Raw genomic sequence first — 57,435 nt, 5'->3', positions numbered from 1 at the left:
CGTCGCCGAAACCTCGCTCACGGTTCCAGGCATCAAGTACGTCATCGACACCGGCACCGCCCGCATCTCCCGGTACTCGCACCGCACCAAGGTCCAGCGGCTGCCGATCGAGCGGGTCTCCCAGGCTTCGGCCAACCAGCGGTCCGGCCGCTGCGGCCGCGTCTCGGACGGCATCGCCATCCGCCTGTACTCCGAGGAAGACTTCGAGTCCCGCCCCCTCTACACGGACCCGGAGATCCTGCGGACCAACCTCGCTGCCGTTATCCTGCAGATGACCGCCATGGGAGTGGCGCGCGGCCCCAAGGACGTCGAAAACTTCCCCTTCGTGGAGCCGCCTGAAACGCGGGCAATCAACGACGGCGTCACGCTGCTCCGCGAACTCGGCGCCCTCGCTGCCGCCCGGCCACAGAACGGCACGGACGGGGCGAAAAGCGGCGGCGGGCTCACCGCCGTCGGGCAGAAGCTCGCCCAGCTGCCGGTGGACCCCCGCCTGGGCCGGATGATCGTGGAGGCGGGCAAACGCGGCTGCGTCCGCGAGGTGATGGTCCTGGCCGCGGCCCTCACCATCCAGGACCCGCGCGAGCGTCCAACAGACAAGCAGCAACTCGCGGCGGAAAAGCACAACCGGTTCAAGGACGAGAACTCGGACTTCACCGGCTTCCTTAACCTCTGGAACTACCTGCAGGAGAAGCAGCAGGAGCTCTCGTCGTCCGCCTTCCGCCGGATGTGCCGGGCCGAGTTCATCAATTACCTCCGGGTCCGGGAGTGGCAGGACCTGTTTGCCCAGCTGCGCCAGCTGGCCCGGCCACTGGGCATCAGCCTCGACAACAAGCGGCTTGCCGACCCCGTGGGCAACCACGAGGGCATCCACATCAGCCTTCTTTCCGGGCTCCTGAGCCACATCGGCATCCTTGACGAACGCAAGCGCGAGTATGCAGGTGCCCGGGGCAGCCGGTTCGCGATCTTCCCCGGCTCGGCCCTCTTCAAGAAGTCACCCACGTTCGTGATGGCGGCGGAACTCGTGGAGACCAGCCGCCTCTGGGCGAGGGTGGCGGCGAAGTTCGATCCTGTGTGGGCCGAACAGGTGGCCCCGGACCTGGTGAAGCGCAGCTACAGCGAACCGCACTGGTCCACCCGCCAGGGCGCCGTGATGGCGTACGAGAAGGTCACCCTGTACGGCGTGCCCATCATCGCCCAGCGCAGGATCAACTACGGAAGGGTTGACCCCGTCGTCGCCCGGGAACTCTTCATCAGGCACGCCCTGGTGGAGGGTGACTGGAAAACCCACCACAAGTTCTTCCACCGCAATCGCGCACTCCTCAATGAAGTTGAGGAACTGGAGGCCAGGATGCGCCGTCGCGACCTCCTGGTGGATGACGAGACGCTGTTTGAGTTCTACGACGCGCGGGTGGGACCGGACGTTGTGTCCGAACGGCACTTCGACAAATGGTGGAAGGAGGCCCGGCAGAAGAACCCCGACCTCCTTGACTACGACAAGTCCCTCCTGCTCAGCGACGACGCGGACGACCTCGACGAAGCCGCCTATCCCAAGACCTGGCTGCATAAGGGCTTTGAGCTGCCGTTGAGCTACGAGTTCCACCCGGTGGCTCCCGGCTCGCCGCCCAACCCGTCCGACGGCGTCACGGCTGAGGTGCCGGTGCTGTTCCTGAACCGACTGGATGACAAGGCTTTCCGCTGGCTCATACCGGGGCAGCGCGTTGAGCTGGTGACGGCCCTGATCAAGTCCTTGCCGAAGCAGATCCGCAAGAATTTCGTTCCCGCCCCGGACGTTGCCCGGCAGGCAGTGGCAGTCCTGGAATCCGAATTCGATCCCGCCGTGGACGAGCTCGAGCCTTCCCTTGAGCTTGCCCTGCGCCGGATCCGCGGACACGTCATCCCGCCGGGATCCTGGAACTGGGACGCGGTGCCCCCGCACCTGCGGGTGAGCTTCAAGGTGGTGGACAGCAGGGGCAAAGTCCTGGACGAGGGCAAGGACCTCGCCGCACTCCAGGAGAAGCTGGCTCCGGCAACGCGGCGGGCCATCGCAGAGTCGCTGGGGGCCACGCCCGCCTCCACCGCGCCCGGCGCCGGCAACGGCAGGAATCCTGCGCGGGGGTCAGGGAAAACGCACGACGCCGGATCCTCCGCAGCGCTGCAGCCTGCCGAAGTGCCGGGGGCCGCAGGCCCAACCGGCTTCCGGGAACAGGACGGGCTCACCGAATGGACGGTCGGAACAATCCAGCGCCAGGTCAGCAGCACGGTCAACGGCCACACGGTGACGGGTTACCCGGCGCTGGTGGACCAGGGCACGTCGGTGTCACTGCGTGTCTTCCAGACTGCCGAGGAACAGCAGGAGGCAATGCGCGGCGGGGTGGTCAGGCTGCTGGCCCTGCGCGTTCCGGCACCTGACCGGTATGTGCTGGAGCACCTGAGCAACACGGAGAAACTCACGTTCAGCCAAAACCCGCACGGCTCGGTCGCAAGCCTGATCGCTGACTGCGCCCTGGCCGCCATCGACAAGCTCACGCCCGCGGAACTGCCCTGGGACCGGGAGTCCTTTGACCGGCTGTACGAGGTGGTCCGGGCCGAACTGATCGACACGGTGTTCAGCGTCACCGCAGTGGTGGAACGAATCCTGGCCAGCACCCGGCGGATCGAAAAACAGCTGAAGGGTACCACCAGCCTGGCGCTGATCAGTGCCCTCAACGACATCAAGAGCCAGCTGGAACAGTTGGTCTACCCCGGCTTTGTGGCACGGACGGGCTACGCCCAGCTGAGCCAGCTCCCCCGGTACCTTTCGGCCATTGAAAAGAGGCTGGAACGCCTTCCGGGCAACGTCCAGCGCGACGCCCTGAACATGGCCTTGGTGCAGCGGCTCGAGGACGACTACGACGACGCCGTGTCGGCCCTGCTCCCCGGACGCAAGGCAGGCCCTGAGTTAACCCAGGTGCGCTGGATGCTTGAGGAGCTCCGGGTGAGCCTCTTCGCCGTCGAACTCGGGACAGCGTATTCGGTGTCGGAGAAGAGGATCCGCGCCGTGCTCAACAAGGCTCTGGCGCCGGCCTAGGCCGGGACCACGGAGCGGGACCTGGACGGGCCGCCTAGGACGGCACGTACTCGCCGTACCCGGCGGCCCGCAAGCCTTGGCGGAGCTTCTCGGCGTTGGCGTCGAGGACATCCGGATCAGGGTTCTGGTCCGCCGTCGCGAAATTGAACTCGGCCATGCTCCTCGAGGGCCAGACGTGCACGTGGAGGTGGTTGATTTCATAACCCGCCACGATCAGCCCGGCCCGCGCCGCATTGAAGGTCTCCACCTGCACGGCACCGATCCGCCGGGCCACCTCCATGACCTTCGCCAGCGTTTCCGGCGAAGCGTCCGTCCACCGGTCCACTTCCTCAGTCGGTACCACCAGGGTGTGGCCGTCAGCCAGCGGCCCGGTGGTGAGGAAAGCGGCGACATCCGGTTCCCGCCACACGAAGCGGCCCGGGATTTCGCCGTTCAGGATCCTGGTGAAGAGCGTGCTCATGCGTCTGCCTCCTTGGCGGGTGCCTGCAAGGTGCTGGTGTCCAGCACAAACCGGTATTTCACATCGCCTGCCACCATCCGGTCGTAGGCCTCATTCAGCTGGTCTGCCCGCACCACCTCGATGTCCGCAGCAACACCGTGCTCGGCGCAAAAGTCGAGCATCTCCTGGGTTTCGGCGATGCCGCCAATCAACGAGCCGGCGTAGGCGATCCGACGCCGGATGAGCGCGCCCGGGTTCACCGGCGGCATCGCCTCCGACGGCAGGCCCAGCTGGAAGAGGGCACCGTCCACCCGCAGGGTCCGGAAGAAGGGGTTCAGGTCGTGCGGGGCCGCCACGGTGTCAATGATGAGGTCGATGCTGCGATTGGCCGCCGCCATCGCCGCTTCGTCGCGCGACAGGACTACCTCATCGGCTCCCAGCTCCAGGGCCGCCGCCACCTTTGCCTCCGACGTCGTGAATACCACCACCTTCGCTCCCATTGCCTTGGCGAGCTTCACGGCCATATGGCCGAGTCCGCCCAGCCCCACCACGCCCACAACGTCGCCTTCTTCGACGTCGAAGTGCCGCAGCGGCGAGAACGTGGTGACGCCGGCACACAGCAGTGGTGCAGCGGCGGCGGGATCGAGGGCTGCCGGCACCCGGAGGACGTAGCGGCGGTCCACCACCACGGAGGAGGAATAGCCGCCCTGCGTCACGGCGCCGCCGTTCCGCCGGTCAACGGCCCCGTACGTGCCGGTCATGCCGTTTTCGCAGTACTGCTCCAGGCCGTCCAGGCAGCTTTCGCATTCGCGGCACGAATCCACGATGCAGCCCACACCCGCGCGGTCACCAGCGGCGAAATCCGTCACGGCGGAGCCCACCTGGCTGACGGTGCCCACAATCTCGTGCCCCGGGACCAGCGGCCAGATCCTGCCGCCCCACTCGCCCCGGGTGGCATGCACATCCGAGTGGCACAGCCCGCAGAACTCGATGGCGATTTCGACGTCGTCCGGCCCGGGAGCGCGCCGGGCGAGGGTCAGCGGGACCAGCCCGCTGTCCGGTGCCGTCGCGCCGCACGCGGCAGCAAGGCGGCGGCCGTCCACAGCAGTTGACTCAGGACCGGCGGGTTCCGGGGTGACTGGTTTGGCAAGGGGCGGCGGTACGGGGCGTCCTGGGGTCATAGTGTGACGCTACCCTTGCCGGCAGCCGGGTTTCCACTCGGCAGTCCGCTTGGGCGGCCGGGCTCTGCGCCGGTTGCCACCGGCAGGTCCGGGTTGTTGGACCACTCCGAGAACGATCCCGGATACAGCGCAGCCCGGAAGCCGGCGAGTTCCAGGGCTGCCACCTCGTGGGCCGCTGTGACCCCGGAGCCGCAGTACACCGCGACGTGCACTCCTTCGCGTACGCCCAGGGACTCAAACCGGAGGCGGAGGGTATCGGACGGCAGGAACCGCCCGCTGCTGTCCACGTTTTCCGACGTCGGCACGCTGACCGCGCCCGGGATATGCCCGGCCCGGGGGTCAACAGGCTCGAACTCACCGCGGTAGCGCTCCCCTGCACGGGCGTCCAGCAGGAGGCCGTCGTGCGGCCAGCCGGCGGCAGCGGCGGCGTCGACCACCGGCATGTTCCCGTCCGCGAGCGTCACGTCTCCGGCATCCGGGATAACCGGCCCTGCTGCCACCGGAAGGCCTGCGGCACGCCAGGCGGCAAGGCCGCCGTCGAGCAGGTAGGCGTCCGCGAAGCCGGCGTTCCGAAGCATCCACCACACCCGTGCCGCGGCCATGTTGCCGCTGTCATCGTAGGCAACCACAACGTCGCCGTCATTGATGCCCCAGCGCCTGGCGCTTTCCTGGAAGTCCTCGGCCCGTGGCAGCGGGTGCCTCCCGCGCTCCGGAGCTGCCGGGGCGGCAAGTTCAGCGGCAAGGTCCACGAACACGGCACCCGGCAGGTGCCCCTGCAGATAGTGGCGGTAACCGTGCGGATCGCCCAGGACCCAGCGGACATCAAGGAGCACGGTGCGCCGGTGTTCCGCAAGGCGGGCCTGCAGGCCCGCCACGTCTATCAAGGGGTTCAAACTTCCACCGACTCCCGGGCAGCCAGATGGGCGTAGTCGGTGCCGTACTTGGCGCCGATCCTCTGCACATGCCCTTCAACGATCTTCAGGCCGTTCTCGTTGAGCAGTCCGTCATGGATCTGGAACGCCTTCGGCGCCCGGACACCGATCACAAAGTCCAGCACCTCGGCGGATTTGCTCCACGGCGCGTGGAGGGGAACCAGCAGGGTCTGGACGCTGATCCCGTCCGGAATGATGAAGGAGTCCCCCGGGTGGTAGACGTTGTCGTCGATGAGGTATCCGATGTTGGCGACGAGGGGGATCTGCGGGTGGATCAGGGCATGCTGGCCGCCGAAGCTGCGGACGGTAAAGCCGGCAGCCTGGAACGTTGAGCCAGGGTTCACGGCGTGGACGCGGACGGCTTCGCCGGAGGCTTTGTCCTGCAGCTGGCCGGCAACCCGCGCCGGAGCGAACACCGCCAGCTTCCCGTTTGCGCGCAACGCCTCCACCACCACCGGAACGTCCACGTGGTCAGCATGCTCATGCGTGACCAGGACCGCCTCCGCATCCTCCAGGGCCTCCGCCGACTCGGAGAAGTTGCCCGGATCCAGCACCAGGACACGGCCGTCCTTTTCCAGGCGGACACAGGAATGGGTGTATTTGGTCAGCTTCATAGCGCCAGCCTAGGGTCCGCCTCCGGACCATGTCCACGAAGCTCCGGCTGGTAATCTGGATCTTTGCCACCATCCTGAGGAAGCGAGTCCACCCATGCCCTTCGGCGCCAAGGCTGATTCCACCACCCCGTCCCCCGTGCAGGGCGGCGGCAAGGAACAGCGCGTTACGAAGCAGCGCCGGGCAGTAAGTGCCGCCCTCGATGAACTCGACGATTTCGTCAGCACGCAGGAGCTGTACCGGATCCTGCAGAACCAGGGCGCCCCGGTCTCCCTGGCAACCGCCTACCGGATCCTGCAGTCGCTCGCCGACGAGGGGCTGGTGGACGTACTGCGGAACGGCGACGGTGAAGCGGTGTACAGGCGCTGCGCCGTCACCGGGCACCACCACCACCTGCTGTGCCGGAACTGCGGAAAGGCCGTGGAAGTGGAGGCCCCCGCCGTCGAGACGTGGGCCGCGCGCATTGCGGCAGAGCACGGATACACCGACGTGGCCCACACGGTGGAGATTTTCGGGCTGTGCCCTGACTGCACGGCACGCAAGGCCAACGGCGCCCTTTAGGCAGCGGACCATTACGTAGTCGACCAGGCAGGCCGGCCGGCAGGCAACTTTCAGGATGCGGCCAGGATCCGCCCGTTGATGCCTCTTCCGGCCCGCACCGACCCGATCACCCGGCACACCACGTAGATCAGGAACGACAGTGTGGTGACGTAGGGGCTGATGGGGATGCGTCCACCGAGGGCCAGCAGGATCCCGCCCACTGTGGCCGTCATGGCAAATGCAACGCTGAGCACCACCACCGCAACCGGAGAGGACGTCACCCGCAGGGCCGCCGCAGCCGGGGTAATCAGCAGGGCAAGGACCAGGAGCGCGCCCACCACCTGGATGGAGAGCGCTACGCTGACCCCCAGGAGGACCATGAATACGATGGCAAGCGTCCGGACGGGAACACCCCGGGCCTCCGCCAGTTCCGGATCCACGCTGGCGAAATTGAGCGGCCGCCAGATGGCCACCAAGGCCACCATCACCACCACCGCGGTGCCGGCAAGCGCCTGGAGCTGCACCGTGTCCACGGACACGATCTGCCCGGTCAACAGGCCGAACTTGTTCGCAGCCCGTCCTTCATAGAGGGACAGGAACAGGATTCCCAGTCCCAGTCCGAACGGCATGATCACGCCGATGATTGAGTTCTTGTCCCTCGCCCGGACGCCCATCAGCCCCAGGAGCAGGGCGGCGGCAACCGATCCGATGAGCGATCCAAAGACGATGTCCGCGCCGATCAGCAACGCAAAGGCCGCACCGGCGAAGGAGAGCTCGGATATGCCGTGCACCGCGAATGCCAGGTCCCGCTTCATGACAAAGGTGCCAACCAGCCCGCCCAGCAGGCCCAGGACGGCACCTGCCCAAATCGAGTTCTGGACCAGGACCAGCAGTTCGCCATAATTCTCGAAGCTGAAGATCGCGCCAAGGATGCTGTCCGCGTCCATCAGGCAGCCTCTCCCGCCGCGTGCATCTCCGCATGGTGATGGGTTGTGGCATCAGGCAGGCCCACCACCACGATGCGGCCGTTCGCGTGGATAACCTCAACGTGGCTGCCGTAGAGCTCGGAGAGGACTTCGGTGGTCATGACTTCTTCCGGGGTTCCCACCCTGAAGCGTCCGCCGGCCAAGTACAGGACGCGGTCCACGTAGTCGATGATGGGGTTGATTTCGTGCGTCACGAACACAACGGCGCTGTTCTGGTCGCGGCACTGCTTGTTGATCAGGGCACTGACCGCCTGCTGATGGTGCAGGTCCAGGGAGAGCAGGGGCTCATCGCAGAGCAGGACCCGGGGATCCGTGGCAAGTGCCTGCGCCACGCGGAGCCGCTGTTGTTCGCCGCCGGACAGCTGGCCCACCGGGACTTTTGCGTATTCTGTGGCACCAACCAGTGCAAGGAGTTCGTCGATCCTGCGGTTTGCTTTGGCGGAGTTCAGGCGCAGGCCCCAGCGGTGGCCGTCCACGCCGAGGCCCACGAGGTCCCTGGCACGCATGGGGGTGTCCGGCGCGAACGATTTCTGTTGCGGGATGTAGCCGATCAGGCTGCTTCCGCGCTCCACCGGGCGGCCGCCCAAAAAGGCCTCCCCGCAGTGCAGTTCCTGGAGCCCCAGCAGGACCTTCAGGAAACTGGTCTTGCCGCTGCCGTTGGGACCCAGCACGGCAAAGAACTCGCCGGGCCTGATGTCCAGGTCCAGGTCCTCCCAGAGCGCCCGCTTGCCGAACTTCAGGGACGCTCCGGTGAGGCTGACCAGGGGTTTCAACTATTTGTCTCCAGAACTTTGCTGATGTTGTCCACATTGTCCGTCATCCACTGCAGGTACGTCTTGCCCTCAGGCAGTGTTTCGTTGAAGTCCACCACCGGAACCCCGGCAGTTTCCGCGGCCTTTTTCAGCGATTCCGTCTGCGGGCCTTCGGTTTGGCTGTTGTATGCGAGGAGCCGCACCGACTTCGTGGCCACCAGGTCGGTTACCGCCTTGAGGACTGCAGGCGGCACGTCGGAGCCTTCTTCAATCGCAGCAGTGTAGTCCGCAGGGGTGGCGTTCACCAGCCCGGCATCCTCAAGGAGGTAGAGCGGCACGGGTTCAGTGACGGCAACCCGGGCCCCGGCCGAGGCAGGCTTGAGGGCATCGAGCTTTCCATGCAGTTCTTCAACGCCGGACTTGAAAGCCGAAGCGTTGGACTCGAAGGTCGATGCAGAGGCGGGGTCCAGCTCGCCGAGCTTGGCGGCGATACCGTCGGCGATCTGCTCCATGGCGTGCAGGCTGTACCAGACGTGCTCGTTCATTTCTCCGTGGTCGTGCGCGGAGCCATCCCCCGCTGCCGGTTCCGAAGTGGTCGCCCCTGCGGAGGCCTTCTCCTCCTCCGGGTGTGCAAGGCCGGAAAGCTCGACGGCGTTCAGCACCTTCGCGTCGTCGATGCCGCTGTCCTGCGCCAGGGTGTGGAGGAAGCCGTCGTAGCCGCCGCCGTTTTCCAGGACAAGATCGGCTTTGGAAACTGCCAGCCGGTCCTGGGCAGTGGCTTCGTAGGAATGCGGATCCTGGCTGGTCTTGGTGATCAGGGCCGTAACACTGACCTTGTCCCCGCCGATTGTCTTGGCGATGTCCCCGTAGACGTTCGTTGACGCCACCACGTTGATCCCGTCGGCAGCCTGCGTGGACGGTTCCGCCTGCGGGCTGCATGCGGTGAGCAAGAGGCCTAGCCCGGCAAGGGCGGCCAAGGACGATCGGGCAGCGGCGAAACGGCGCACGGGAACCTCATTCATGAAGAAGATGAAAACAACCAGTCCAGCTTATACGTAAATGGGAATGATTCCTATTTAGAAAAGAAGACCGGAAGGCGCCTTCCCCACGCTGGCCGGAAGGGCGCCGTCGCGTCAGCTGCCGTTCGGCTGTCCCAGCCGGCGGATGCCGGTGGCCTGCGTGGCGTCCCGGATCTCGCCCACCAGCTGCTCAATCACGTCCTCAAGGAACAGGACGCCCTGGGTGTTGCCATCCGGGCCGATCACCCGGGCAAGGTGCGAGCCAGTGCGCTGCATGACGGACATCGCCTTTTCAATCTCGTCGTCCAGTGCCAGGTTGGCCAATGACCGGATGCGGCTTTCGGCAATCGGCAGCCCATAGGCCTGCTCGGGGATGGAGAGCACGTCCTTGACATGGAGGTAGCCGTAGAGCATGTCGTCCTCGTCAAGCATGGGGAAGCGGGAAAACCCGGTGCGGCTGACTGCCTTTTCGAACTCCACCGGCGTGGTGGACGCCTTCAGCATGACCAGCTTGTCCAGCGGCACCATGATGTCCGCGGCAGTGTATTCGGAGAACTCCAACGCACCGGTGATGAGCCCGGCGTCGTCATCCACCAGTCCGTGGCGCGTGGACTCCTGCACGATCGACTGCACTTCCTCAAGGGTGAAAGAGGAATTCACCTCATCCTTGGGCTCAATGCGGAGGAGCTTGAGGACGTGGTTCGCAGACCAGTTCAGGACTGAGATCACGGGGTGGACCAGCCGGGCAACAAACATCAGCGGCGGGGAAAGCAGTAGCGCCGCCTTGTCCGCCACGCTTACCGAAATATTCTTCGGCACCATCTCGCCGAAGGTCACGTGCAGGAACGTCACCAGCATGAGGGCTACGGCGAAGGCCGCCACGTCGGCGATCTCCATCGGCAGGCCCAGCGTCTCCAGGGGGACGGCCAGCAGGTGGTGGATAGCGGGTTCTGCCACCAGCAGGATCAGCAGCGAACAGACGGTGATGCCAAGCTGCGCGCATGCCAGCATCAGCGACACGTTTTCCATGGCGCGGAGGGTGGTCTGCGCCCGCTTGGACCCGGCCTCGGCCAGCGGCTCGATCTGGCTTCGCCGCGCGGACATGACCGCGAACTCAGCGGCAACGAAGAACGCATTACCGAGCAGCAGGATCCCCAGCCAGACGATTCCGGCCCAGTCGCTCATTGTTCTGTCCTGTCGTCGCGCTTGGACCTGCCGTTGCGCTTAGTCTTGTCAGCAATGTCCGCGCGCTCGGGTTCAGCGGCCGGATGGAAGCAGATCCGGTCAATCCGGCGGCCGTCCATCCTGGTGACACTCAGTGCTCCCCCGCCGACGGGGACGGTGTCCCCCACGGTGGCAATCCTGCCCAGCTTGCTCATTACGTACCCGCCCACGGTTTCGTAAGCCGCTTCGTCCGGGACGGTCAGCCGGGGAATCTGCTCGGACAACTCGTCCGGGCGCAGCAGGCCGGGGAAGTACCAATCGCCGGAGGCGCTTTGCAGCAGTCCAGGGCGGACCTTATCGTGCTCATCCGCCACCTCTCCAACGATCTCCTCCACCAGGTCTTCGAGGGTGGCGATGCCGGCGGTTCCGCCGTACTCGTCCAGTACCACTGCGAGCTGCAGGTTGCCGTCCCTGAGTTCTGCCAGCAGGGCGTCAAGGTGGATGGTCTCGGGGACCCTCAGGACCTCGGTCATGATGGCCCCGGCTTCCAGGTTCGGGCGGCGGTCCCAGGGAACAGCCACCGCCTTCTTCACGTGAACCAGCCCCCGGATGTCGTCCGCGGAGTCCCCGATGACCGGGAAACGTGAGTATCCGGTCCGGCGGGCGGCATCCACCACGTCGGACACAGGCTGGTCGGCGTCGATCGTCTCCACCCGGATGCGCGGCGTCATCACGTCCGCCGCCGTCCTGGTGGAGAAGTTCAAGGTGCGCGCCACGAAGTTGGCAGTGCCGGCGTCGAGCGTTCCCATCGCCGCCGAACGGCGTACCAGGGATGCAAGTTCAGCGGGCGTCCGGGCGCCGGAGATTTCCTCCTTTGCTTCCAGTCCAAAGACGTTCAGCACCTTGTTGGAGAATCCGTTGAGCACCACGATGGCGGGCTTGAAGACGGCGGTGAACATCAACTGCGGCCGAGCCAGGGCCCGGCCTACTGGGAAGGACAGCGCAATGGCCATGTTCTTAGGCACCAGTTCGCCCAGGAGCATGGAGAGCAGGGTGGCGATCACCATGGCCAGGACCAGGGAGATGGAGGCGACTGCCACGCCGGGAAGTCCGACGGCGGCCAGGGGTGCTTCCAGGAGGCGGCCCACGGAGGGCTCCATCACGTAGCCGGTCAGGAGGGTGGTCAGGGTAATACCCAGCTGGCAGCTGGAGAGCTGCGTAGACAGTGACTTCAGGCAGGTGAGCAATGGCACGGCGGCCGTATCGCCGTCGTCAATGGCGCGCTGGACCGTTGCCTGGTCCAAGGCGATGAGGGAGAACTCGACGGCGACAAAGAAACCCGTGCCGGCGATGAGCAGCAGTCCTGCTGCAAGGAGAAGCCACTCCATTCAGCACCCCGCCCGGGAGGCGGTTGCCGACGGCGTGGCAATAGGAAGGAAAAGCTGGAGACCCGAAGATCTTCCCGGCGGAGGATGGTCGGCAGAGGCCGACGCTCTTTCCGCGCGGGCTACGGCCGGCTGGCCTGCCGGCGGGTGATGGGCGCGTGTTCGGGGTTTGCCGGCTCTGCGGGTGGACTGCGCGGAGCTGGTCTTCATGCTCCGCTGACAGCCCCCAGGCCGGCACCTAGATTTACTGTCCATAAGGTTTTCAGTCTACAGGAGCAGCACCCCTGCCTTGCCGCCGCCGGCCCGCCAGCGGCTCCCGCAGCCCGTTTTTCGCCGTGGCGGGGGCTGCCTGGCCATGGTGCTTAACGCCACATTCGGCGATCCCGGCGTCACTTCATGATTTGGGTCACCCTTATTGGCAGTTAACACAAGATGCTCACTAGACTTGCAAAGGTCTGGGTTCAGAGGACGCAGAGATCGGTTCGAACGTGTTGCTGAAGCACCGTGGGGCCGGAGAGAAATCAAACTCATGGAAGAGGCGTATTTCAAGTGCCAGAGCAGCCTAGCCACCGTCTACCAGAGGAATTTGGCGGAAACGAGTGGCTCGTTGACGAACTGTACGAGCAGTACCAGCAGGACAAGAACGCCGTGGATGCCAAGTGGTGGCCGCTGTTTGAATCGTTCGAGTCGGGCAACAGTTCTTCTTCCAACGGAAATTCGGGGCGCGCCGCAGCCCACGCCGCTACCAGGGAAATGCCTGTCGTAAACCCGGTTCCAGCAGCCCCGGCACCGTCGCCGGCCGCTGCACCCCCGGCGCCGCCCGCCGCACCGCCGGCTTCCGCCGCAGCCCCGGCAAAGAAGGCTCCCGCCACTGAAGCCCGCGACGGCAGCAAGAAGACCGGGACCGGAACCGGCTCGCAGCCCATCCCCGCGCAGCTGCCCAAGAACGTCAAGGCGCCCACCGCCCCCGAAGAGGACGTTGTCTCCGTCCTTCGCGGCCCGGCAAAGGCGATCGCCACCAACATGGTCACCAGCCTCCAGGTGCCAACCGCCACCAGCGTCCGCGCCATTCCGGCCAAGCTGCTGATCGACAACCGCGTGGTCATCAACTCGAACCTCGCCCGCGCCCGCGGCGGCAAGGTTTCCTTCACTCACCTCATTGGCTACGCCGTGATCCGCGCCCTTTCCCAGTTCCCGTCGATGAACGTGTATTACGACGAAGTGGACGGCAAGCCCGTTGCCGTCCAGCCGGCCCACGTCAACTTCGGCATCGCCATCGACATGCCGAAGCCTGACGGCACCCGCCTGCTCATGGTGCCAAACATCAAGAAGGCCGAGACCCTCAACTTCTCCGAGTTCTGGCACACCTACGAGGACCTCATCAAGCGTGCCCGCAACGGCAAGCTGACCGCAGAGGACCACCAGGGCACCACGGTGTCACTGACCAACCCCGGAGGCATCGGCACCGTCCACTCGGTGCCCCGCCTGTCAAAAGGCCAGGCCGCCATCATCGGCGTCGGCGCCCTCGACTACCCTGCGGAATTCCAGGGTGCCAGCGAAAAGATCATCGCCCATAACGCGATCAGCAAGGTCCTCACGCTGACATCCACTTACGACCACCGGGTAATCCAGGGTGCCGGCAGCGGCGAGTTCCTGAAGCTGGTCCACCAGCTGCTGCTGGGTGCGCAGGACTTCTACGACGAAATCTTCGAATCCCTCCGCATCCCCTACGAGCCGGTGCGCTGGAGCGCCGACAAGCAGGTGGACCCGGCTGACGAAATCAACAAGGTGGCCCGGATCCAGCAGCTGATCCACTCCTACCGCGTCCGCGGACACCTGATGGCGGACACCGATCCGCTGGAGTACGTCCAGCGCAAGCACCCCGACCTCGACGTCCTCACCTATGGCCTGACACTCTGGGACCTGGACCGCGAATGGCCCACAGGCGGCTTCGGCGGCAAGCCCATGCTCAAGTTCCGCGACATCCTGGGTGTCCTGCGCGATGCATACTGCCGCACCACGGGCATCGAGTACATGCACATCCAGGAGCCTGCCGAGCGCAAGTGGTTCCAGGACCAGCTGGAGCACCCGTACTCGAAGCCAAGCCGCGAAGAGCAGCTGCGCATCGTTTCCAAGCTGAACGCGGCCGAAGCCTTCGAAACCTTCCTCCAGACCAAGTTCGTTGGCCAGAAGCGCTTCTCCCTCGAGGGCGGCGAATCCCTGATCCCGCTGCTTGACGCCATCATGTCCGACGCAGCCGACGACGGCCTGGACGAGGTTGCCATCGGCATGGCCCACCGCGGCCGCCTCAACGTGCTCACCAACATCGCCGGCAAGACCTACGCCCAGGTCTTCCGGGAGTTCGAAGGCACCCAGGACCCTCGCTCCGTGCAGGGATCCGGCGACGTAAAGTACCACCTGGGCACCGAGGGGACGTTCACCTCGGACAACGGCAAGGAAACCAAGGTCTACCTGGCCGCCAACCCCTCCCACCTTGAAGCCGTGGACCCCGTCCTCGAAGGCATCGTCCGCGCCAAGCAGGACCGGCTGGACCAGGGCGAGTCCTTCCCGGTCCTGCCCATCATGGTCCACGGCGACGCCGCCTTCGCCGGCCAGGGAGTGGTGGCCGAAACACTCAACCTGTCCCAGCTCCGTGGCTACCGCACCGGCGGCACCATCCACGTTGTGGTCAACAACCAGGTGGGTTTCACCACGGCCCCCTCGTCATCCCGCTCGTCCACGTACTCCACGGACGTTGCCAAGATGATCCAGGCACCGGTGTTCCACGTGAACGGCGACGACCCCGAAGCCGTGGTCCGCATCGGACAGCTCGCCTACGAGTTCCGCCAGCGGTTCCACAAGGACGTTGTCATCGACATGGTCTGCTACCGCCGCCGCGGGCACAACGAGGGCGATGACCCCTCGATGACGCAGCCGCTGATGTACAACCTGATCGAAGCCAAGCGCTCAGTCCGCAAGCTGTACACCGAGTCCCTCATCGGCCGTGGCGACATCACCGAGGAAGAGGCCGAACAGCTGCTCCGCGACTACCAGGAGCGCCTGGAACGCGTCTTTGCCGAAACCCACGCGGCACAGACCTCCCCCATCCCGATCGTGACGGCAGATACCGCCGCCGTCTCGGACATCGAGCGTCCCATCTCCCAGCAGTCGGACTCCGGCGTCAATGCCCCTGCCTCCACGGCAATCTCCGCCGAGACCCTGGCCCGGATCGGCAAGGCCCATGTGGAAGTCCCCGAGGGCTTTACCGTCCACGCCAAGCTCAAGCAGCTGCTCGAGAAGCGTGAACAGATGTCCCGTGAGGGCGGCATCGACTGGGGCTTCGGCGAAATCGCTGCCTTCGGCTCACTGATCATGGAAGGGGTCCCCGTACGCCTTGCCGGCCAGGACTCCCGCCGCGGCACGTTCGTGCAGCGCCACGCCGTCTTCCACGACCGCGCCAACGGCAAGGAATGGCTGCCCCTGGGCCACCTCTCCGATGACCAGGCGAAGCTGTGGATCTACGACTCCCTGCTCTCCGAATACGCGGCCATGGGATTTGAATACGGCTACTCCGTCGAGCGGCCCGACGCACTGGTCCTTTGGGAAGCCCAGTTCGGTGACTTCGTCAACGGCGCCCAGACCATCATCGACGAGTTCATTTCCTCCGCTGAGCAGAAGTGGGGCCAGCGCTCCTCGCTGGTCCTGATGCTGCCCCATGGCTATGAAGGCCAGGGACCGGACCATTCCTCCGCACGGATCGAGCGGTTCCTGCAGCTGTGCGCCGAAGAAAACATGATCGTGGCCAACCCCACCACGGCGGCCTCGCATTTCCACCTGCTGCGCCGCCAGGCCTACAGCCGTCCGCGGAAGCCGCTCATCATCTTCACGCCCAAGCAGCTGCTGCGCCTCAAGGCGGCGGCATCCTCGGTGGAGGACTTCACCACCGGCAGCTTCCGCCCTGTGATCGGGGAGCACGAGCAGCTGGCGGGAGACGCCGTCGAACGCGTACTCCTGGTCTCCGGCCGCCTGTACTACGACCTCCTGTCCACGCGGCAGAAGACCGGTGACAAGACCACCGCGATTGTCCGCGTGGAGCAGCTCTACCCGCTGCCGCACGAGGAGATCGCAAAGGAACTGGCCAAGTATCCGAACGCCGAGGTTGTCTGGGCCCAGGATGAGCCCGCCAACCAGGGGCCGTGGCCCTTCATCGGCCTGAACCTGCCGGACGCCCTCGATCGCCGCATCCGGCTGGTCTCCCGCCCGGCTTCGGCGTCCACCGCTGCAGGGTCCATGAAGCGGCACGCAGCCGAGCAGGATGTACTCCTGAAGCAGGCATTTGCACGGAAGTAAGCAGTAAGGCTGCCCGGCCGGACGTCGAAATCCCAGACTCCGGCCGGGCAGTTCTGTTTAATGGAGTGCACAGCGCCGATGAAACGCACGGCGCGTGATGGACAGCCCCAACGAATGCACAGGCGCCGCTCCGTGGCCGGCAGTTGAATCCACGGTTGCAGCGGCAAGGCACTGACGTAAAGAGGAACGTGTGGAAGACAGGAAGCTGCGCATTGCAGCTGTAGGAGATGAACTGCTGGCCGGACTGGGTGATCCCCGGGCACTCGGCTGGCTGGGACGCGTCCTCGCCCGCACACCCCGGGACAGCATGCTCCTGGAAAGCTATGCCCTCCCCTGCCCGCAGGAAGGCACGGAAGGCCTGGCCGCGCGGTGGCTCGAGGAAGCAGGCCGCCGGTTCAGCGACCACGCCGAAAACAGGCTGGTCATCGGACTCTCCGGGCGTGACATCGAGTTTGGGCTCTCGACCGCACGCAGCAGGCTCAACCTGGCCAACATCCTTGACTCGGCATCGCAGAACCGCATCGAGGTCTTCGTCGTGGGCCCGCCCCCCACACTGGACCCGAACCGGAACAGGCGCCTGGATGAACTGAACACGGCCTTCGCCGACGTCACCACACGGCGCAAGCACCTGTACGTTGACACCTTCTCCCCTCTCCTGAACCACGAACAGTGGCGCCAGGACCTGGCAGCCAACGGGGGAACTCCGGGGCAGGCCGGTTACGGACTGATGGCGTGGCTGGTGCTTCACCGGGGCTGGTTCCAGTGGCTCGGCATGGACATCCCGGAGTAGGCCCGACTCGCGATATATCTTGACGCTGCTTCTTTGGGCGGGTAGCTTGGAAGGGTCAACACGATATATCGCCTTTGGGAGGACCCCCGTGCCTGATCAAGAATGGACTGTCACAAGCCCGCAGACCATCGACGTCGACGGCGTGGCGTCCCTGAAGCTGGGTATGGTCCAGGGCCGCTTCGACGTGGTTACGCACGAGGAGCCAGTTGCCCGGATCGAGATTGCGGACGTCCAGGGAGACCCGGTGGCGGTCTCCCTGAGCGATGGCCGGCTGGAGGTCCGCCACCAGTTGCACGGCCCCCAAGGCTGGTTCAAGAACCTGATGGGGACGGTCAGCCACAACAGCGAAAATTCAGCCATCATCAGCATCGCCGTTCCTGCCCACGTCCGCGTGGAGGCGGGAACAGTCAGCGGTGACGGGCTGGTGTCCGGCATCAAAGGGCAGACCCGCCTGAACACGGTTTCCGGCTCAGTCATGGCGGACGGTACCGAGGGCGAACTGCACATCAACACCATCAGCGGAGAAGTCTCCGCCCGGAACCACACCGGCGTCCTCACCGCCAAGAGCGTCTCCGGCGAAGTGACCGCGTCCGGGCGCCTCAGCAATATCCGCGCCAACACCGTCAGCGGAGACATGAGCTTTGATCTCCTGGGCTTTACGCACGATTTCGGGGCCAACTCGGTGTCCGGCGACCTCACCATCCGCCTGCCCCATGACGTCGGCGTGGACATCGTGGCCAAGTCTGCCAGCGGTGCGGTGGTGATCGGAGACCAGCGGTACACAGTGGTCGGCGGCAAGGTGGAAACCATTGCGGGGCCGGACGGACAGCTCATGCTGGTGCGGACAAACACGGTGTCAGGCAAGACCTCCATTTTCCACGGCCCGGCGGCGGAAAATGCAGAAGCTGGCTCCTAATGGCCCCGGTATTCGCCCACGGCGCGCTTCGCCTTTACTTGCTGGCACTGCTTGAGTCAGGTCCCAAACACGGCTACGAGCTCATCAAGGAACTCAAGGAGCGGTTTGGCGGCACCTACTCCCCCAGCGCCGGAACCATCTACCCGCGGCTGGGGAAACTTGAGGAGGAAGGGCTGGTAGCCACACAATCCGCCGGGCGCCGGACCAACTACCACATCACAGCATCCGGGCTGGCTGAGCTGAACCGGCGCCGCGACGAACTGGCAGGGGTTGAGAGCGAAATCTCGGCCTCCGTCCGGCGCCTGGCCGACAACCTCCGCGAGGACATCCGCAGCAACATGCGGGGCCTGCGCGCCGATCTTGCGGCCACGGCGGAGGCGGCGCGGGCCACTGCCCTGTCGACGGATTTCAGGGTCCCCGGCCGGTTGCCTCCGGAAAGCCAGCGCTCCCTGAAGGAAGCGGAAATGATGCTCCAGCGGTTCCGGGACGATCTCAGGGCGGAGCTGCGGCTGCACGCAGGCAGGCAGCCGCTCAGCCCCCTGGCACTGGAAACAGTCAGGACGGTCCTGGAACAGGCCGGCATCTCGATCCGCAACTCGCTCAAACCCTAGGCCTGCATGCCTTCACAGCTGACAAGGCGCAGGTCACGCTGCTGTTCCTGGTTCGCGGGCAGCTACTTGATGTGCGAGACTTGAGGGCAGCTCTTTTGAGTACCAACAGTAAGGAGGCCAGCTATGAGCAAGCGTGCACGCAAGCGTCGTGACCGTAAGCGTGGCGGCGCGAACCACGGGAAGCGCCCCAACACCTAGGCAAATGCCAGGGACTACGGTTCAAGCGAAGGACCCCGGAAGCCACACGGCTTCCGGGGTCCTTTGCTGTTCAGCGGCGGCGGTGCGGGCCGGCCGCCCTACGCGTCTACCGGCCGGATTGTATGGATCCGGTCAAGAATGGCGTTCTTCAGGTTTTCCGGAGCAGCCTCGGTGCAGGAGCGCTTCACCATGTTGCGGATCACGCATTCGAGGTCGTACTGCTCCGTGCATTCCGGGCAGTCATCAAGGTGGTTCTTGATGTCAGTGATGTCCTCGCGGGTCAAAGCACCGTCGAGGTACTCGTAAATCCGTTGCATCCGCGTGTCATCGCAATCGCCCAATCCCTGGCAGTCGCTCATTTCCTGCTCTCCTGTTGTGTGCTTCCTGCCGCGTCCTGTGATTCGGCGGCTGTCTTGAATCCGCGCTCTGCGGCGTACTCCCCCAGCATGTCCCGCAACATTCTCCGGCCGCGGTGGAGCCGGGACATCACCGTGCCGATGGGCGTGTTCATGATGTCTGAAATTTCCTTGTAGGCGAACCCTTCGACATCGGCGAAGTAGACCGCGAGGCGGAATTCCTCGGGAATGTCCTGGAGCGCCCTCTTTACATCGGAATCCGGAAGGTGGTCCAGCGCTTCGGCCTCGGCTGACCGGAGCCCGCTGGAGGTGTGCGACTCAGCCCTCGCCAGCTGCCAGTCCTCGATGGTGTCCGAGTTGGACTGGAGCGGTTCCCGCTGCCGTTTGCGGTACAAATTGATGTACGTGTTGGTCAGGATGCGGTAGAGCCAGGCCTTGAGGTTGGTTCCGGGCTTGTACTGGTGGAACGCGGAGAAAGCCTTGGTGTAGGCCTCCTGGACGAGGTCCTCGGCGTCGGACGGGTTCCGGGCCATGCGCATCGCCGCCGAATAGAGCTGATCGACATACTGCATCGCATCGCGCTCGAACCTCAGCCTGCGTTCTTCCGCAGATTCAGTGGAAACGTCCACCAGGGCCCCGTCCGTGTCCGGGGCAGGCCCCTCCACCGGGACAACTGCGGAATCCGCAGCCTCTGTTCCGGCGGCTACGCTGCTCTTCGCTTCGTTAGGGGAAGCTTCGTACATGGCCGAGACGGCCGGATCCAAGGTGCTCATTGCCCTCAAGTCTACTGTCAGGCTCCGCGCACGCGGCGGCCCGTACCCTGGTGGTTCGGACTTAAACGAGTCCAGTGCCACCGGGCCTGCTGCTTCAATTCCGTCCAACACGCGCGCCAAGGGCCCAACTCCGCTCTGCTTGTCCGGCCGGGGACCTGCCTCTGGCGATCCGTGCCGGCCATCTGTTGCATGGTTTCACCCATGATTTACCTGCGGACCGGTGTTCCCGGATCCGACATCCATAACCTCCTGCGCTCGGCAAATATTCCCCAAAAGTGCAAGACTAGGACGGACTCCGCCGCATTCGACGCGGTTCGTCCACCCGGGAGGAAATCCATGTCCTTTGTCCGCACGCTCGCCCGCCCCATGCTGGCCTCCAGCTTTGTCCTTGCTGGAATGGATAAGCTCAAGAACGCTGACGACACCGCCCAGCAGCTCTCGCCGCTGCTCCGCAAGGCAGCCGCCTCGCTGCCCTTCAAGACGGACGAGAAGACCCTCGCCCGCGTCATCGGCGGAACCCAGGTTGGTGCCGGCGTGCTGTTCGGGCTGGGCAAGTTCTCCAGGCTTTCGGCCACTGTGCTCACCGTGATTTCCCTGCTCAACACGTTCGTCGAATGGCGCAGCGCAGACATCAGCAGCAAGGAAGGCCGGGACACCCGGCGTAACCAGCTGCTCAAGAACCTGTCGCTGAGCGGAGGCGCCCTGCTGGCGTCCGTGGATACAGCCGGCAAGCCGGGCCTTGCCTGGCGGGCAGAGCACCTGGCCGCGGATGCACGCAAGGGCGCCTCGCACCTCGCCGCGGATGCCAGGAAGACCACCAACAAGAAACTCCACAAAGCGGACAAAGCCGTGCGCCGCGCGGTGGAGCAGGCCACGGGGGCATAACAACGAATGACCGCAGCAGCCGCCGTCCGGGATGATTCCGGCACGCCTGTCCCACACTGGCCCGCACCCTTCGCGTCCCGGCCCGTCAATGCCACCGTGACGGTGCCCGGTTCCAAGTCTCTAACCAACAGGTACCTGGTCCTTGCCGCCCTGGCTGACGGACCGTCCCGCCTGCGCGCGCCCCTGCACTCCAGGGACTCCGCGCTCATGATCGAAGCACTACGCCAGCTGGGGGCCACCATTACGGAGGTGCCCGGGGACGGAGCCTTCGGACCCGACCTGGAAGTTGTTCCGCTGAACCCGGACGCCGCCCCGTCCCTGGCCAGGATTGACTGCGGCCTCGCCGGCACTGTCATGCGGTTCGTCCCGCCCCTCGCAGCACTGCGCAGGGGTGCCAGCGAGTTCGACGGCGACCCCCACGCCCGCAAGCGGCCGATGGGAACCATCATCGAAGCACTCAAGTCGCTGGGAGTCGCAGTGTCCTCGACGGAGGGCGGCACGCCGTCGTCATTGCCGTTTGTGGTGGATGGCACCGGTGAGGTCCGCGGCGGCCACCTGGTTATCGACGCCAGCGCCTCCTCCCAGTTCGTTTCGGCGCTGCTCCTGGTGGGGGCACGGTTCACCGAGGGCCTGCACCTGGAACACGTGGGCAAACCGGTGCCCAGCCTCGACCACATCAACATGACCGTGGCCGTCCTGCGTGGAGCCGGTGTAGCCGTGGACGACTCGCGTCCCAACCACTGGGTTGTCAGCCCGGGACCCATCCGGGCATTTGACCAGAGGATCGAGCAGGACCTGTCAAACGCCGGGCCGTTCCTCGCCGCGGCCTTGGCCTCGCGCGGCACCGTGCGGATCCCCAACTGGCCCGAAGAGACGCAGCAGGTAGGTGATCTCTGGCGGAGCATCCTCACCCGGATGGGCGCCGAGGTCACCTTGCACGACGGCGTCCTGACAGTGACGGGCGGACCGGCCATCAAAGGCGCGGACTTCGCCGACACCAGCGAGCTGGCCCCCACCGTCGCCGCCCTGTGTGCACTGGCGGACGGGCCCTCGCGGCTGAGCGGCATTGCCCACCTGCGGGGACATGAAACGGACCGGCTTGCCGCGCTGGTGGCTGAAATCAACCGGCTCGGCGGTGACGCCGAGGAAACCAGCGACGGCCTGGTGATCCGGCCTGCCAGGCTGCACGCCGGCGTCGTCCACAGCTACGCGGACCACCGCATGGCTACCGCCGGAGCCATCCTCGGCCTGGCCGTGGAGGGCGTCGAGGTGGAGGACATCGCCACCACCGCCAAGACCATGCCGAATTTCCCCCGGTTGTGGGCGGACATGCTTGCGCAGGACGGCACCCCCGAGGCGGGGGCGGAAGGTTCCAGCGGTGGCGCGGAGCACTGACTCCTGGGACGAATCCGACGTCCGGATCCGGCCCAGCAAGAAGGGCTCCAGGCCCCGCACCAAGGACAGGCCCAGCCACGACGACGCCGTCACCGGCCGGATCATCACGGTTGACCGTGGCCGTTACACAGCCGTGGTGGGTGAGGACTCGGGCAACGAGCGTGTGGTTATTGCCGCCAGGGCAAGGGAACTGCGAAGGAACCCGGTGGTCGCGGGCGATTTTGTATCACTCGTGGGTGATGTCTCCGGCGAGCCGGACACTTTGGCACGGCTGGTGAAAATCCAAAACCGCAAGACGCTCCTGCGGCGCAGCGCTGACGATACGGATCCGGTGGAACGTGCCGTGGTGGCCAATGCTGACCAGCTGGTCATTGTGGTGGCGGCTGCCAACCCCGAGCCGCGGACGGGCTTCATCGACCGCGCCCTGGTGGCCGCCTACGACGCCGGTATCGAGCCGATCCTGCTGGTCACCAAGGCGGACATCAAGGATCCCGCGGAGCTGCTGGCCAACTACACCCACCTGGACTTCCCGGTGATCATCAGCCGGACTGCGGATGCGCAGGCCTCGGGCGTGGACGCCCGTTCCGACGACGGCCTGTCCGCCCGCCTGGACAGGACCGCCGTCGCGGAGCTCCGGACCTACCTCGACGGGAAAGTAACAGTCATGCTGGGGCATTCCGGCGTAGGCAAGTCAACCATGGTGAATGCGCTGACCGGAGCCGAACGGGCCACCGGCGGGGTGAACGCCGTAACCGGCCGGGGAAGGCATACATCGTCGTCCGCCCTCGCCCTGCGCCTCGCGGACGCGCCTTCGGGCAGCTGGATCATCGACACCCCCGGCATCCGCTCCTTCGGCCTGGCCCACGTGGACCCGGACCGGATCCTGCGTTCGTTCCCGGACCTCTCCCCCGGCACGGATGACTGCGAGCGCGGCTGCAAGCACACAGCCATCGCCGTGGACTGCGGGCTGGATGCATGGGTAGCGGGGGGCCATGCCGGGCCCACCGGTGCAGCACGGCTGGCCTCCCTGCGGCGGCTGCTGGGGACGGACCCACGAATGGAAGCCCAGGAGGCCAAGGAGCTGGGCAGCGTCAACTGACAGGGCCGGGTTCCCGGCAGAACGGCGCGCAGACGGTAGTTTGGAACCATGATCCAACCCGCTTCGAGCTACAACGATGACCTGCGCCTGGCCCACGTCCTGGCCGACTCTGTGGACGACCAGACAATGAGCCGCTTCAAGGCGCTGGACCTCCACATCGAGACCAAGCCGGACCTGACGCCGGTCACCGATGCGGACAAGGCGGCCGAGGAAGCCATCCGCGGCCAGCTCTCCCGCTCCCGTCCGCGCGATGCCGTACTCGGCGAGGAGTTCGGCAGCACCGGCCATGGCGCGCGGCGGTGGATCATCGATCCCATCGACGGCACCAAGAATTTTGTCCGCGGCGTTCCGGTCTGGGCCACCCTGATCGCCCTCGTGGACGAAGGCGAGCCGGTGGTGGGCGTAGTGAGTGCCCCCGCACTGGGCAAGCGCTGGTGGGCGGCCAAGGGCATGGGCGCCTATATGGGACGTTCCCTGGCAGCCGCAACCCGGCTCCGGGTATCCAACGTCTCCAGACTGTCCGACGCTTCCCTTTCGTACTCGAGCCTTGGCGGCTGGAAGGAGCGCGGGAACCTCAACGAATTCCTGGGCCTCACGGAGGACGTGTGGCGTACCAGGGCGTTCGGGGACTTCTGGTCGTACTGCATGGTGGCGGAGGGCTCGGTGGATATCGCCTGCGAGCCCGAACTGAACCTCTACGACATGGCCGCCCTGGTGCCCATCGTGGTTGAAGCGGGCGGCCGGTTCACATCGCTGGAAGGCGAGGACGGCCCGTTCGGCGGCAACGCACTGGCCACGAATTCCATCCTGCACTCGGAGGTGCTGCGCCGGTTGAACCCGGACCTGGACGACCTCCTCTGACCCTCCTCTTCCGAACAATCAACGGCGGGCACCTCCGAAAGGAGGCGTCCGCCGTCGTTATCTTCGGCTAATGCAGCCCTTTTCAAGTGCACGTAACAAAGCCCTTAACATTCCGGCGGGCTTTTAGCCTGCACAGGCTATGTTCTACGCTCTTAAGCAGGTCACGAGTGCCAGCGCTAAACCCCGGTTTGCTGGCCGGCAACCCTCCATTCGCGGTGGGGTGCCCCGGGTGACGACCAGGCCGGTCCGGAACGGATGCGGCAAGCGCGGATTCCCCCAGCGGAGTCCTGTTTCAAAGTGAGGTCTCTGTGACAACAGCCACCGTCTCCCCCAACGCCGCAATCCAGCCTGAAGCCGCAGCACAGCCCGGACCGGAAGCCCGCTTCGACCAGCACCATGCAGCAGCCGGCCGTCCCCTGGCGGCAGTCACCGGCGCGGAAATCCAGGCTCCCCTGATCCATGGCGGGCACGTGCGGTACGCGAACCTGGACTACGGCGCGTCCGCGCCGGCGCTCTCCGTAGTGTCCGCCTACCTCAACGAAATCCTGCCGTTCTACGCGAGCGTGCACCGCGGAGCGGGCTACGCCTCCCAGATCAGCACCTCGGTCTACGAGAATGCCCGTGCGATCGTCCGGGAGTTCGTGGGCGGCCGCCCGGACGATTCTGTGATCTTCACCCGGAACACCACCGACTCCCTCAACCTGCTGGCCGGCTGCCTGCCCGGCACGGACGGCCAGGCCGACGGCGACGTCCTGTACCTCGACATTGAGCACCACGCCAACCTGCTGCCATGGCAGGGTGTCCCCCACCGCAGCATCGTGGCGGCCGATACCATCGCAGGGACCGTTGAGGCCGTGCGTGCCGAACTGCAGCACGGCGGCGTAAGCCTGCTCGCCGTCACCGGCGCGTCCAACGTCACGGGCGAAATCCTTCCCATCCGTGCCCTCGCCGCACTCGCCCACGAGCACGGCGCGCGCATCGTCGTGGACGCGGCGCAGCTGGCGCCGCACCGCCGCATTGACATCACCGCTGACGACGTCGACTACATCGCCTTCTCGGGGCACAAGCTCTACGCGCCTTTTGGGGCCGGCGTGCTGGTGGGGCGGCCGGACTGGCTCGACGCCGGAACACCGCACCTGGCCGGCGGCGGCGCCGTCAAGGAGGCAAGGCTCGACGGCGTCAGCTGGGCAACGGGTCCGGCCCGCCACGAGGGCGGATCACCGAACGTACTGGGAGCGGCTACCCTGGCCCGTGCGACGCAGGTCATCGCTGCGCTGGACCAGGACCGCTGGCACGCACACGAATCAGCCATCCGTTCCTACCTGGTGGAAGGCCTGCAGGGAATCGACGGCGTGACTGTCCACCAGATCTTCAAGGACACGAACCCGGATACCGACACCATCGGGGTGGTCAACTTCTCGGTGGAAGGATACGACGCCGGACTCGTGGCGGCGTACCTGTCAGCAGAGCATGGCGTGGGCCTGCGCGACGGCCGCTTCTGCGCCCACCCGCTGCTGAAGCGGCTGGGCCTGCCGTCCGGTTCCCTCCGTGCCAGCTTCGGCGTGGGATCCCGGCTTGACGATGCCCAGCGGCTCCTGGCAGGAATCCGTGAGCTGCGGAGCAAGGGGCTCGGCTGGGACTATGTGGTGGATGCGGGCCGCTGGGTTCCCGCCAACGACAACCGCACATACCCGCATTGGGCTCCCAACACGCCGGGAACGGCCGGCGCCGCCCCCTGCATCGACGACTGACCTGCGGCACGACTGAAGGCGGCCATCCGCGACACCGGCGCGGGTGCGGTAAATTCGGAAGGTAGCAACGAGACCTGACGAAGGAGGCCACGCGTGGCACGGGGTGGCCCCAAGCTGGATCATGGCCGACGCCGGGAACTGGGCCAAAGCTTCCAGGATGGCGGCAAGCATTACCAGCAGGTGCGGCCCGGATATCCCCCGGAGACCGCCCAGTGGCTGGTCCCGCAGGGCGCCCGCGATGCGCTCGATGTTGGTGCCGGCACCGGCAAGTTCACTGAACTGCTGCTGGACCTTGGTCTCTCTGTCACCGCGGTGGACCCCTCAGCCGACATGCTCGGGCAACTGGCGGAACACTATCCCGGCGCCGCGGCTGTCCTGGGCACCGCGGAGGCCACCGGCCTGCCTGATTCAGCGTTCGACGTCGTCACCGTGGCCCAGGCCTGGCACTGGTGCGATGCGCTGCGGGCCAGCACGGAACTGGCCCGCGTCCTCCGCCCGCAGGGAACTCTAGGCCTGGTCTGGAACCAGCTGGACACGTCCGTCCCCTGGGTCCACCGGCTCTCGAGGATCATGCACGCCGGGGACGTCTACAAACCCGGTTTCCGGCCGCTGGTGGGCCCTGAGTTCGAGGGGCTCGAAGGCCACCTTACGCACTGGCGGGACTCCGTCACCACCACGGACCTGATGGAGCTGACAAAGTCGCGCAGCTACTACCTCCGTGCGGCCGAGGCCACCCGGGCGAAAGTACTGGCGAACCTCGACTGGTACCTGCATGAGCACCTGGGACATGCGCCGGGCGAGGAACTGGAGTTGCCATACCTGACACTGGCCTGGCGGGCGGTGAGGGCATGAATGCCCGCCACTCCCTGCCCCGCTACTCCCCGCATGGCGGCGGCGAGCCGGTAGGCTTGGTCCCGTGAAGACCAGCGCGCCCTCCTCCTCCATCGAGGACTACGTCAAGGTCATCTACTCATTCACCGAATGGCAGGACAAGCCCATCACGTCCTCCCAGCTCGCGCAGCGCCTTGGCGTGGCCAATTCCTCCGTATCGGAAATGGTCCGCAAGCTGAAGGACCAAGGCCTGGTGGATCACAAACCGTACAGTGCCATCAGGCTCACCGACGCCGGGCTCCGGCTTGCCCTTTCCATGGTGCGGCGCCACCGGCTGATCGAGACCTACCTCGTCCAGCAGTTGGGGTACAGCTGGGACGAGGTGCACGACGAAGCCGAACTGCTGGAGCATGCCGTCTCGGACATCTTCATAGAACGGGTGGCAGCCAAGCTGGGCAACCCGCAGCGGGATCCGCACGGCGATCCGATTCCCACTGCGGATGGCAAAGTGTTTATGCCCCGAGCGCACCTTATGGGTGAACTCGATGAAGGCCACACCGGGCGGATTACCCGGATCAGCGACGACAACCCGGAACTGCTGCGCTACCTCGCCGCCGAAGAGATAGACCTCGACGCCGAAGTTGAGGTGGTGGGCCGCCGGCCCTTCGGCGGCGCCCTGGTGGTGCGGATCAGCAATTCGGGCCGCGAACGGAACTACGACCTCGCTGACGAGGTTACGTCGGCGCTGTGGGTGCACAGCGATCATCCCCACCCCGGCTGCCTCCTCGGGGACGCTGACTTGCCCAGGGTGTGAGCCGGCTGAAGACTCCCGGCGTAGGGCTGCGCGCCTGGCTTGCGGTGGCGGCCGGCGCCCTGATCGGCACCGAGCTGCGGTACGGCCTGGCTGTTGCGTTTCCTGAACTGCCCGGTGCCTTTCCCTGGGCCACCCTGGGCATCAACGTGGCCGGCAGCTTTGTCCTGGCCGCCCTCACCACCGTGTGGATGGCCCGGCCGCAGACTGCCTTCTGGCTGCGGGCCGGACTGGGGCCTGGCCTGCTGGGCTCCTTCACCACATTCTCGGCCGTGGTCTTTTCCGTGGACCAGCTGGCCCGGGCCGGGCAGCATGCTGTGTGGGCCGCCTACCTCGCACTGTCGCTGCTCCTTGGACTTGCGGCCGCCGGCGCGGGGTGGCGGGCCGGGAAATTTGTTGGCCGGCGCCCCGGGGTCCGCCGGTGATCGCGGCGGTCATGGTAGGAATATTCGGCGTGGCAGGCGCCCTTCTCCGCTTCGGCGTGGACAGCTGGTTTGCGCACCATAGCTCCACCCGCAGTACACGCGCCGCAGGCAGCGCAGGGAGGCTGCACTGGCCCTGGGCCACACTGCTGGTAAACGTGGCGGGCTGCTTCATCATCGGTGCAGCGCACGGCATCACTGCGGGGCTGGGGCTTGGTGCCGAATGGCAGGCCGGCCTGGCGGCGGGCCTGGCCGGCGGGCTGACCACCTTCAGTTCGTGGACCACGGCCACGGTGCGGCTGCTCAGCGAGGAACGATTCGGCGCTGCCGCAGCGAATCTCGCGGCCAACCTGGTCCTGGGTTTTGGTGCCGCAGCTGCCGGGATTGCCATGATGTCCTAGCGTTGGCTGTCTTTTCAGCTGTGGTGGCAAGGCGCTGATTTGGCGGGCTCCCGTATCGTGGATGGTGATGATTAGCAGACGCGACGCGGCCATTGCCCTTGATGTACCGATGGAGATGGCACAGCGCCATGGCCTTCCGAAGTGGATGACGGAGGCCGAGCTGGGTGAAATCATGGACAACCCGCCGCCTTGGTTGGTCCAGTCCCGCGCAAACCGCACCGGCAAACGCCCTGTGTGGGTCCACCTGGAATGCGCAGTCTGCGGTTACGAGGAAGCCGCCCGCCCCAAGAAATGGTGGCCGGACTTCACCTACGTGGTGTGCGGGCACCATACTCCAGAAGAGGTTCCCCGCGTGCGCGAAGGCTACGTCCGCAGCGAGTTCGACGGCGTTGGGACACGTTTTGTGGGCATCGCCGACGTACCTGTTCCCGACTGATTCGGGCCATTCCGGGCCATTACATTCGGGGCTGATTAGGCGTAACTTACGAAGTGGGACGCAGCCCGTCCCACTGCTGTAAGGAGCACGCCATGCCTGACAAAACACCCCACCAGAACCTGGCAAAGAAGCCGGTCAAGACCATCAAGGAAAAACGCGCCGAAAAGAAGGCGAAGAACCCTGAGGGCGCCCAGGACCCGGTGGCCCACTTGAAGAAGCGCCGGTAGCTTTACTGACCGTTTGCCTGCATCTCTTCGGGTACGGCGACGACGTCCTCTTCCCTGCCGTGCCTCAGCACCCTGATCTGCAGCGGCTGGCCGATTGCATCGGCAAACAGCAGTTTCTGCAGGCCCTCAGCGTTGCTGACGGCGCGGCTTCCGGCTGTGAGGATGATGTCGCCCGCCTGCAGTCCCGCGCGGCCTGCGGGTGATCCGGCCAGCACCTCCACCACCCTTAGCCCCTCCCGCTGGCCTGTCCTGATCACTGCGCTGGCGTTCAGCCGGATGGGGGTGCTGACCACTCCAAGGTAGGCGCGCCTGACCCGCCCGTCGTTCAGCAGGGCTGCGATGATCCGCCGTGTTGTGGTGTTGATGGGCACGGCAAGGCCCAGCCCGGCGCCGGCCACCGCCGTGTTGATGCCCACGATCCTGCCGTGCGCGTCTGCCAGGGCGCCGCCGGAACTGCCTGGGTTAAGGGCCGCGTCGGTCTGGATGACGTCCTCGATCACCCGCCGGTTGCCGCCCGCCCAGACCGGAATGGAACGGCCCAGGCCGCTGACCACTCCGGCCGTGACCGATCCTGCCAGCCCGAGCGGATTCCCGACTGCGATAACCAGCTGGCCAACACGCAGTGTCTCGGCATCGCCGAACCGGGCGGGGGCCACCCTCGGTGCTTTGCCGCGGACCACGGCGAGATCCGACAAGGGATCAACGCCCACGAGTTCGAGATCGGTCCGGCTGCCGTCGGCAAATGCGGCATGGCCCTTACTGGTGCCGGCCACCACGTGGGAATTGGTCAGGAGATAGCCGTCCTCGGTAAAGAGGACCGCGGAACCTGCTCCCATGCGGAACCGGCCGTTCCGGCGGGTGCTGGTCATTTCTATGGCCGCAACGTGCGGCGTAACGGTCTCAGCCACCCGCATGACCGTCTCCGAATATGAGTCCAGCAGGCCGTCGTCGAACACTTCTGGACTCGGCTCGCGCATCTGGTTCATGGGGCACCTCCTGGCTGCTCCGGCTGGCCCGGGCCAGCCGGGTCCGCGACGCCGGATCTTATAGGGGACAACCCAAGGCCAGCGGCGGCTAGTCCCGGACGGGCTACGCCGTCGGTGAACAGCCGTTCCTTCTGGCCAAGCGCTTAAACACGGAAAGACCCGGACGGGATGTGCGGGTCTTTCCGTGTGCCTTGCGGCTTTTCAAAATGTGGAGATGGGGGGAATTGAACCCCCGTCCGATGTCGTGTTGTCAGGGCTTCTCCGGGCGCAGTTTGCGTCGGATTTTCTCGGCCCCAGCCATGCTGCAAACAGCTGGCTGATCCGGGCCCAGTCATCTAAGAGTCCCGCTCACCCCGATGACGGGGGTAAGCAGCAGTGGCTATCTAAATGACGCCAGGATCCGGGGCGATAGCAACCTCGGGCTGACGGACTGTCTTACTGCTTAGGCAGCAAGAGCGAAGTCAGTGCGCTTAGATTCGGCACTTATTGGTTTGCAGACAGCGTTTACGAGATAATTCTGCATCCTCGGCCCGCTTCACCTGTCGCGACTAACATCGTCGAAACCGATCATCCCCGTATTTTGTTACCAAACCGGCGGGCTTCCCCTCCGGACTACCTATAGTAACGCATGATCCGCGGGATTCATTCCCCGCGGCGGCTTCCTAGCGGCGGCGGTTGCGTTCCCGCATCTCACGCTGCGCCTCACGGTTGTCCTGCTGCTCGCGGAGGGTCTGGCGCTTGTCGTACTCGCGTTTACCGCGGGCCACGCCGATCTCCACCTTGGCCTTACCGTCAACGAAGTACAGCTGCAGCGGCACAATGGTGTAGCCCGATTCCCGCACCTTGTGGGAAATCTTGATGAGCTCCTCGCGATGCAGCAGCAGCTTGCGGCGGCGGCGGGCGGCGTGGTTCGTCCAGCTCCCCTGGTTGTACTCGGGGATGTGAATGGCCTCCATCCACAGCTCGTCGTTGTAGAAGGTGCAGAACCCGTCCACCATGGAGGCGTGGCCTTCCCGCAGGGACTTCACTTCGGTGCCCATGAGCGCGATTCCAGCCTCGTAAGTATCCAGCACGTGGTAGTCATGCCGGGCCTTACGGTTGGTGGCCACCACTTTACGGCCACTTTCTTTAGGCAAGGGAAAGCTCCTCAGTTCAAGAATCGGATGTCCGCCGGCCCAGCCGGCGCGGAGTCATACCAGTCTACGGCAGGCCGCGCGCCTCGCTACAGCAGGCGCATCGGGTCCACGGCGGTGCCGTTCAGCCAGGTTTCAAAGTGGGCGTGGCAGCCAGTGGAGTTCCCTGTATTGCCCGAGTAGGCAATAAGCTGCCCCTGCGAGACCCGCTGCCCGTTCGACACCACGATGCTGGCGTTGTGGTAGTAGATGGTGTTCAGGGTGTTGCCCTCGACCAGGCCGTGGGAGATTTTGACCCGCCAGCCGCCGCCGTCGGCGGAACTCCAGCCCGAACTGAAGACCTCTCCCGCCGCTGCCGCATAGACGGGCGTGCCGCAGGCGGCGCCGAAGTCGATGCCGGTGTGCAAGTACCCGCCCTGGCCGTAGAAGTCGATGGTGCCCGGCGGCGTCGCCCGCCAGCCGAAGCCGGACGTGATGGGAACGCTGCCATCAAAAGGGTGCCGGAGACCAAAGGCCGACGGCGATCCAATAGGCGGCACAAACGGCTGCACCGGGGGCGGCGGCTGGTTCCTCGCTGCCGCGGCGGCCGCGGCAGCTGCGGCAGCTTCCGCCGCCAGCCGGCGCTGCTCGGCTTCCCAGGCTTCGCGGAGTTTCCTGTCGCGTTCCTGGATTTCCGCGGCCACAGCGTTCTGGCTGGCCTGCACACCTGCGAGCTGGGACTGGATGCCGGGCTTGGCCGCCTGGAGTTCGGCGTCGAGGCGGGTAGTGTCGGCGATCAGGCGGTCTACTTCTTCCTTCCGGGCGGCCGCTTCATCACGTGCCGCCTTCTCCCGCTCGAGGGCTGCGTCAGCCTTGGCCTTGAGGTCCTTGATCTCGGCTTCCACGGCCTGGAGCCGGGCTTCGGAGTTCACGTTGGTAGCGTTCTGCTGCGACAGCTTGTCCATGGCGGCGTTTTGGCTCCGCATGGCCTGGTCCGCCAGGTCCATGGTTTCGGTGAGGCTGCCGCCGTTGTTGGCCCCGAAGAAAAGTGACAGGTTGGACGGTACGCCGCCGGATTTGTAGGCCTGCGTGGCGATCTGGCCGATCAGCTTCTTGGTGTCTGCAATCTTTTGCTTGTCCGTCTCAAGCTGCTGGGTGATCTTGGCCTTGTTCTGCTGCGCCATGTCCACGCGGGCGGAGAGCGCCTCCACCTCTTTGACGGCACCGGCCACGCGCCCTTGGGCCTCAAGCAGTGCCTGCTGCGCGCCAGGCAACTGGCCTTGGTAGATCACCAGGTCGCTGGCCGCCTTGGCAATGCGCGAATCGACGAATTCCAGGGACTGCTGGACGCGGGCCGCCTCCGCTTCCAGCGCCCGCTGCCTGTCTTCCAGCTCGTCAGCGAAGGCCGGGGCTGTGGAGGAGGCCAGGCCCGCGGCAAGGACGACTGCCAGCAGGCCGCTGAGAATGCTTTTGCGGTGCGCCATGCGGCGGCTGTTCAGCCGGTGTCGCGGCGACGTTTGGTCCGTTAAGTTCATGGGCATTCCTTGTTCGGTTTGCATACCTAGACGCGAAGGTATCTGCGCAAGGTCAAGAGAGACGAAATTCCGGCCAAGGATCCACCAAGGATTATCAGCGCCGGCGCGAGGATCAGCGTCTGGCCGGCGGAGATGAAGGCTGTGTCCGGGTACTGCTGGGCCATGTAGTCGCCCAGGAAGAAGTGGGCCACGGCCCAGAGCGTGGCGGAGGCCAACGCCGCCCCAATGACGGCGGCAATGACACCTTCCAGGATGAAGGGAAGCTGGATCACTGTCTTGGAGGCGCCCACCAGGCGCATGATGCCCGTTTCGCGGCGGCGGCTGAAGGCGGACAGCCTGATGGTGGTGGCGATCAGGAGGATGGCGCACACAATCATCACGCCTGCGATGCTGACGGCCACCAAAGAGGCGCCATTCATGACCGAGAACAGGCGCTCAAGGAGCTGGCGCTGATCAATCACCGTTTCCACTCCGGGCTGCGAAGAGAAGGTCTCGCTGATGATCTGGTACTTTTCCGGATCCTTCATGTTGATGCGGAAGGATGCCGGGAGCTGGTCCGGCGTGACCGAATCTACGATGGGCGAATTCGAGAACTGGTCCTTGAAGTGCTTGTAGGCCTCTTCCTTGGACTCGAACTGGAAGTCGTTGATGTACTGCGCCACCGCCGGCGATTCCAGCAAGGCGTTAAGGCTCTCCTGCTGCTCGGGGGTGACTGGCCCGCTGGCGCAACCCGCCGCCGTCGACCCTTCACTACACAGGAAGATGGCCACCTGGACTTTGTCGTACCAGTAGCCCTTCATCTGGTTGATCTGCATTTGCAGCATGCCGGCCGCGCCCACGAAGGTGAGCGAGACGAACGTGACCAGGATGACGGAGACCACCATGGAGAGGTTGCGGCGGAGTCCGCTGCCGATCTCACCGAGAATAAACGCGAGCCTCATCGCTGTCCCTCGGCTTCGCCCGGCGTGCCCGCTTCGGGATTTTCCCGGCCGCTGGCGTCCTTGAGCCTGCGCGACTTGCCGACGACCGGAATCATGGAGGTGTAGAGGGCCCTTGCTTCGTCACGGATGACGATGCCGTTCTTGAGCTCAACGACGCGTTTGCGCATCTCATTGACGATGTCGTCGTCGTGCGTGGCCATCACCACGGTGGTGCCGTTTTGGTTGATCTTGTCCAGGATTCCCATGATGCCCATCGACGTGGTGGGGTCCAGGTTTCCGGTGGGCTCGTCGGCCAGGAGGATTCCGGGCCTGTTGACCACTGCGCGGGCAATGGCCACGCGCTGCTGTTCACCGCCGGAGAGCTCGTGTGGCATGCGGTGCTCTTTGCCCTCGAGGCCAACGGTCTTCAGGACCTCGGGGACTGTGTCCCTGATGACGCTGCGGCTCTTGCCAATGACCTGCATGGCGAAAGCTACGTTGGCGAAGACGTTTTTCTGGGGCAGGAGCCGGAAGTCCTGGAAGACAACGCCGATTCCGCGGCGGAGCCTGGGCACGCGCCAGCTTGAGATCTTGGCAACGTTCTGTCCGGCGACGTAAACAGCGCCGGATGTTGCCCTGTCTTCCTTGAGCACCAGCCGGAGGAAGGTGGACTTGCCGGAGCCGGATGCGCCCACCAGGAACGCAAATTCGCCGCGGTCAATCTCAAGGTTGACGGAGTCCAGCGCAGGCCGGGCTTTGTGGTCGTAGACCTTGGTGACATTTTCGAATCGGATCATGGCCCTAAGTACCCTGCAGGGCATGGCTGATTCTGATGCAGCCCAGTTCTGCAGCCGGTGCGCGGGTTTTCGTTTGGGGGAAGTAGGGCCCCGGCCCCTCGACTATACGCAGGAGTATCCGCGTATCACGCTGTTATTCGGGGGCGTGTCGGCTAATTGGGCCCCGGAGCCTGCGGCCGGAGGGCCTATTTTGCCGCGTTCCGGTTGTCGGTGCGCCAGCGGATCCCGGCGTCGATGAAGTCGTCGATCTCGCCGTCGAACACCGCAGAGGTGTTGCCCACCTCGTGCTCGGTCCGCAGGTCCTTGACCATCTGGTACGGATTCAGGACGTAGGACCGCATCTGGTCACCCCAGGACGCCTTGACGTCGCCGGCCAGCGCCTTCTTTTCGGCGTCTTCCTGTTCCTTCTTGAGGAGCAGGAGCCGGGACTGCAGGACGCGCATGGCGGCGGCGCGGTTCTGCAGCTGGGACTTTTCGTTCTGCATGGAAACCACGGTGCCGGTGGGGATGTGGGTGAGGCGGACGGCGGAGTCGGTGGTGTTGACCGACTGGCCACCCGGGCCGGATGAGCGGAACACGTCAACACGGATCTCGTTGTCCGGGATTTCGATGGAGTCTGTCTGCTCGATGAGCGGAATCACTTCGACGGCGGCGAAGGACGTCTGGCGCCGGCCCTGGTTGTCGAAGGGGCTGATGCGGACCAGCCGGTGGGTGCCCGCCTCGACGCTGAGCGTGCCGAAGGCGTAGGGGGCCTTGACTTCGAAGGTTGCCGACTTCAGACCGGCTTCCTCCGCGTAGGAGGTGTCCATGACCGTGGTGGGGTAGCCGTGGCGTTCAGCCCAACGGAGGTACATGCGCATCAGCATCTCGGCGAAGTCGGCAGCATCCACGCCGCCGGCACCCGCACGAATGGATACGACGGCCTCACGCTCGTCATACTCACCGGAAAGCAGGGTGACCACTTCGAGTTCCTTCAGGGCCTTCTTGATGGACTCCAGCTCAGTGGCGGCCTCCCCCATCGAAGCAGCGTCGTCCTCGTCCTGCCCCAGCTCCACCAGGACCTCAAGGTCGTCGATCCGTGACACCAGGTTGTTGAGGCGTTCCAGTTCCGACTGACGGTGTGAGAGCCGGGAAGTGATTTTCTGGGCCGCTGCGGGATCGTCCCAGAGGTCCGGTTCGCCCGCCCGCTCGCTCAATTCAGCGATGTCTTCCTTGAGCGCCTCTACGTCAGAGACCCGCTCAATGGACTCGTAGGTGGCGCGAAGAGCGCGGATTTCAGCGGAAAAATCAATATTGGCCATGGTTGTTTAAGCCTACGCTATCCGGGGCAGGGCGCCGGCGTGCATGAGTGGGCGGCCCGGCAGCGTACCTTCCTGCGCGTCCGGGCACTCAGCGCGTCAGCCTTGAGCGGGCCGATGACGTCGCCTCAATCCTGATGCCGTCGGGCACCAGGAAGTTCACCACCGGCGGATGGACTGCAGCGGTCAACACAACGACGGCGGTGGCACCGTCGGGACTGCCTGTTGCCCCGGCGACTGCGAGGCCGTGGAAACGTTGGGAGGCGGGGCTCCTTGCGAGGAAGTCGGCTGCGACGCTCCGGACCCGGGCGGGATTGAGCGTGGCCGACGGGCTGCCGCCCTGCGTTTCCACCTCACCCAGGGTGTAGCTGTCCGCAGCAGCCAGGGAGGCGCCGTCGGCCAGGGACAGCAGCCGCTTGTGCTCCAGGTAAACGGAGGAAATGCCAATCACCACCGTGGCCACCAGCAGCGCCAAGGTTATATAGCCGAGGATCATCACCATCATTTGGCCGCCTTCGCCTCCTGCGGTCCTGGTGGTTACCGTCCTGGCGGTCACATTCTTGACGGTCACCGTCCTGGCGGTCACCGGAACCGGCCCACCAGTTGCGTCGCGGACGCTTCCACCTCGCTCGCGGCCAGGCGGAAACCTTCGTTGAAGGGCACGAACGGCAGGGGCACGGCCAAGGTTACTGTAACGGTGACCGCGGTGCCTGCGGCCTGGCAGTCTGCGGGATTGCAGGATGTGGCAACGCTGGCCTCCTCAGGCCGGTGGCCAAAGTCGGAAAGTGCGACGGCGACAGCCTGTTCTGCTGCGGCCTGTGCTGTTGCCCCGTCAGGCTGGGCCACATAGACCTTCGCGGCCTGGTCGGCAGCGCCCACCACGGCAAAGGAGCCGCCCTGGATCTGCCCCACGGTGATGACGAAGTAGACCAGCGGCACCATCAGCAGGAGGGCGAGGAACGTGAATTCGACCACCGCACTCCCCTGTTCGTGCTGGCGGGCAGGTTCCTGTGATGCACCACTTTCCCGCGGTATCCGGCAAAGTGCCGCGGCCAGCCTGGCACTGAACGGGAACCAGAGGGATTTATGGCTGGACCGCCGCATGCCCCTTCACCTCCAGCATCTCCCGGGGACCAATAAGACCGATCACGGGCATGGGAGCCCGTACCGTCACTTCGAGGGTGCGAAACCCCTGGATGGTCGCTTCGCTCGTGCTGACGTGTTCGGCGAATCCGGGATTCAGCGCCGCGCCAATCAACCCGCGGGTCCGCTCCTCTGCGTCAGGGGCTCCCCGGTCCGCGAGGGTTCCGTAACGGGCCCCTGAGGCCGCAGCATCGATCAACGTATTGCGAACGTGAATGATCAAGGTCAGCTGGATAATCGCCAGGAAGAACATGGTGAGGAGTCCTCCCACCAGGACAAAATCCACCACTGCCGAGCCCTGCTCCGGCGCCCCGGGCAGCCCGCACTTGTTGCTGGCCTGGCCGGCGCGACGGGAAGACCGCGTCACCGTTTAGCTTCCGACCGTATCCATCGCCTGGTTGAACATCGCTTCGAGTGCCGGTCCGGCAAGTGCCAGGAGCGCGGCCACCAGGACTGCTGACATCAAGGTGATCATGACCCACCCCGGGACGTCTCCCCTCTCGTGGTTGTCAACGGGGCGTCCTCCTGGGCGAAGGCCGGCGCCCAGCAGGGTGCCTAAGGCCAGGAGCATGGATGCCCAGCGGTTACCCATGGTTTTCATTTCTCGTCCTCTTCCTGATTCGATTCTTTGAGCTTGTTGCATTCCGGTCCCTTGCCTTCCTAAAAACCCAGGTTGATGGCTGCAAGCCCGGGAAAAACGGCAAAGACCACGGTCAGGGGCAGCACGCCGAAAACAAGCGGCACCATCATCGCGATCTCCTTTTTGCCGGCAGCTTCCATGAGGTCCCGCTTGGCTGTATCCCGCACGTCCTGGGCCTGGGCACGAAGCACATCCGCGAGCGGTGTGCCTCGCTCAACTGCCACGATGACGCCGTCAACGAACCTGACCAGTGGCGCCAGATCCGTCCTGCCGGAAAATTCCTGCAGTGCCGTCACCAACGGCTTGCCGGCCCGGGTTTCGGCAAGAATGTTGGAGAACTCCTTGGACAGTTCCCCCTTCGCACTGCGGCAGACCCTCTCGAGCGCTCCGGTTGCGCTCTCCCCTGCGCTGACGGCGAGCGCCATCAGTTCGGCGAGACTCGGGAACTCCGCCATCATTCGTGCTTCCCGCCGACGGACCTGGGCGCCCAGCCAATAGTCACGGAGCATGAAGCCGCCCACGGCGCTGCCCAGGATTGCCACAGCCGCGAACAAGGGGCTGAACCTCCCTGCTGCTGCTCCTATGAGGATGATGCCAAGGGAGGCCACGAAGCCGGCAACAGCCCACAGGAGCTGCTCCGCACGGAAGTCGATGGAAGACTTGTTGATTCCTGCCTGTGCCAAGCGTCGCGCGGTGGCTCCCGGTGAGGGGTTCAGCCTTCCCAGCGCGGCCATGCCGTCACGGAAGACCGGGCGGAGTATCCTTTCGAGCGGCCCGAAGGGCGTCAGGTTCTGCTCTGCGGAGTTCAGGAGCCGTGATTCGAGGTTCTGGGACTTCAGCTGCGGCTCGATGCGTTCCGTCAGGGTGGTGGCACGCATGAGCGGGGATCTAAAGACGACGAGCCATAGGCCGATGCCCAGTACAGCCCCACATACAACTGCCGCTGGCGAAATTTCGATCATCTCAACACCCGCTCATCCTGCGGCAGGGCGCCGATCCTTAGCATGATGGAATAGCAGACCAGCGAAACCACGAGTCCTCCGAGCAGGACTGCCGCGCCTATAGCCGTGTTGTACGCCTGTACTGCTTCCGGCCGTGTTGCCAGGAGGATCATGACGATCCACGGGGCGGCGACAGCAAGGCGCGCAGCATTGACGGTCCAGGACTGCCTCGCCTCCAATTCGCTGCGGGTGCGGGCGCTTTCACGAAGGAATTCAGCCAGCGTACCGAGCAGCTTCCCCAGATCGGAGCCGCCGACCTCCCGGGTGAGGCGCAGGGCCTCGACAATGCGATCAGCGACAGGGTCCGCGAGCCGGTGCTTGAGCTTGTTGAGCGACGCATCGAACTGGCCTCCCGCGCGATAGTCGGCGCCGAATTCCCGAAAGACGTGCCGCAGCTCTTCGGGGCCCTTGTCTCCCAGCTGAATCAGAGCCTCTGGCAGTGGCAGACCGGCGCGTATCGCGGAGCGGAGGTGATCGACGACGTCGGGCCACAGCTGGCGCAAGAGTGCGCTTCTCTTTTTCGCCCTCCAGCGCAGGACGCTGACGGGGAGCCATGCTGCGAACAGCGCGAAGCAGCCGGCAATGGGCCAGGAACGGCTGACGGCGTAGAACACCAAGGCCGTGAAGAGCCCCAGGCCCATGCACGTACCAAACAACCCACCTGGAGATACTTTGTCCACGCCTGCAGAGGCGAGAAGATCGGCCAGGCGGCTGGCCTTCCGCACCCGCGGACCTTGTTCCGGAGACTCCCAGCAGGACCACCAGATGAGAAAGAGACCCGTCCCTGCCGTTACCCCCAGCAATGCTGACGTCATCGCGGATCCAGCAACGCCGCGACGTCGTAGCCTGCCCGGTTGAACTTTTCAACGGCAGGCATCGAGTTGGCCCTGGCCTGCAGGGCGCCGTCCACCATGGAGAACACCGGGGAGGATTCGATGATGCCGTTTTCCACCCGGCGGCCCAAGGACAGGATCTCGGTGACCTCCCTCCGCCCGTTGGCGTGCCGGCTGCAGTGCACCACCAGGTCGATGCAGGATGCGACTGTGGGGACAACGAAGGCGCTTGAGATATTATCACCCGCGAGCAGGGGCAGGGTGCAGATCTTGGTGACTGCGTCGTGTGCTGAATTTGCATGGACGGTGCACATGCCCGGAAGGCCACTGTTCAAGGCAATGAGCATATCCAGGCTCTCCGCCTCACGGACCTCGCCCACCACCAGCCGGTCGGGCCGCATGCGAAGTGCTTCCTTCACCAACCGGCGAAGCGGAATCTCACCTTTGCCCTCAAGGTTCGGCTGCCTGCATTGGAGGCCGACGACGTCGCGCAGGGGAAACTGCAGCTCGAAGATCTCTTCAACGGTGATCACGCGTTCCCGGCTGCCGATGCTCGCTGCCAGGCAGTTCAGCATCGTGGTCTTGCCGGCTTGGGTAGCGCCCGAGACCAGGATGTTGAGGCCGCTTGATACTGCCGCGCCAAGAAAACGGGCTGACTGCGGCGTCAGTGTGCCAAGCTCAACGAGATGCTCAAGGCGGCTGGCCTTCACCACGAACTTCCTGATGTTGACTGCCCAGTGCTTGCGGGTCACATCCGGAATGACAACGTGGAGCCTGGAGCCATCGGGAAGTGCTGCATCCACAAACGGCGACGACATGTCCAGGCGGCGGCCTGAGCTCTTGAGCATCCTCTCAACCAGGTCCCGAACCTGCTGCTCGGTGAGGCTCAGGGAGGTAAGTTCCGATTCGCCGTTGCGGGCCACAAAGATTTCATTGGGCGCGTTGAGCCAAATCTCCTCAATTGAGGGATCGTCGAGCAGTGGTTGAAGCACGCCGAAGCCCGCAACGGCATCGAAGAGGAACCTGCGCGCTGCGTCCAGCGGACCTATGGGAGGAAGGGGTCCCATGAGCGCTCGTTCGTCGTAGTCCGTGACCGCTGCTTCAACAAGCCGGCGCACCTCACCAGCCTGGTGCAGCGGATCCAGCCCTCGACGACGGATCAGCTCGCGGACCTCGTCCTCGACAATTCCCAGAGCGTCCATATGTTCCCCCATACAACTGCCGCCCCCGGCGGAGGCAGTGCAACTGGGATAAAGACTAGGCACCGTACAACACGCTGCCAAGTCATAAGGATTGTCTGTGGATAAGCGCAAGATAGCCACAGGATCCACACATGCACCATCAGCACCACTGTTTCCACCAGCAACACGGTGCTATGGTGAGCGCGTTAAGTGTCAAAATCCCTGTCCGTCCGGTTCCTGGGGAACCGGCCGGAACAGCAACCCAGATGAGGGCTCGTGGGAGCGCCTCATTGTCTCCGGAGCCAATATGAAACGGAACCTGCCTCAGTCCCGTCGCCCCGTCAGGAAGTCCCTTGGGATAATTTTCCTGGCCGCTTCCCTGGTGGCCGGCCCAGGCCTGGCGAGTATTGCCTCCGCCGTTGAGCCTGCTCCGACGCCGACAAGTGATCCGTCGCAACCTGTGTCACCTTCTCCGTCGGTCTCGACGCCGACCCCTTCTCCGGAAGAATCAGCACCCGCGGCCACCCCCTCCGCTCCGCCAACTGCAGAGGCTACGCAGACAATGGCCGAAGCGGTCGGCGTCGGCGGAGCTGAGATGGGACAGCGGTCCGCCCGCGTCACAGCCTCGGCTCCCTCGGACTCCTTCAGGCGGCTGAGCACGGAGCCGCTGTCCACCCAAGGCACCTGGATGCCCACTTTTGGCATCCAGGGACTGGACGTGAGCGGCCACCAACCGAGCGTGGACTGGCAGCAGCAATGGAATATGGGCGCTCGTTTTGCCTACGTAAAGGCCACTGAAGGCAACTACTACACGAACCCGTCCTACGGCTCCCAGTACCAAGGGTCCCGCAACGTTGGAATGATCCGGGGGGCCTACCACTTTGCAATTCCGAACTGGTCTTCGGGAGTAGACCAAGCACGTTACTTCGTTCAAAATGGCGGGGGCTGGTCGCCCGACGGCTATACAATGCCACCTGTACTCGACTTTGAGTTCAACCCATATGAAGGCCGGACTATCAATGGGTTCTACTTTGGGAACACCTGCTACGGCATGTCGCCGTCACAACTTCAGTCCTGGGTCCGGGATTTCGGGAATACTGTCCGTTCGATGACCGGAAGGTTTCCTGTCATCTACACCAACACTGGATGGTGGAATCAGTGCCTAGGCAACCCCTCGGGGTTTGGTGACTACCCCCTGTGGATCGCTGCTTACCCGAACTCCCCCACTAACAACGCTGGTCCGGTCCCGACAGGCAGCTGGGGCACTTACAGTATGTGGCAGTACAGCAGCACGGGACCGTTCGCCGGAGACTCGAATGTCTGGAATGGCGATTACCAGTCTTTGCAGCGCTTCGCAAACAACAGGGACGGCGTCGGATCGACTCTGGTTAAGGGAACGAGCAGCAGCACGATATACCTCGTCAGCGGGACGAATAAGTACGCGATTCCCGATTGGACGACGTACCTGCTTTATTCAGCCGTCAGCCCCATTTATGATGTGAGCCAGACGTATCTGGACAGTTTGGCCAACGGCAATTCTGTTGGTCGTTTCGCACGCAACGCTGACGGCGCAATCTATTTCCTGGACTCTGGGAAGAAACACCACGTTCCCAGCTGCGGCATCATGAGTGATTTCGGTGGTGGTAATTGCTCGGGCTGGGTCCCACTAGCTGCAAACCAAATGGACCTATTTCCGATTGGCGATAGCCTTGCAAATGCGACTGTTTCGCCGGCCGGAAGGCTTTTCTACGTCAGTGCAGGGACCAAAAGAGAGTTTTTCGACCTTCAAAGCCTAGCCTCCGCGGGCCTTCCGACTGCGACCGCCGGCCTGACCGATGCGGCAGTTGGCGCCTATGCCCTGTCCACGGCGGCTCCAATCCTGCGGCCTGACGTCATTGTGGTGGACAGGATCAGCCGTCAACCCTACATTTTCACCGCAGGACGACTTGTCGCCGTTCCCGAATCCATAAATAGGGACAATAGGTGGGCGAACGCTCTCGCCGTTGCGGCTCTGGAGCCTCGGTCCATAGACAGAATGGAACAAGGGCAGGCTTTCACCGGCTTTGCGACGAACGAAACAGCCAGCGTCGGATATGTCGTAGGATCGCACGAAAAGTTCCCTATGAATGATTCGTCACAGTGGCCCGGAACAGTAACGTTTTCGACCAAGTTGCTGAGCACGATTGCGACAGGACCGAGTATAGGTAATCCTGCTTTCGCCAAAACGCCGTCATCTCCTGTGGTTTTCAGGATTGATAAGAAGGCGCTCAGGGAGGTTCCTGATCTCTCAACCCTTACTCAACTGGGCTTGGGCAGCGTTCCGTACATATATTCCTTGGCGCCCCTGACACTGGACTCAATGAACAAAAGCCCTGCGCTTCTCCCACTAGGCAAATTGGTGGTGGGGGAAACGAGCCCAGTGGTGTTCCTAGTTGACGGTGCCGACAGGCTGCTTCAGCTTGAGGATTTCCGAATCGCAAGCAGCCTAGGTATCTCCGGGTACACGCGCGTACCCCAGTCATCGTTGTCTCCGTACACGTCCTCAGGGACAGTGGAGCCTGTGGTTCGCTGCGGCTCAGTGACCTACCTCGGTTACGGCGGCTCCCTGTGGAAGCTTCCAGCCACCACAACAACTGCACACTTAATCTATCGGGCTCTTGAACCCTCCACATGCAGCGCACTGCCTGCTACAGTCGGGACACTAAACTCCACGGTTTTCGTGAAGGCTTTGGACTCCCCTACCGTTTACTTGATGGCTGACGGCAAGAAAAGGCCGGTCACCTCATGGACTCGTCTGGTGGAACTAAACGGCGGTGGGAGTTCGCCCGTAATCGCTGAGTACGGCCGAACCACACTTGATCCTGTCGCTACCGGAACTCCTGCCTGACAGACGACGGAAACTTATTAGGCGGGAGGTCGGACTTCTCCGATCTCCCGCCTTAACTTTCGTATTAGCGTCCTTCTTGGTCCAACAGGTCAAGCAAATACTTGCCGTATCCGCTCTTGACCAACGGCTCTGCACGTTCCAGCAACTCGGAGTCGCTTAGGAACCCCAGACGCCAAGAGATCTCCTCCGGGCAGCCGATCGATAAACCCTGCCGCTTCTGCACAGTGTGAATAAATTCGGAGGCTTCATTCAGGGAATCGAAGGTTCCAGTGTCTAGCCAGGCAGTACCCCGCGGCAAAATCTCTACTTGAAGCTTTCCGCGCTCCAAATAGACCCTATTTACGTCTGTGATTTCGAGCTCCCCACGAGGGGAAGGCTTGAGGTCCTTGGCGATCTGCACAACGTCATTGTCATAAAAATAGAGCCCAGGAACGGCGTAATGACTCTTGGGCTTTGTAGGCTTTTCCTCAAGAGAGATAGCCTTGCCTTCGCCATCGAATTCGACCACACCGTATGCCGAAGGGTCAGCAACCCAGTATCCGAATACAGCGCCTCCGTCGATATCTGCGTAGCGCCGCAGTTGCGTACCCATACCCCGCCCGTAGAAGATGTTGTCTCCCAGTACGAGTGCTACCGGGCCGTCCCCTATGTGTTCCGCACCTATGATGAATGCTTGCGCCAGTCCGTCCGGCGAGGGCTGCTGGGCGTATGTGATGTTCACCCCGAACTGTGAGCCGTCGCCGAGTAGCCGTTCGAACTGGTCCGCATCGTGGGGCGTGGTGATGATCAGGATGTCCCTGATCCCGGCCAGAATCAGCGTCGACAGCGGATAGTAGATCATCGGTTTGTCGTAGACCGGCACCAACTGCTTGCTGATGCCCAACGTAATAGGGTGGAGTCTGGAGCCGGTCCCACCGGCAAGGATTATTCCGCGCATGCTACCCATCTTTCCCTCTGGCTCGAAGTCCAGCCAAATCCGGTAATCTATGGAACTATGCAGCGACTTCTTGTAACCGGCGGCGCCGGGTTCATCGGCTCCAATTTCGTCCACTATGTTTTGTCCCACACTAACTACTCCGTCACGGTATTGGACAAGCTCACATATGCTGGCAACTTGGAGTCACTGCGCGGGTTACCAGAGGACCGGTTTGCCTTCGTTGAGGGCGATATTGCAGATCCAGCCGTCGTAGAACCACTGGTTGCTGATCATGACGTGGTCGTCCACTACGCTGCCGAGTCACACAACGACAACTCCCTGCACGATCCGCGCCCGTTCTTGGACACGAACATCATCGGCACCTATACACTCATTGAGGCTGCCCGGAAGCACAACAAGCGCTTCCACCACATCTCCACGGACGAGGTCTACGGCGACCTTGAACTCGATGACCCCGAGCGGTTCACGGAACAAACCCCATACAACCCTTCAAGCCCCTACTCGTCCACCAAAGCCGGCTCCGACCTGCTGGTTCGGGCCTGGGTCCGCTCTTTCGGCCTTCAGGCGACCATAAGCAATTGCTCCAACAATTACGGCCCCTACCAGCACGTTGAGAAATTCATCCCCCGCCAGATCACTAATGTAATTGATGGGGTCCGGCCCAAGCTCTACGGCAAGGGCGAAAACGTACGCGACTGGATCCACGCCAACGACCACTCTTCCGCAGTCCTAACCATCATCGCCAAGGGAAAGATCGGTGAGACATACCTGATCGGCGCCGACGGCGAGAAGAACAACAAGAACGTCGTCGAACTGATCCTCAAGCACATGGGACAGTCCCCGGATGCCTACGACCACGTGGTGGACCGACCGGGACACGATCTCCGATATGCCATCGACTCCACCAAGTTACGGGACGAACTGGGCTGGGAACCTCAGTTCTCGAACTTCGATGCCGGCATTGAAGACACAATCGCCTGGTACCGCGACAACGAAGACTGGTGGCGGCCGCAGAAGGCTGCAACCGAAGCCAAGTACAAGCTTCAGGGCCAGTAAGGTGGAGTTCCAGAAGAAGCTCGTAGGTGCGGAAACACCAATACCCGGCGTCATTATCTACGACCTTCCGGTTTATGGAGACAACCGTGGCTGGTTTAAGGAAAACTGGCAACGGGAAAAAATGATTGCCGCTGGTCTTCCCGACTTTGGTCCCGTCCAGAACAACATCTCGTTCAATGACAAGGCGGGCACTACTCGAGGAATTCATGCCGAACCTTGGGACAAATTTGTCTCCGTGGCTACAGGCCGGATTTTCGGGGCTTGGGTCGACTTGCGGGAAGGACCAACTTTTGGCCAAGTCTTTACTGCTGAACTAGACGCCAGCAAGGCAATTTTCATCCCGCGGGGTGTTGCCAATTCCTACCAGACGCTGGAAGACAACACCTCCTACACCTATCTCGTTAACGACCACTGGTCCGCAGAGGCCGAGTACACTTTCCTCAACTTGGCGGATCCAACCGCGGGCATTCAGTGGCCGATCCCCCTTTCGCAGGCCGAGGTTTCAGCTAAGGACTTGGGCCACCCGCACTTGGCGGATGTCAGGCCCATGCGTGCGCGGAAGACGCTGGTCCTAGGAGCCGACGGTCAGTTGGGTCGTGCCCTACGTAAAGCCTATGACGGAAACCCTAACGTTGAATTTGCTGGCCGCCAGGAATTTGACCTGCTTAATGTGGAAGCGTACTCGGCCCGACACTGGCGCAACTACAGCACAATAATCAACGCGGCCGCCTACACTGCAGTTGACGCAGCCGAAACGATGGCCGGACGCAAGGCTGCTTGGGCAGTCAATGCGACAGCCGTTGGACGACTTGCGTCTGTGGCAGCAGAACACCTCATAACATTGGTGCACGTCTCGTCCGACTACGTATTCGACGGTTCCCGCACCGAGCACGACGAAGACGAACCGTTTACACCGCTCGGTGTTTATGGACAAAGTAAGGCCGCTGGCGATTGCCTTGTCGCTACAGTTCCCCGCCACTACATCGTGCGCACAAGTTGGGTGATTGGTGACGGCAAAAACTTCGTGCGTACCATGGCTGACCTTGCAGGACGCGGAGTCCAACCAGCTGTGGTCGACGACCAAATCGGTCGACTAACCTTTGCAGAAGATATCGCAGAAGGTATCAAGCATCTAGTCAGCGCTCAAGCGCCCTTCGGTACCTATAACTTGAGCAATGATGGCGTCCCACAGTCATGGGCTGAGATTGCTGCGGATGTCTTCGAGCTGATCGGGGCCAAACGATCGGTAGTTACTGGCGTCACCACTGCCGAGTACTTCAGGGATAAAGAAGCTGCACTCAGGCCCCTGAACAGCGTCCTCAATCTCAACAAGATCAAAGCAACGGGCTTCCAACCCCGTAACGCGAAGGCCGCGTTGGAACAGTACCTAACCGTCAGCCAGGCATCCGTTTATTAATGGCATAGAGCAAGTCGGGGGCCGCATAGCGGCCCCCGACTTGCTCTATCATTCGCGGCCGCTATAGTCCAGCACAGACTCTGTTTCGGTCACCGACCGACGGACGGTTTTTTTGTATTGCTGCCGACCTACCAGATCTATGGTCGCCCAGAGGAGCATGCTTCCAACTCCCGTGAACCACAGAGCCACCCCGAGCCTCCATCCCGGCGGAACAAAGCTAATGGAGATTGTTTTTCCGACCGCTTCCTCGGGAACTTGAACAGTAAGTAGAAAGCCGTCAACGGACTCTACGAGCTTGCCATTATCAACTTCGTAGCCAGGCCATGGCAGCCGAGCCAACGCAGCACGACCTCCTCCGTTAGGAACGTCGTCAACGTGGAGCCTGACCTCCGTTGCGGACCTTCCTGTTTCGGTAATGCTCGTCCCCTGAGATGTCCAAATCAGGCCGCCCCGGGAGCGAATCGGTTCCGTCCGGCTCCACAAAGCAATTTCTCCGTCATCGCTGACCTCCTGCCAGCCGTAGGGGACGGACCTAATCGGCAATTCCTCTTCCCTTCCAACATAGTTGTTGGAGGCAGTGGGCTTCTGTTGTCCCTCGAAGGACTTCTTCAGAATTTGCACGTTGTCGATGCCGAGCTCATCGACTAGCAGCATGCCAGTATCTGGCCGAGGCTCAAATAGCCTATCCAGCAGTTCGGCACAGGTTCCGCCTAGATAACGTAAACATAGAGTCTTGTTGTACTCCGTGTAACCAACCAACTGGTAGCGATTCACGACTGACGCAGGACTCAGATACCACGTGTTAGCCATAAGGGTCCGGGACCAAGTGGACTCGCCCTGTGGGTAATCCAGTGGGTCCCCCACGACCAAAACTTCTCCCCGAACATCTGACAGGACACTCTTGGAAATTGCAGTATCCGATGGCATTGCAGAGTCAGAAAGCGGACTTGAACCTGTAGTCCTATGCTGCAACACCGTAGTAGCGAAAGTAACACCAACGCAAACAACCGCAATGAACGACGCTGCAGAAAGCTTGCTCACCAGAATCGAGTTACCGCGCAGCTTCCACCAGAGAACAGATAGTGCGCCGATCGCCAGCAACCCTGTCACGAAGACTGTTCTGTAGCGGTCCGGGTATTGAGCCCAGGCACCGTAGACGCCTAAGGCGATGGCGCCCGTGGCGCCTAGGAGAGACAGCTTAGACGGGCGCGCGGCGAGTGTATGCGACACCAAGATGACGCAGAGCAGCACGCAGGCAAGCGCTAGATAAGGCATGAATCGTGCTGGGTAACGAAGCGGGCCTAATGTTGAGGGCAGCAGTACAAACATCAGAGACAGCGCTGAAAAAAACAGGATGTCCCGTATATGTGGTGCGTAGGATCGAATTTTATGCCAACTGAGGAAAGCCACTATGGGCAAGAACCATGCGATGTAGAGCGCCGGGGCTGGCGCCGATAAGCCGTCCCACCACCAAGAGGGCATCATAGGATAGGCAGTTGCAATGGTCGAACCCAAAAGACCGCTCAGGTCCACCCCCATGTAATCGTCGTTTGCGATTGCTATGGTACTTCGAGTTGTAACCGAGGCGGTCAAGACGCCGGGAAGGTACACCACCACCGCGACTAGGATCAGCCCCAGGCCTATGGCTGCTACCCGCCAGGCTGGCAGCCACCACCGCCGAAATAATGTGTCGAACCCGACAGCTAGGAGGACAAAGCCGACGCCGACGGTCCCCGCTACATAGCCGATCGTAACAATGAGATATCCAGTGACAAAGGGCCATAGCGGGCTACATCTGCCGTCCCGCGTCGAGGTTAATAGCACCCAGAAGTAAGGCAGGAGTGCCCATGCTAGTTGACCCGTCACCCATGAGGGTGCATCGAAGAAAGTTGTAAAGCCGTTTAGCGGGATGGCGATACCCACAACCATACTTAGTCCCGGCGAAACCTGGTACGACTGGCTGAGCAAATAGCAGCCCACGCCGGCGATGACCAAGAAAGCGATCTTCACGCAGGTCGTCACCAGCACGGCATCGGGAGCGAAGTAAACCAATAGGCCGATGAGCATGATGAGGGGATTCCATGTCCCCCACTGCCCTTCCGCAACATAGTTTCCGCTCGACCATACTTGTGGATTTAGAAGCGGTGGCCCCCCTGACAACAGCGCTTCACCCAAGTGATACCAAATCCCGTAGGCACCATTTTCGGTATCGTCCCAAAAATAGAACCGAGGGGTCCAAATTAGCGGGATCAAGCTAAGCGTGAGAACGCCCAGTGCGGTTGCTAGGACCCAAAGTAGCGAGCGCGCTGGCGCGGCTTCACCTTCATGCATCAACTCTCTGACTCCAATAGTCCGGCGACAAAAGATTATTCCCGACGGAAGGGCGCTAGGCGGTCAGCTTCCAGAGGGTAACGGTAGCCACTTTACCGCCCAGACTATAGGGCACTTCGGCGACTCTCATTCCAACATCTTCTGTGTGCCATGCCGCCGAGCACGAGGAGTCGGTCAGCAGGTACCCCACTTCCCCGCTTTGGGCTTCCGACCGGGCAAAGGTACCGGCAGTACGCTGTTTCAACACCTCGCGTAGAGCCTTTTCATGTTCCGGCCACGCCAACCCCAAGTTGTAAAACGCGGTGGGTACCCCGGTCAGAAGTTTGACCCTGAATGGGCTTATGCACGGGTCGGCCAACAGCAATTCAGTACTTCGGATAGCAGCCGAATTATCCTCGACGCCCTTCCTTACTGCCGCACCGATGGCACGCGCCTGAGGATCGTTGAAGCTTTCGGTTCCACGATCCTGGACGTACGCAGAAAACTTAGCGAAATCGGCGAAGCCTAGTGCTACTGAAGTCGCCAACGTCAGGCAGGCGCTCCCCAGAACCACATGCTTCGTCACCATCCAGCCCCGCTTCGAAGCCGAACAGTTCACGTGCCGCCACCTTCGCGCACCGTCGTCACTTTGAACGCGGGAGCGCCATCCACTCCAGCTTCTTATACCCACCTGAAAAAGGATCGGAATCGTTGCTGCAGTGACTATGGTAAAACTGTCGATCCAAAACCGATACGGTTCCTGATTGGCGCCCCAATTGTCGTTACTGGCAACAAGAGCCCATGCTACGCCGGCCCCCAACGCGGATGCCTGCCACGCCTTGTTGCTCTGAGCAGTGCCTGCCCAAAAGATCAAGGCAAGCATGATCAGAGGTGCGAGAGCGGCGAGAACGCCCGGCCAAAGGGGCACCCCCAGTGCGGCTGAAGACGACTCGCGGTAGGTAAGAAACTCATCCTCACTGGCCAATCCAGCCAAAGTTCCTATGATTGTGGGCGAGGCAGCCAGCGCCGCGGCAGCTGCAGCCCCGATCATCCGCACCTTGTGTTTCAGGAGGACGAGCGAGAATCCGGGCGCGGCCGCGAGTAGGCCGGCCATGAGGGTCACGAGCGGTCCGCACACCGAGGCGATGATGGGGCCGCCAAAGATCACAACCACCAGACATATAAGACTGATTACGATGTGCTTCCTGCTGCCATAGCTCAATAGTCCATACATACTCGTGGCGTACACGAGCAGGTATATGGCTGTCAGAAAGGAATAGGTCTGCACATTGGCTAGAGTCCCAATTAGAGCCGATGCAGCGACTATCGCAGCCCAGTTCATCCGCTCAGTGGAGACGTTGCCCTGGCCGGTTGGAAACGTCACACCGATGATCAGGCACGTACTTGTCACCGCCAGCGAAAGGGCCGCGGACTCCCCGTTCAAGGTGAAAAACACGCCGAATGCCCCCCAAAGGACGGCGTGATTGTCCAAGGACTGATACCAATTCCCGCTGGTAATTACGGCGAGCGTTCCTATGAGGCTTGGCACGAACCCAAATACTCCGAGGAGCGGTTGGCCCGTCAGTCTTATGAGCAACCAACTGATGGCGATGACCATAAGCATCTGAACGACCACTCCAGTGACCTGCCACGTAGCAACTATGTCGGTTCCCAGGAGGCGTGAAAGGAGACCAAGAAGCACGTAGTATAGGCGCGGATAATGATTGATCCCCGTCTCCGTGAAAGGCTCAACGGCTTCCAAGTTGCCGTTCCTGACGTTTACAGCGATCGCCAGATACGAATACTGATCGTAGGAAAAATAGTCCCGAAAATTCCTCCAACTGAAGCCACTCGTCAAAGTCAGAGGGCGTACTTGCAGCAACCAGTACATACCCAGCGCCACAGCCGTAGCAGCCATTCCGGCCAAGCGCCTACCGGTTTTCCCCCGATGAACGGCAGTCGTGTTTTGTATCATTTCCTTGCGTACCCCGTGATCGTTGTCTGCTGCAGACTTCCCTCATCGCTACTGAGAACCATACTGCCGCTGCGCATCGAGGGATCTTAGCCCAGCCTATGAGGTCACCACCCCTAGTTACGAAGCGGTAAACTCTATACACATGACCAACGCAGTGACAGGCCTAGCAGCCAGCACCCATCGTATCTCTGTCGTCATACCCGTCTACCAAGGCGAAAGGACGCTGCCCGAGGTCGTCGCGGAACTTACTAATTTGTCTGGGCTCCAGCGTTCTCCAGTTGGGCATCAGTTTGTCATTGCAGAAGTTCTCCTCGTGTTCGATCACGGCCCCGATGGGTCGGCCCAGGTAATAAGGGACCTCGCCGAACGTTATGAAATCGTCCGAGGGGTTTGGCTGAGCCGCAACTTCGGGCAACACCCGGCGACGCTCGCAGGAATGGCCTCGGCTGGTGGTGACTGGGTGGTCACTATGGACGAAGACGGTCAGCACAACCCCTCAGCTATCGGCAACATGCTCGATACGGCGATGGACCGACAATCGACGTTGGTATACGCCCTCCCAAGCAACAAGCCTCCGCACGGGTTCCTGAGAAATGCGGCTTCCAAGGGGGCAAAAAAGGTCGTAGCGACTCTGCTATCCAGCAACGAAGCCCCTAATTACCAGAGCTTTAGACTCGTTACCGGCGAAGTCGCGCGCTCGGTTGCAGCTTACGCCGGGAATGCTGTCTACCTCGACGTGGCATTGGGATGGATCGCGTCCAACGTTGCAACCTGCCCAGTTGCGCTGCGCGAGGAAGGTGACCGTGCGTCCGGTTACCGGCTGCGAACCCTCCTGTCTCACTTCTGGCGAATGGTCATCTCCAGCGGCACGCGCGGGCTCCGCCTCGTTAGCCTTATTGGCGCGATATTCGCTTTTCTTGGCGTTTGTCTGGCCGTTTACCTACTAATCGCCTACGTCACGGGACATGGAGCAGGTCAGCAAGGGTGGACGTCCACGATGATCGTCATCCTAATCAGCACAGGAGCGATCCTCTTTTCGCTCGGAATCATCGCTGAGTACGTCGGTGTGAACGTCAACATGGCTATGGGCAAGCCAGCCTATCTAATTGTGAGTGACCCAGCGGTCGGTCCCCTGGGTAAGGTCAGCCCTGATGCAACTCCCCTCATTCCCGGAACTTCTTCAACATCCCGGGGGAACCAGCTAGATGCCTGATCCTGTATGGGTAGTCGGGGCAGGGGGCCTACTAGGCAGAGGCATCGTCTCAGAACTGAGGATCAGAGGCCATCGTGTGATGACCTCCTCCATACCCTGGCACGACGCCGCCGCGGCCAAGGACGCCTTGGCCAAAGGCGCTAACGAGTTCAGAGTTATGTCTGAAGGAAATCGTTGGATCATTGTGTGGTGCGCAGGGGCCGGGGTGACCGGAACCTCCCAAGCCGAGCTTGACTCCGAACTCGATGTCCTCAAGTCCGCACTTTCCTCCATTGCAAGGGAGCTTTGTCAAGACAAGATGGGTTTGGGCCGCCTTTTTCTTGCATCCTCCGCTGGCGGCGTCTATGCCGGTGCGCCCAATCCCCCATATTCAGAGAAGAGCGAACCTCAGCCCTTGGCGCCGTATGGTCATGCCAAGCTGGCCGCTGAGCAGGCGGTTGCGGACTTCGCAACTAACTCCGGAACCAAAGTTCTAATAGGGCGAATTGCGAATCTTTACGGGCCTGGCCAGAACCTCGAGAAGCCGCAGGGATTAATATCGGTTTTTGCCAAGGCATTTCTGACGGGCCAGCCGGTCACCGTCTATGTCTCACTTGACACTCTTCGGGACTATATCTTCATTGATGACGCCGCAGCACTCCTGGCGGATTGCCTGGACCGCCTCGCGGCACCAGATATACGCCCAGGGCAATCGGTCATAAAGATAATCGCGACACAGAGAGCGGACACTATTGGCGCTCTGATCGGCGCGTGCAAGACGGTATTCAAACGCAGACCGAGAGTTGTGCTGGGGGCGTCTCCTTATGCAAAGGCACAGGCCCACGACCTTCGGCTTCGCTCGGTAGTTTGGCCGGAGCTCGATAATCGCCCCTTTACTCCCTTGCCCGTAGGTATCGATGCAACGGTTCGGGACATGCAAGTTATCAGAAGCCTGAAGGGCAGGCTATGAGTGACGAACGAGCTGTGCGGACTGGAAGAGAGAAGCCCTGATGGTGACAAGATCAACTGAGGATGAGCCGGTCCGCGGCATTCACACCGGGCCACCCGGACCTCTCATGCGAATCGTCAAGGATCAGCGTGTAGCGTTCCTGATCGTCGGCGGGGGCAATACCGCATTCAGCACAGGGCTATTTATTGTCCTCGCGCTAGCATTTGAGGAAACACCGTCTTTCATCCTCCTGTCCATATCATGGCTGGTTTCCCTCGTAGCCGTTTTCTTTGTTTATCGGAAGCTAGTTTTCAGAGTTAGCGGGCACTTCTGGCTTGATTTAGGCCGTTTCGCTCTCGTGAATCTCACCTCACTCGTCGTGAACGTAAGTCTACTTTCGTTATTTGCAGACATATTGCATTTTCCGCGTATACCCACACAGCTGACTATTACAGCACTGTCGGTTGTTATCAGCTATTTCGGCCATCGCTATTTTTCGTTTCGTCGCAAAAAACCCGCGGATGCGCCTAACTCCAAGACGATAAGTAACTCAAGAGAGGAAGAGACGGCTTGAACCCCAGAGTCTCAATAGTCATCCCTGCTTACAACAACGTCCAATACATTGCGGAAACCCTCGAATCGGTGCTCAATCAAACCTACGACGATTACGAGGTCGTTGTTGCCGACCATTCGTCAGTGGACGGTACCCAGGAAGTGATCGACACTTTCATGGGCCACCCCAAGTTGAGGATACTAAGTCCCACGCCTGCAGGTGGTGGTGCCAAGGCTAACTGGAATCGGGTCAGCTCCGAAGCGAGAGGCGAATATGTAAAGCTTGTATGCGGGGACGACATGATCGCACCGACGGCGGTCGCGGAGCAGGTTGCGGCATTCGAAAAGTACCCCACGGCTGTACTGGTTGCTAGCCAGCGCGATCTGGTCGACTCCAGTGGAGAAGTGTTCGTCAAGAATCGCGGACTGCAAGGCATCAAAGGATTAGTCAGTGGCCCACGTGCCGTGCGAGCGACTGTGGTTGCGGGCTCCAACATTTTTGGTGAGCCCGCCTGCGTCATGTATCGACGGGAATTGCTCGAGGCAGAAGGCGGATGGGACAACACGAACCCCTACCTTATCGATGAGGCAACGTATGCGCGGATCTGCTTTCATGGCGACGTCGTCGCGATGCGTCGCAGTCTAGCCACCTTCCGCATTAGTGCAAGTCAGTGGAGCGTTCGACTCGCAAAACAGCAGTCAGACCAGGCAATAGCCTTTCATGAGCAGATCGCTCGCGAACATCCTGGCGTTCTTAACAAGTTCGATCTGATGGTCGGAAACGCCAAAGCAGTCGGAATGTCGTACGCACGCAGGCTAGCCTACATCCGGTTGCGGAAACGTATGGGCCACGAGCATGCGGTGGAGAGCACGGTTTAATGCTGCAAAGCTCTGCTTGCCTTCTGCCGACTGTTCTGACCACCCTGCGCTTTATGGCTCTTCACGGTTCGTGGGGAAATGGACCCCTGGAATGAGCGTCATGCCGCCGTCCGGACGGCACTTCTCAAGAGGATAACCGATTTGTAATTGGCCGCGTTGCGGTACCCGTGGGCAGTTCGCTTGATGTTCTTGATCGCCGTGTTGTTTGCTTCGACCTTGCCGACCGGGGTGCAGATCGCAGAGTATGTGAGGGGTCGGCAGCGCATCGTTGAGCACGTCGGCTCGGCGCATACGGAGGCCGAGCTCGGTGTGCTGCTGGCGCGTGCCCGCGAGCTGCTGGAGAACCCGGCGCAGGGCGTCCTGGAACTCGGTGTTGAGCCCACGCCTCCGGTGCTGGGCTTGGTCGCTCCGGCCAGCGATCCGGGCCTGTTCGACCTCGCCGGCACTGTAGCAGCACCAGCTGGGCGCACCGGCCCTGCCCGCGTGGTCGGCACGGATTTACGCGTCCTGTTCGATGCACTGGCCAGCGTCTTCACAGCCCTGGGGTTCGACGGCCTCGAGGATGAGGTCTTCCGTGATCTGGTGATCGCCCGGGTCGTCGAACCGACCTCCCTGCTGGATTCCGGCAGAGTCCTGCGGGACCTCGGCCAGAACCCTGCCAGCTACGCCACCATGAAACGCACCCTCACCCGCGCCGCTGCGGGCAAATACCGCGACCGGGTTGCGACCTGGTGCTTCGAGCACGCCAGCACCGGCGGGGACGTCCCTGGTGCTGTATGACGTCACCACGCTGTATTTCGAGGCGGAAAAGGAAGACGAGCTGCGCAAGGTCAGCTACTCCAAGGAACGCCGCGTCGATCCTCAGATCGTGGTCGGCCTGCTCGTTGACCTCGGCGGGTTCCCGCTGGAAATCGGCTGCTTTGAAGGCAACAAAGCCGAATCGGCAACAATCATCCCGATCATCAAGCAGTTCCAGGCCCGCCACGGCCTGGCCGACATGGTCGTCGTCGCCGACGCCGGCATGCTCTCGGCAGGGAACCTGCGCGAGCTGGACGAGGCGAACCTGCGGTTCATCGTCGGCTCCCGGATGACCAAGGCGCCGAACGACCTGGCCACGCACTTCCGCTGGCACGGCGACGCGTTCACCGACGGACAGCTGATCGACACCATCACCCCCCAGAACCGGCCACAAGAACGAGAACAACCCCGACCTACGCGCCGAACCCGTCTGGAATCCTGCCACACACCTGGGCTCCTGGCGGGCCGTGTGGGCCTACTCCCGCAAGAGAGCCGTCCACGACAACAAGACGCTCACAGCCCAGGAGAACCGGGCCCGCGAAGTCATCGAGGGCCAAAAAGCGGCCAGAACCCCACGCTTCGTCAGGACCTCCGGCGGGGCGCGCAGCCTCGACGAGGCCTCAATAGCGCGTGCCCGGCAACTGGCCGGCCTGAAAGGCTACGTAACAAACATCCTGGACAAACATCATGACCGCAGGGGAAGTTATCGGCTCCTACCACGACCTGTGGCATGTCGAGCAGTCCTTCAGGATGAGCAAAACAGATCTCCGCGCCAGGCCCATGTTCCACCGCATCCCCGACGCTATCGAGGCACACCTGACCATCGTGTTCACGGCCCTGGCGGTCTTTCGGACGGTCCAGAACAGTACAGGCCTCGCGGTGCGTAACGTCATCCGACAACTCCGGCCCTTACGCTCAGCGACCATCACCATCAACGGCACCACCCAGACATTCGCCCCCGACATCTCCGCCGAGCAGCAAGCCATTCTCGACGCCATCCGCAGCCCAAAACTCGCGCACTAACGAAATGAGCCAAGTCAGGGCTCATGGAGCAAATGATCCTATGTCATAGCTGTCAGAAGGGTCCGCGGCTCTGGGGCTTTAAGTGCGTCAAAGCATTCAGACTAGGAGCAGGATCATGCGCCTGACCGAGCCTATCCCGGCGGCACCTTTGGTTTCCTCTGGGATCTTCAATCTGCCAGTCAGTCGCGTCATCTCCCCGTCTGATCTTGCCGCGGCGATCTCTGAATCAGCGAATAATCCGAGGAGACCGATCCCCCAGCTGCTATCGCGGCGGCGTTGTGCGCCACAGTGGAAAGAACGCCGCTAGCAGGGGATCGAGGCGACACCCGTCGTCAACGCCGTGGAAGTCCTCCGGTCCGAGTACGCCTGACGCTACGAGGAACCAGTCTGCCAGCGGCTGTCGTTCCTTACTGGCCGGTGGACGAACAGCCTCGAGGGCCTCGGGGATGGCTCCTCGCCAAGCGCCTGGTTCGGCGGCCAGTGCCCAGATCGTAAGGGTCGACCCTCGTGCACATTCCCGACAACACTACGAATGTGGTTCCCGTGCACAATCGTCCAGCAGGGTCAGAGGCAAGCTGGTTGGCAGATAGCGAGAGTTGGTGCTGGTGTTCCGGGTTGTTGGTGCTGCGGCTGTGGGTGAGGCGGTTCACTGGGCGCCGCCTCGTCCCAGGTGAGGAGGCAGCATGGCCGATTTCAAGGCCATCATGGCCCTGGCCGTTACCGTTCCCAGCTATGACGGCTCTCCGTGGTTCGTGGTGAAACGGGTTCCGTGTGTTGAAAGCTGAAGGGCTCGTAGCCCTGCTGTGATGGATGTTCTCTACGCA

Annotated in this window: 53 protein-coding genes, 1 other RNA gene, 1 pseudogene and 1 riboswitch (1 of these 56 only partly in view); of the genes and pseudogenes, 26 read left to right on the top strand and 29 right to left on the bottom strand. The window is 62.9% G+C overall.

Annotation, left to right across the window (positions count from 1 at the left end):
- Positions 1 to 3,067, top strand: the 3' portion of a protein-coding gene (gene hrpA, locus Q9R30_RS10755) for an ATP-dependent RNA helicase HrpA (protein ID WP_311217593.1). It extends 917 nt beyond the left edge of the window; 3,067 of the gene's 3,984 nt are visible here — the last part of the coding sequence; the start codon falls outside the window, past its left edge; the stop codon is at positions 3,065 to 3,067.
- 34 nt (positions 3,068 to 3,101) lie between these two features.
- Here hrpA and Q9R30_RS10750 read toward each other — a convergent pair whose 3' ends face one another.
- From Q9R30_RS10750 to Q9R30_RS10735, 4 genes are read right to left on the bottom strand one after another with little or no spacing between them, the layout of a single operon-like run.
- Entirely contained in the window at positions 3,102 to 3,527 is a 426-nt protein-coding gene (locus Q9R30_RS10750; protein WP_104998391.1) for an HIT family protein, read from the bottom strand.
- Entirely contained in the window at positions 3,524 to 4,687 is a 1,164-nt protein-coding gene (locus tag Q9R30_RS10745) for an NAD(P)-dependent alcohol dehydrogenase (protein WP_311217592.1), read from the bottom strand. Before Q9R30_RS10745 ends, Q9R30_RS10750 begins: the two co-directional genes overlap by 4 nt.
- Complete coding sequence (locus Q9R30_RS10740; protein WP_311217591.1) at positions 4,684 to 5,580, bottom strand: sulfurtransferase; 897 nt, start codon at positions 5,578 to 5,580, stop codon at positions 4,684 to 4,686. The genes Q9R30_RS10745 and Q9R30_RS10740 overlap by 4 nt, the downstream gene beginning before the upstream one ends.
- Complete coding sequence (locus tag Q9R30_RS10735; protein ID WP_311217590.1) at positions 5,577 to 6,233, bottom strand: MBL fold metallo-hydrolase; 657 nt, start codon at positions 6,231 to 6,233, stop codon at positions 5,577 to 5,579. The genes Q9R30_RS10740 and Q9R30_RS10735 overlap by 4 nt, the downstream gene beginning before the upstream one ends.
- 94 nt (positions 6,234 to 6,327) lie before the next feature.
- Between Q9R30_RS10735 and Q9R30_RS10730 the strand changes: the two genes are divergently transcribed.
- Entirely contained in the window at positions 6,328 to 6,792 is a 465-nt protein-coding gene (locus Q9R30_RS10730; protein WP_104998395.1) for a Fur family transcriptional regulator, read from the top strand.
- 50 nt (positions 6,793 to 6,842) lie between these two features.
- Here the strand turns inward: Q9R30_RS10730 and Q9R30_RS10725 are convergent, their stop codons facing one another.
- The 5 genes from Q9R30_RS10725 to Q9R30_RS10705 form a co-directional block, all read right to left on the bottom strand.
- Positions 6,843 to 7,718, bottom strand: a complete 876-nt coding sequence (locus Q9R30_RS10725; RefSeq protein WP_104998396.1) for a metal ABC transporter permease — start codon at positions 7,716 to 7,718, stop codon at positions 6,843 to 6,845.
- Positions 7,718 to 8,530, bottom strand: a complete 813-nt coding sequence (locus tag Q9R30_RS10720) for a metal ABC transporter ATP-binding protein (protein ID WP_104998397.1) — start codon at positions 8,528 to 8,530, stop codon at positions 7,718 to 7,720. Before Q9R30_RS10720 ends, Q9R30_RS10725 begins: the two co-directional genes overlap by 1 nt.
- Positions 8,527 to 9,516: a metal ABC transporter solute-binding protein, Zn/Mn family gene (locus tag Q9R30_RS10715; protein ID WP_396136721.1), complete on the bottom strand. Its 990-nt coding sequence runs from the start codon at positions 9,514 to 9,516 to the stop codon at positions 8,527 to 8,529. Before Q9R30_RS10715 ends, Q9R30_RS10720 begins: the two co-directional genes overlap by 4 nt.
- A 126-nt stretch (positions 9,517 to 9,642) precedes the next feature.
- The gene (locus tag Q9R30_RS10710; protein ID WP_104998399.1) at positions 9,643 to 10,713 is read right to left on the bottom strand and encodes a hemolysin family protein; all 1,071 of its coding nucleotides are present in this window, start codon (positions 10,711 to 10,713) and stop codon (positions 9,643 to 9,645) included.
- The gene (locus Q9R30_RS10705) at positions 10,710 to 12,080 is read right to left on the bottom strand and encodes a hemolysin family protein (RefSeq protein WP_104998400.1); all 1,371 of its coding nucleotides are present in this window, start codon (positions 12,078 to 12,080) and stop codon (positions 10,710 to 10,712) included. The genes Q9R30_RS10710 and Q9R30_RS10705 overlap by 4 nt, the downstream gene beginning before the upstream one ends.
- A gap of 546 nt (positions 12,081 to 12,626) precedes the next feature.
- On the opposite strand from Q9R30_RS10705, the gene Q9R30_RS10700 reads away from it, so the two are divergent.
- The 5 genes from Q9R30_RS10700 (at position 12,627) to Q9R30_RS19350 (ending at position 18,942) form a co-directional block, all read left to right on the top strand.
- Positions 12,627 to 16,427, top strand: coding sequence for a multifunctional oxoglutarate decarboxylase/oxoglutarate dehydrogenase thiamine pyrophosphate-binding subunit/dihydrolipoyllysine-residue succinyltransferase subunit (locus Q9R30_RS10700; protein ID WP_104998401.1), 3,801 nt, complete (start codon positions 12,627 to 12,629; stop codon positions 16,425 to 16,427).
- A gap of 190 nt (positions 16,428 to 16,617) precedes the next feature.
- On the top strand, positions 16,618 to 17,217 hold the full coding sequence (locus tag Q9R30_RS10695) for a GDSL-type esterase/lipase family protein (protein ID WP_104998402.1): 600 nt from the start codon (positions 16,618 to 16,620) through the stop codon (positions 17,215 to 17,217).
- A gap of 88 nt (positions 17,218 to 17,305) precedes the next feature.
- Positions 17,306 to 18,133, top strand: a complete 828-nt coding sequence (locus tag Q9R30_RS10690; RefSeq protein ID WP_311217588.1) for a DUF4097 family beta strand repeat-containing protein — start codon at positions 17,306 to 17,308, stop codon at positions 18,131 to 18,133.
- Positions 18,133 to 18,744, top strand: coding sequence for a PadR family transcriptional regulator (locus tag Q9R30_RS10685; RefSeq protein WP_104998404.1), 612 nt, complete (start codon positions 18,133 to 18,135; stop codon positions 18,742 to 18,744). Before Q9R30_RS10690 ends, Q9R30_RS10685 begins: the two co-directional genes overlap by 1 nt.
- A gap of 123 nt (positions 18,745 to 18,867) precedes the next feature.
- A complete protein-coding gene (locus Q9R30_RS19350; RefSeq protein WP_369299106.1) occupies positions 18,868 to 18,942 on the top strand; it encodes a 50S ribosomal protein bL37 in 75 nt (24 codons plus the stop codon).
- Between the two features lie 98 nt (positions 18,943 to 19,040).
- Here the strand turns inward: Q9R30_RS19350 and rsrA are convergent, their stop codons facing one another.
- Positions 19,041 to 19,301, bottom strand: coding sequence for a mycothiol system anti-sigma-R factor (gene rsrA / locus Q9R30_RS10680; protein ID WP_104998405.1), 261 nt, complete (start codon positions 19,299 to 19,301; stop codon positions 19,041 to 19,043).
- Entirely contained in the window at positions 19,298 to 20,071 is a 774-nt protein-coding gene (locus Q9R30_RS10675; protein WP_311217587.1) for a sigma-70 family RNA polymerase sigma factor, read from the bottom strand. The genes rsrA and Q9R30_RS10675 overlap by 4 nt, the downstream gene beginning before the upstream one ends.
- Positions 20,072 to 20,407: 336 nt before the next feature.
- Between Q9R30_RS10675 and Q9R30_RS10670 the strand changes: the two genes are divergently transcribed.
- From Q9R30_RS10670 to Q9R30_RS10620, 11 genes are all read left to right on the top strand, one after another.
- A complete protein-coding gene (locus Q9R30_RS10670) occupies positions 20,408 to 20,956 on the top strand; it encodes a DoxX family protein (protein WP_104998406.1) in 549 nt (182 codons plus the stop codon).
- A 6-nt stretch (positions 20,957 to 20,962) separates the two neighbouring features.
- Positions 20,963 to 22,351, top strand: coding sequence for a 3-phosphoshikimate 1-carboxyvinyltransferase (gene aroA, locus Q9R30_RS10665; RefSeq protein WP_311217586.1), 1,389 nt, complete (start codon positions 20,963 to 20,965; stop codon positions 22,349 to 22,351).
- Positions 22,335 to 23,450, top strand: coding sequence for a ribosome small subunit-dependent GTPase A (locus tag Q9R30_RS10660; RefSeq protein WP_104998408.1), 1,116 nt, complete (start codon positions 22,335 to 22,337; stop codon positions 23,448 to 23,450). The genes aroA and Q9R30_RS10660 overlap by 17 nt, the downstream gene beginning before the upstream one ends.
- A 48-nt stretch (positions 23,451 to 23,498) precedes the next feature.
- Positions 23,499 to 24,311: a histidinol-phosphatase gene (gene hisN / locus Q9R30_RS10655; RefSeq protein WP_104998409.1), complete on the top strand. Its 813-nt coding sequence runs from the start codon at positions 23,499 to 23,501 to the stop codon at positions 24,309 to 24,311.
- Between the two features lie 159 nt (positions 24,312 to 24,470).
- Positions 24,471 to 24,584, top strand: a riboswitch (SAM riboswitch).
- A gap of 35 nt (positions 24,585 to 24,619) precedes the next feature.
- A complete protein-coding gene (locus tag Q9R30_RS10650) occupies positions 24,620 to 26,062 on the top strand; it encodes an aminotransferase class V-fold PLP-dependent enzyme (protein ID WP_311217585.1) in 1,443 nt (480 codons plus the stop codon).
- Positions 26,063 to 26,155: 93 nt separating this feature from the next.
- Positions 26,156 to 26,914, top strand: a complete 759-nt coding sequence (locus Q9R30_RS10645) for a class I SAM-dependent methyltransferase (protein ID WP_311217584.1) — start codon at positions 26,156 to 26,158, stop codon at positions 26,912 to 26,914.
- Between the two features lie 64 nt (positions 26,915 to 26,978).
- The gene (locus tag Q9R30_RS10640) at positions 26,979 to 27,707 is read left to right on the top strand and encodes a metal-dependent transcriptional regulator (protein WP_104998412.1); all 729 of its coding nucleotides are present in this window, start codon (positions 26,979 to 26,981) and stop codon (positions 27,705 to 27,707) included.
- Complete coding sequence (locus tag Q9R30_RS10635) at positions 27,704 to 28,129, top strand: CrcB family protein (RefSeq protein WP_234005386.1); 426 nt, start codon at positions 27,704 to 27,706, stop codon at positions 28,127 to 28,129. The genes Q9R30_RS10640 and Q9R30_RS10635 overlap by 4 nt, the downstream gene beginning before the upstream one ends.
- Entirely contained in the window at positions 28,126 to 28,527 is a 402-nt protein-coding gene (locus Q9R30_RS10630) for a CrcB family protein (RefSeq protein ID WP_311217583.1), read from the top strand. Before Q9R30_RS10635 ends, Q9R30_RS10630 begins: the two co-directional genes overlap by 4 nt.
- Before the next feature lie 67 nt (positions 28,528 to 28,594).
- Positions 28,595 to 28,963 carry a hypothetical protein gene (locus tag Q9R30_RS10625; RefSeq protein ID WP_311217582.1) on the top strand — a complete coding sequence of 123 codons (369 nt, stop codon included), beginning with the start codon at positions 28,595 to 28,597 and terminating at the stop codon, positions 28,961 to 28,963.
- A gap of 92 nt (positions 28,964 to 29,055) precedes the next feature.
- On the top strand, positions 29,056 to 29,190 hold the full coding sequence (locus Q9R30_RS10620; RefSeq protein WP_255428760.1) for a hypothetical protein: 135 nt from the start codon (positions 29,056 to 29,058) through the stop codon (positions 29,188 to 29,190).
- 2 nt (positions 29,191 to 29,192) lie between these two features.
- Here the strand turns inward: Q9R30_RS10620 and Q9R30_RS10615 are convergent, their stop codons facing one another.
- From Q9R30_RS10615 to Q9R30_RS10550, 14 genes are all read right to left on the bottom strand, one after another.
- Positions 29,193 to 30,176 carry a trypsin-like peptidase domain-containing protein gene (locus Q9R30_RS10615; protein ID WP_311217581.1) on the bottom strand — a complete coding sequence of 328 codons (984 nt, stop codon included), beginning with the start codon at positions 30,174 to 30,176 and terminating at the stop codon, positions 29,193 to 29,195.
- 206 nt (positions 30,177 to 30,382) lie between these two features.
- Positions 30,383 to 30,751, bottom strand: a transfer-messenger RNA (tmRNA) gene (gene ssrA / locus Q9R30_RS10610).
- An 87-nt stretch (positions 30,752 to 30,838) separates the two neighbouring features.
- On the bottom strand, positions 30,839 to 31,312 hold the full coding sequence (gene smpB / locus Q9R30_RS10605; protein ID WP_009356865.1) for an SsrA-binding protein SmpB: 474 nt from the start codon (positions 31,310 to 31,312) through the stop codon (positions 30,839 to 30,841).
- 86 nt (positions 31,313 to 31,398) lie between these two features.
- Entirely contained in the window at positions 31,399 to 32,823 is a 1,425-nt protein-coding gene (locus Q9R30_RS10600; RefSeq protein ID WP_104998416.1) for a M23 family metallopeptidase, read from the bottom strand.
- A 26-nt stretch (positions 32,824 to 32,849) separates the two neighbouring features.
- Positions 32,850 to 33,764, bottom strand: coding sequence for a permease-like cell division protein FtsX (ftsX, locus tag Q9R30_RS10595; RefSeq protein WP_104998417.1), 915 nt, complete (start codon positions 33,762 to 33,764; stop codon positions 32,850 to 32,852).
- The gene (gene ftsE / locus Q9R30_RS10590; RefSeq protein ID WP_311217580.1) at positions 33,761 to 34,540 is read right to left on the bottom strand and encodes a cell division ATP-binding protein FtsE; all 780 of its coding nucleotides are present in this window, start codon (positions 34,538 to 34,540) and stop codon (positions 33,761 to 33,763) included. The genes ftsX and ftsE overlap by 4 nt, the downstream gene beginning before the upstream one ends.
- Before the next feature lie 185 nt (positions 34,541 to 34,725).
- A complete protein-coding gene (gene prfB / locus Q9R30_RS10585; RefSeq protein WP_104998419.1) occupies positions 34,726 to 35,841 on the bottom strand; it encodes a peptide chain release factor 2 in 1,116 nt (371 codons plus the stop codon).
- Positions 35,842 to 35,929: 88 nt separating this feature from the next.
- Positions 35,930 to 36,343 (bottom strand): pilus assembly protein TadG-related protein, encoded by a 414-nt coding sequence (locus tag Q9R30_RS10580; protein WP_311217611.1) that lies wholly within the window; start codon positions 36,341 to 36,343, stop codon positions 35,930 to 35,932.
- Between the two features lie 77 nt (positions 36,344 to 36,420).
- The gene (locus Q9R30_RS10575; protein ID WP_311217579.1) at positions 36,421 to 36,813 is read right to left on the bottom strand and encodes a hypothetical protein; all 393 of its coding nucleotides are present in this window, start codon (positions 36,811 to 36,813) and stop codon (positions 36,421 to 36,423) included.
- Positions 36,814 to 36,922: 109 nt separating this feature from the next.
- The gene (locus Q9R30_RS10570) at positions 36,923 to 37,300 is read right to left on the bottom strand and encodes a TadE family protein (protein ID WP_267895232.1); all 378 of its coding nucleotides are present in this window, start codon (positions 37,298 to 37,300) and stop codon (positions 36,923 to 36,925) included.
- A gap of 51 nt (positions 37,301 to 37,351) precedes the next feature.
- Positions 37,352 to 37,582 carry a hypothetical protein gene (locus Q9R30_RS10565; RefSeq protein WP_104998422.1) on the bottom strand — a complete coding sequence of 77 codons (231 nt, stop codon included), beginning with the start codon at positions 37,580 to 37,582 and terminating at the stop codon, positions 37,352 to 37,354.
- Between the two features lie 59 nt (positions 37,583 to 37,641).
- Positions 37,642 to 38,583 (bottom strand): type II secretion system F family protein, encoded by a 942-nt coding sequence (locus tag Q9R30_RS10560; protein ID WP_311217578.1) that lies wholly within the window; start codon positions 38,581 to 38,583, stop codon positions 37,642 to 37,644.
- Positions 38,580 to 39,437: a type II secretion system F family protein gene (locus Q9R30_RS10555; protein ID WP_311217577.1), complete on the bottom strand. Its 858-nt coding sequence runs from the start codon at positions 39,435 to 39,437 to the stop codon at positions 38,580 to 38,582. Before Q9R30_RS10555 ends, Q9R30_RS10560 begins: the two co-directional genes overlap by 4 nt.
- Positions 39,434 to 40,657 (bottom strand): ATPase, T2SS/T4P/T4SS family, encoded by a 1,224-nt coding sequence (locus Q9R30_RS10550; RefSeq protein WP_311217576.1) that lies wholly within the window; start codon positions 40,655 to 40,657, stop codon positions 39,434 to 39,436. The genes Q9R30_RS10555 and Q9R30_RS10550 overlap by 4 nt, the downstream gene beginning before the upstream one ends.
- Positions 40,658 to 41,324: 667 nt before the next feature.
- Between Q9R30_RS10550 and Q9R30_RS10545 the strand changes: the two genes are divergently transcribed.
- The gene (locus Q9R30_RS10545; RefSeq protein ID WP_311217575.1) at positions 41,325 to 43,523 is read left to right on the top strand and encodes a lysozyme; all 2,199 of its coding nucleotides are present in this window, start codon (positions 41,325 to 41,327) and stop codon (positions 43,521 to 43,523) included.
- Between the two features lie 64 nt (positions 43,524 to 43,587).
- On the opposite strand, the gene rfbA is transcribed toward Q9R30_RS10545, so the two are convergent.
- Positions 43,588 to 44,460, bottom strand: a complete 873-nt coding sequence (gene rfbA, locus Q9R30_RS10540) for a glucose-1-phosphate thymidylyltransferase RfbA (protein WP_311217574.1) — start codon at positions 44,458 to 44,460, stop codon at positions 43,588 to 43,590.
- A 57-nt stretch (positions 44,461 to 44,517) separates the two neighbouring features.
- On the opposite strand from rfbA, the gene rfbB reads away from it, so the two are divergent.
- Together rfbB and Q9R30_RS10530 are read left to right on the top strand one after the other, a co-directional pair.
- Positions 44,518 to 45,516, top strand: coding sequence for a dTDP-glucose 4,6-dehydratase (gene rfbB / locus Q9R30_RS10535; protein WP_311217573.1), 999 nt, complete (start codon positions 44,518 to 44,520; stop codon positions 45,514 to 45,516).
- Position 45,517: 1 nt separating this feature from the next.
- Entirely contained in the window at positions 45,518 to 46,933 is a 1,416-nt protein-coding gene (locus Q9R30_RS10530) for a bifunctional dTDP-4-dehydrorhamnose 3,5-epimerase family protein/NAD(P)-dependent oxidoreductase (RefSeq protein WP_311217572.1), read from the top strand.
- Positions 46,934 to 46,981: 48 nt separating this feature from the next.
- On the opposite strand, the gene Q9R30_RS10525 is transcribed toward Q9R30_RS10530, so the two are convergent.
- Together Q9R30_RS10525 and Q9R30_RS10520 are read right to left on the bottom strand one after the other, a co-directional pair.
- Positions 46,982 to 49,000 carry a hypothetical protein gene (locus Q9R30_RS10525; protein WP_311217571.1) on the bottom strand — a complete coding sequence of 673 codons (2,019 nt, stop codon included), beginning with the start codon at positions 48,998 to 49,000 and terminating at the stop codon, positions 46,982 to 46,984.
- Between the two features lie 319 nt (positions 49,001 to 49,319).
- Positions 49,320 to 51,005 (bottom strand): hypothetical protein, encoded by a 1,686-nt coding sequence (locus tag Q9R30_RS10520; RefSeq protein ID WP_311217570.1) that lies wholly within the window; start codon positions 51,003 to 51,005, stop codon positions 49,320 to 49,322.
- A gap of 355 nt (positions 51,006 to 51,360) precedes the next feature.
- On the opposite strand from Q9R30_RS10520, the gene Q9R30_RS10515 reads away from it, so the two are divergent.
- From Q9R30_RS10515 to Q9R30_RS10500, 4 genes are all read left to right on the top strand, one after another.
- Positions 51,361 to 52,431, top strand: a complete 1,071-nt coding sequence (locus Q9R30_RS10515; protein ID WP_311217569.1) for a glycosyltransferase — start codon at positions 51,361 to 51,363, stop codon at positions 52,429 to 52,431.
- Entirely contained in the window at positions 52,424 to 53,380 is a 957-nt protein-coding gene (locus tag Q9R30_RS10510) for an NAD-dependent epimerase/dehydratase family protein (protein WP_311217568.1), read from the top strand. Before Q9R30_RS10515 ends, Q9R30_RS10510 begins: the two co-directional genes overlap by 8 nt.
- Positions 53,381 to 53,486: 106 nt before the next feature.
- Positions 53,487 to 53,933: a GtrA family protein gene (locus Q9R30_RS10505; RefSeq protein WP_311217567.1), complete on the top strand. Its 447-nt coding sequence runs from the start codon at positions 53,487 to 53,489 to the stop codon at positions 53,931 to 53,933.
- The gene (locus tag Q9R30_RS10500; RefSeq protein WP_311217566.1) at positions 53,930 to 54,790 is read left to right on the top strand and encodes a glycosyltransferase family A protein; all 861 of its coding nucleotides are present in this window, start codon (positions 53,930 to 53,932) and stop codon (positions 54,788 to 54,790) included. The genes Q9R30_RS10505 and Q9R30_RS10500 overlap by 4 nt, the downstream gene beginning before the upstream one ends.
- 98 nt (positions 54,791 to 54,888) lie before the next feature.
- Here the strand turns inward: Q9R30_RS10500 and Q9R30_RS10495 are convergent, their stop codons facing one another.
- Positions 54,889 to 54,975, bottom strand: a complete 87-nt coding sequence (locus Q9R30_RS10495) for a hypothetical protein (protein WP_311217610.1) — start codon at positions 54,973 to 54,975, stop codon at positions 54,889 to 54,891.
- Between Q9R30_RS10495 and Q9R30_RS10490 the strand changes: the two are divergent.
- A pseudogene (locus Q9R30_RS10490) lies at positions 54,974 to 56,611 on the top strand (IS1634 family transposase). The gene Q9R30_RS10495 and the pseudogene Q9R30_RS10490 overlap by 2 nt on opposite strands.
- Positions 56,612 to 57,435: the final 824 nt, after the last annotated feature.

Source organism: Arthrobacter sp. AB6, assembly GCF_031844545.1.
Lineage (GTDB): Bacteria > Actinomycetota > Actinomycetes > Actinomycetales > Micrococcaceae > Arthrobacter.
This window is presented reverse-complemented; position numbering and strand designations above follow the sequence as displayed.

Excerpts from the sequence above, each read along its gene's own strand:
- Q9R30_RS10725 (WP_104998396.1), bottom strand. The coding sequence starts at position 7,718 with ATGGACGCGGACAGCATCCTTGGCGCGATCTTCAGCTTCGAGAATTAT.
- Q9R30_RS10730 (WP_104998395.1), top strand. The coding sequence starts at position 6,328 with ATGCCCTTCGGCGCCAAGGCTGATTCCACCACCCCGTCCCCCGTGCAG.
- hisN (WP_104998409.1), top strand. The coding sequence starts at position 23,499 with ATGATCCAACCCGCTTCGAGCTACAACGATGACCTGCGCCTGGCCCAC.
- Q9R30_RS10550 (WP_311217576.1), bottom strand. The coding sequence starts at position 40,657 with ATGGACGCTCTGGGAATTGTCGAGGACGAGGTCCGCGAGCTGATCCGT.
- rfbB (WP_311217573.1), top strand. The coding sequence starts at position 44,518 with ATGCAGCGACTTCTTGTAACCGGCGGCGCCGGGTTCATCGGCTCCAAT.
- Q9R30_RS10750 (WP_104998391.1), bottom strand. The coding sequence starts at position 3,527 with ATGAGCACGCTCTTCACCAGGATCCTGAACGGCGAAATCCCGGGCCGC.
- Q9R30_RS10505 (WP_311217567.1), top strand. The coding sequence starts at position 53,487 with ATGCGAATCGTCAAGGATCAGCGTGTAGCGTTCCTGATCGTCGGCGGG.
- Q9R30_RS10710 (WP_104998399.1), bottom strand. The coding sequence starts at position 10,713 with ATGAGCGACTGGGCCGGAATCGTCTGGCTGGGGATCCTGCTGCTCGGT.
- Q9R30_RS10560 (WP_311217578.1), bottom strand. The coding sequence starts at position 38,583 with ATGATCGAAATTTCGCCAGCGGCAGTTGTATGTGGGGCTGTACTGGGC.
- ftsX (WP_104998417.1), bottom strand. The coding sequence starts at position 33,764 with ATGAGGCTCGCGTTTATTCTCGGTGAGATCGGCAGCGGACTCCGCCGC.
- Q9R30_RS10705 (WP_104998400.1), bottom strand. The coding sequence starts at position 12,080 with ATGGAGTGGCTTCTCCTTGCAGCAGGACTGCTGCTCATCGCCGGCACG.
- Q9R30_RS10545 (WP_311217575.1), top strand. The coding sequence starts at position 41,325 with ATGCCCACTTTTGGCATCCAGGGACTGGACGTGAGCGGCCACCAACCG.
- Q9R30_RS10675 (WP_311217587.1), bottom strand. The coding sequence starts at position 20,071 with ATGAGCACCTTGGATCCGGCCGTCTCGGCCATGTACGAAGCTTCCCCT.
- aroA (WP_311217586.1), top strand. The coding sequence starts at position 20,963 with ATGACCGCAGCAGCCGCCGTCCGGGATGATTCCGGCACGCCTGTCCCA.
- Q9R30_RS10745 (WP_311217592.1), bottom strand. The coding sequence starts at position 4,687 with ATGACCCCAGGACGCCCCGTACCGCCGCCCCTTGCCAAACCAGTCACC.
- Q9R30_RS10600 (WP_104998416.1), bottom strand. The coding sequence starts at position 32,823 with ATGAACTTAACGGACCAAACGTCGCCGCGACACCGGCTGAACAGCCGC.
- Q9R30_RS10555 (WP_311217577.1), bottom strand. The coding sequence starts at position 39,437 with ATGACGTCAGCATTGCTGGGGGTAACGGCAGGGACGGGTCTCTTTCTC.
- ftsE (WP_311217580.1), bottom strand. The coding sequence starts at position 34,540 with ATGATCCGATTCGAAAATGTCACCAAGGTCTACGACCACAAAGCCCGG.
- prfB (WP_104998419.1), bottom strand. The coding sequence starts at position 35,841 with ATGGCCAATATTGATTTTTCCGCTGAAATCCGCGCTCTTCGCGCCACC.
- Q9R30_RS10615 (WP_311217581.1), bottom strand. The coding sequence starts at position 30,176 with ATGAACCAGATGCGCGAGCCGAGTCCAGAAGTGTTCGACGACGGCCTG.
- rfbA (WP_311217574.1), bottom strand. The coding sequence starts at position 44,460 with ATGCGCGGAATAATCCTTGCCGGTGGGACCGGCTCCAGACTCCACCCT.
- Q9R30_RS10525 (WP_311217571.1), bottom strand. The coding sequence starts at position 49,000 with ATGCTCATCGGCCTATTGGTTTACTTCGCTCCCGATGCCGTGCTGGTG.
- Q9R30_RS10685 (WP_104998404.1), top strand. The coding sequence starts at position 18,133 with ATGGCCCCGGTATTCGCCCACGGCGCGCTTCGCCTTTACTTGCTGGCA.
- Q9R30_RS10735 (WP_311217590.1), bottom strand. The coding sequence starts at position 6,233 with ATGAAGCTGACCAAATACACCCATTCCTGTGTCCGCCTGGAAAAGGAC.
- Q9R30_RS10515 (WP_311217569.1), top strand. The coding sequence starts at position 51,361 with ATGACCAACGCAGTGACAGGCCTAGCAGCCAGCACCCATCGTATCTCT.
- Q9R30_RS10625 (WP_311217582.1), top strand. The coding sequence starts at position 28,595 with ATGATTAGCAGACGCGACGCGGCCATTGCCCTTGATGTACCGATGGAG.
- Q9R30_RS10565 (WP_104998422.1), bottom strand. The coding sequence starts at position 37,582 with ATGAAAACCATGGGTAACCGCTGGGCATCCATGCTCCTGGCCTTAGGC.
- Q9R30_RS10670 (WP_104998406.1), top strand. The coding sequence starts at position 20,408 with ATGTCCTTTGTCCGCACGCTCGCCCGCCCCATGCTGGCCTCCAGCTTT.
- rsrA (WP_104998405.1), bottom strand. The coding sequence starts at position 19,301 with ATGAGCGACTGCCAGGGATTGGGCGATTGCGATGACACGCGGATGCAA.
- Q9R30_RS10510 (WP_311217568.1), top strand. The coding sequence starts at position 52,424 with ATGCCTGATCCTGTATGGGTAGTCGGGGCAGGGGGCCTACTAGGCAGA.
- Q9R30_RS10580 (WP_311217611.1), bottom strand. The coding sequence starts at position 36,343 with ATGATGGTGATGATCCTCGGCTATATAACCTTGGCGCTGCTGGTGGCC.
- Q9R30_RS10620 (WP_255428760.1), top strand. The coding sequence starts at position 29,056 with ATGCCTGACAAAACACCCCACCAGAACCTGGCAAAGAAGCCGGTCAAG.